At 34.4% G+C, this 57,671-nt stretch carries 44 protein-coding genes and 1 pseudogene (1 of these 45 running past the window's edge); 20 read left to right on the forward strand and 25 right to left on the reverse strand.

Going from position 1 to position 57,671, the window contains the following annotated elements:
- The first annotated feature begins 776 nt into the window (after positions 1 to 776).
- Complete coding sequence (locus tag Q8L85_08285; GenBank protein ID MDP1724681.1) at positions 777 to 968, forward strand: hypothetical protein; 192 nt, start codon at positions 777 to 779, stop codon at positions 966 to 968.
- A 324-nt stretch (positions 969 to 1,292) separates the two neighbouring features.
- Here Q8L85_08285 and rpoC read toward each other — a convergent pair whose 3' ends face one another.
- From rpoC to Q8L85_08385, 20 genes are all read right to left on the reverse strand, one after another.
- Positions 1,293 to 5,459 carry a DNA-directed RNA polymerase subunit beta' gene (gene rpoC, locus Q8L85_08290; protein MDP1724682.1) on the reverse strand — a complete coding sequence of 1,389 codons (4,167 nt, stop codon included), beginning with the start codon at positions 5,457 to 5,459 and terminating at the stop codon, positions 1,293 to 1,295.
- A 136-nt stretch (positions 5,460 to 5,595) separates the two neighbouring features.
- Positions 5,596 to 9,762 (reverse strand): DNA-directed RNA polymerase subunit beta, encoded by a 4,167-nt coding sequence (gene rpoB / locus Q8L85_08295; protein MDP1724683.1) that lies wholly within the window; start codon positions 9,760 to 9,762, stop codon positions 5,596 to 5,598.
- Positions 9,763 to 10,264: 502 nt separating this feature from the next.
- Positions 10,265 to 10,636: a 50S ribosomal protein L7/L12 gene (gene rplL, locus Q8L85_08300; GenBank protein ID MDP1724684.1), complete on the reverse strand. Its 372-nt coding sequence runs from the start codon at positions 10,634 to 10,636 to the stop codon at positions 10,265 to 10,267.
- Between the two features lie 33 nt (positions 10,637 to 10,669).
- Positions 10,670 to 11,188: a 50S ribosomal protein L10 gene (rplJ, locus tag Q8L85_08305; GenBank protein ID MDP1724685.1), complete on the reverse strand. Its 519-nt coding sequence runs from the start codon at positions 11,186 to 11,188 to the stop codon at positions 10,670 to 10,672.
- A gap of 215 nt (positions 11,189 to 11,403) precedes the next feature.
- Entirely contained in the window at positions 11,404 to 12,099 is a 696-nt protein-coding gene (gene rplA / locus Q8L85_08310) for a 50S ribosomal protein L1 (protein ID MDP1724686.1), read from the reverse strand.
- A gap of 3 nt (positions 12,100 to 12,102) precedes the next feature.
- Positions 12,103 to 12,531: a 50S ribosomal protein L11 gene (rplK, locus tag Q8L85_08315; GenBank protein MDP1724687.1), complete on the reverse strand. Its 429-nt coding sequence runs from the start codon at positions 12,529 to 12,531 to the stop codon at positions 12,103 to 12,105.
- A gap of 246 nt (positions 12,532 to 12,777) precedes the next feature.
- A complete protein-coding gene (locus tag Q8L85_08320) occupies positions 12,778 to 13,182 on the reverse strand; it encodes a hypothetical protein (protein MDP1724688.1) in 405 nt (134 codons plus the stop codon).
- 543 nt (positions 13,183 to 13,725) lie between these two features.
- Complete coding sequence (locus Q8L85_08325) at positions 13,726 to 14,133, reverse strand: hypothetical protein (protein ID MDP1724689.1); 408 nt, start codon at positions 14,131 to 14,133, stop codon at positions 13,726 to 13,728.
- Positions 14,134 to 14,279: 146 nt separating this feature from the next.
- Positions 14,280 to 15,725: a S41 family peptidase gene (locus tag Q8L85_08330; protein ID MDP1724690.1), complete on the reverse strand. Its 1,446-nt coding sequence runs from the start codon at positions 15,723 to 15,725 to the stop codon at positions 14,280 to 14,282.
- 304 nt (positions 15,726 to 16,029) lie between these two features.
- Positions 16,030 to 16,506 (reverse strand): hypothetical protein, encoded by a 477-nt coding sequence (locus Q8L85_08335; GenBank protein ID MDP1724691.1) that lies wholly within the window; start codon positions 16,504 to 16,506, stop codon positions 16,030 to 16,032.
- Positions 16,507 to 16,664: 158 nt separating this feature from the next.
- Positions 16,665 to 18,059 (reverse strand): UDP-N-acetylmuramoyl-tripeptide--D-alanyl-D-alanine ligase, encoded by a 1,395-nt coding sequence (murF, locus tag Q8L85_08340; protein MDP1724692.1) that lies wholly within the window; start codon positions 18,057 to 18,059, stop codon positions 16,665 to 16,667.
- Between the two features lies 1 nt (position 18,060).
- Positions 18,061 to 19,497, reverse strand: coding sequence for a UDP-N-acetylmuramoyl-L-alanyl-D-glutamate--2,6-diaminopimelate ligase (locus Q8L85_08345; GenBank protein ID MDP1724693.1), 1,437 nt, complete (start codon positions 19,495 to 19,497; stop codon positions 18,061 to 18,063).
- Positions 19,475 to 21,259 carry a penicillin-binding protein 2 gene (locus Q8L85_08350; GenBank protein ID MDP1724694.1) on the reverse strand — a complete coding sequence of 595 codons (1,785 nt, stop codon included), beginning with the start codon at positions 21,257 to 21,259 and terminating at the stop codon, positions 19,475 to 19,477. Before Q8L85_08350 ends, Q8L85_08345 begins: the two co-directional genes overlap by 23 nt.
- Positions 21,256 to 21,633, reverse strand: a complete 378-nt coding sequence (locus Q8L85_08355) for a hypothetical protein (protein MDP1724695.1) — start codon at positions 21,631 to 21,633, stop codon at positions 21,256 to 21,258. The genes Q8L85_08350 and Q8L85_08355 overlap by 4 nt, the downstream gene beginning before the upstream one ends.
- Before the next feature lie 5 nt (positions 21,634 to 21,638).
- Positions 21,639 to 22,598 (reverse strand): 16S rRNA (cytosine(1402)-N(4))-methyltransferase RsmH, encoded by a 960-nt coding sequence (rsmH, locus tag Q8L85_08360; GenBank protein MDP1724696.1) that lies wholly within the window; start codon positions 22,596 to 22,598, stop codon positions 21,639 to 21,641.
- Positions 22,595 to 23,062, reverse strand: a complete 468-nt coding sequence (gene mraZ, locus Q8L85_08365) for a division/cell wall cluster transcriptional repressor MraZ (protein ID MDP1724697.1) — start codon at positions 23,060 to 23,062, stop codon at positions 22,595 to 22,597. Before mraZ ends, rsmH begins: the two co-directional genes overlap by 4 nt.
- Positions 23,063 to 23,619: 557 nt before the next feature.
- On the reverse strand, positions 23,620 to 26,847 hold the full coding sequence (locus Q8L85_08370) for a hypothetical protein (GenBank protein ID MDP1724698.1): 3,228 nt from the start codon (positions 26,845 to 26,847) through the stop codon (positions 23,620 to 23,622).
- A 154-nt stretch (positions 26,848 to 27,001) separates the two neighbouring features.
- Entirely contained in the window at positions 27,002 to 28,528 is a 1,527-nt protein-coding gene (locus tag Q8L85_08375) for a glycosyltransferase (protein MDP1724699.1), read from the reverse strand.
- A 29-nt stretch (positions 28,529 to 28,557) separates the two neighbouring features.
- Positions 28,558 to 30,231, reverse strand: a complete 1,674-nt coding sequence (locus Q8L85_08380; GenBank protein ID MDP1724700.1) for a glycosyltransferase — start codon at positions 30,229 to 30,231, stop codon at positions 28,558 to 28,560.
- Positions 30,232 to 30,295: 64 nt separating this feature from the next.
- Positions 30,296 to 32,254, reverse strand: a complete 1,959-nt coding sequence (locus tag Q8L85_08385; protein ID MDP1724701.1) for a glycosyltransferase — start codon at positions 32,252 to 32,254, stop codon at positions 30,296 to 30,298.
- A gap of 147 nt (positions 32,255 to 32,401) precedes the next feature.
- Between Q8L85_08385 and Q8L85_08390 the strand changes: the two genes are divergently transcribed.
- From Q8L85_08390 to Q8L85_08410, 5 genes are all read left to right on the forward strand, one after another.
- Positions 32,402 to 35,776: a glycosyltransferase gene (locus Q8L85_08390; GenBank protein MDP1724702.1), complete on the forward strand. Its 3,375-nt coding sequence runs from the start codon at positions 32,402 to 32,404 to the stop codon at positions 35,774 to 35,776.
- Positions 35,777 to 35,899: 123 nt separating this feature from the next.
- Complete coding sequence (locus Q8L85_08395) at positions 35,900 to 36,364, forward strand: OsmC family protein (protein MDP1724703.1); 465 nt, start codon at positions 35,900 to 35,902, stop codon at positions 36,362 to 36,364.
- Entirely contained in the window at positions 36,318 to 36,890 is a 573-nt protein-coding gene (locus tag Q8L85_08400; protein MDP1724704.1) for a GNAT family N-acetyltransferase, read from the forward strand. Before Q8L85_08395 ends, Q8L85_08400 begins: the two co-directional genes overlap by 47 nt.
- 76 nt (positions 36,891 to 36,966) lie before the next feature.
- Positions 36,967 to 37,407: a DUF192 domain-containing protein gene (locus Q8L85_08405; protein MDP1724705.1), complete on the forward strand. Its 441-nt coding sequence runs from the start codon at positions 36,967 to 36,969 to the stop codon at positions 37,405 to 37,407.
- Between the two features lie 299 nt (positions 37,408 to 37,706).
- Positions 37,707 to 39,011 carry an HNH/ENDO VII family nuclease gene (locus Q8L85_08410; protein ID MDP1724706.1) on the forward strand — a complete coding sequence of 435 codons (1,305 nt, stop codon included), beginning with the start codon at positions 37,707 to 37,709 and terminating at the stop codon, positions 39,009 to 39,011.
- Here Q8L85_08410 and Q8L85_08415 read toward each other — a convergent pair.
- Positions 38,976 to 39,470 carry an SMI1/KNR4 family protein gene (locus tag Q8L85_08415; protein ID MDP1724707.1) on the reverse strand — a complete coding sequence of 165 codons (495 nt, stop codon included), beginning with the start codon at positions 39,468 to 39,470 and terminating at the stop codon, positions 38,976 to 38,978. The genes Q8L85_08410 and Q8L85_08415 overlap by 36 nt on opposite strands.
- Before the next feature lie 451 nt (positions 39,471 to 39,921).
- Here Q8L85_08415 and Q8L85_08420 point away from each other — a divergent pair, with 451 nt between their 5' ends.
- The gene (locus tag Q8L85_08420; protein MDP1724708.1) at positions 39,922 to 40,869 is read left to right on the forward strand and encodes a hypothetical protein; all 948 of its coding nucleotides are present in this window, start codon (positions 39,922 to 39,924) and stop codon (positions 40,867 to 40,869) included.
- 205 nt (positions 40,870 to 41,074) lie between these two features.
- On the opposite strand, the gene Q8L85_08425 is transcribed toward Q8L85_08420, so the two are convergent.
- Positions 41,075 to 41,314: a CDGSH iron-sulfur domain-containing protein gene (locus Q8L85_08425; protein ID MDP1724709.1), complete on the reverse strand. Its 240-nt coding sequence runs from the start codon at positions 41,312 to 41,314 to the stop codon at positions 41,075 to 41,077.
- Positions 41,315 to 41,556: 242 nt separating this feature from the next.
- On the opposite strand from Q8L85_08425, the gene ispH reads away from it, so the two are divergent.
- Both ispH and rnhA read left to right on the forward strand, forming a co-directional pair.
- The gene (ispH, locus tag Q8L85_08430) at positions 41,557 to 42,498 is read left to right on the forward strand and encodes a 4-hydroxy-3-methylbut-2-enyl diphosphate reductase (protein MDP1724710.1); all 942 of its coding nucleotides are present in this window, start codon (positions 41,557 to 41,559) and stop codon (positions 42,496 to 42,498) included.
- 145 nt (positions 42,499 to 42,643) lie between these two features.
- Positions 42,644 to 43,111, forward strand: a complete 468-nt coding sequence (rnhA, locus tag Q8L85_08435; GenBank protein ID MDP1724711.1) for a ribonuclease HI — start codon at positions 42,644 to 42,646, stop codon at positions 43,109 to 43,111.
- Positions 43,112 to 43,417: 306 nt separating this feature from the next.
- On the opposite strand, the gene Q8L85_08440 is transcribed toward rnhA, so the two are convergent.
- Positions 43,418 to 43,921 carry a CarD family transcriptional regulator gene (locus Q8L85_08440; GenBank protein ID MDP1724712.1) on the reverse strand — a complete coding sequence of 168 codons (504 nt, stop codon included), beginning with the start codon at positions 43,919 to 43,921 and terminating at the stop codon, positions 43,418 to 43,420.
- Positions 43,922 to 44,353: 432 nt separating this feature from the next.
- Here Q8L85_08440 and Q8L85_08445 point away from each other — a divergent pair, with 432 nt between their 5' ends.
- The 8 genes from Q8L85_08445 to yacG (Q8L85_08480) all read left to right on the forward strand — a co-directional run bounded on the left by Q8L85_08445 (position 44,354) and on the right by yacG (Q8L85_08480) (position 52,070).
- Positions 44,354 to 45,778, forward strand: a complete 1,425-nt coding sequence (locus Q8L85_08445) for a hypothetical protein (protein ID MDP1724713.1) — start codon at positions 44,354 to 44,356, stop codon at positions 45,776 to 45,778.
- Positions 45,779 to 45,982: 204 nt separating this feature from the next.
- On the forward strand, positions 45,983 to 46,462 hold the full coding sequence (locus Q8L85_08450; protein ID MDP1724714.1) for a UPF0262 family protein: 480 nt from the start codon (positions 45,983 to 45,985) through the stop codon (positions 46,460 to 46,462).
- Between the two features lie 103 nt (positions 46,463 to 46,565).
- A complete protein-coding gene (locus tag Q8L85_08455) occupies positions 46,566 to 48,659 on the forward strand; it encodes a hypothetical protein (protein MDP1724715.1) in 2,094 nt (697 codons plus the stop codon).
- A gap of 364 nt (positions 48,660 to 49,023) precedes the next feature.
- Positions 49,024 to 49,503 carry a hypothetical protein gene (locus tag Q8L85_08460; GenBank protein MDP1724716.1) on the forward strand — a complete coding sequence of 160 codons (480 nt, stop codon included), beginning with the start codon at positions 49,024 to 49,026 and terminating at the stop codon, positions 49,501 to 49,503.
- A gap of 373 nt (positions 49,504 to 49,876) precedes the next feature.
- The gene (gene infA, locus Q8L85_08465; GenBank protein ID MDP1724717.1) at positions 49,877 to 50,095 is read left to right on the forward strand and encodes a translation initiation factor IF-1; all 219 of its coding nucleotides are present in this window, start codon (positions 49,877 to 49,879) and stop codon (positions 50,093 to 50,095) included.
- Between the two features lie 165 nt (positions 50,096 to 50,260).
- Positions 50,261 to 50,854 (forward strand): nucleoside triphosphate pyrophosphatase, encoded by a 594-nt coding sequence (locus Q8L85_08470; protein ID MDP1724718.1) that lies wholly within the window; start codon positions 50,261 to 50,263, stop codon positions 50,852 to 50,854.
- A gap of 101 nt (positions 50,855 to 50,955) precedes the next feature.
- Positions 50,956 to 51,876 carry a ribonuclease E/G gene (locus Q8L85_08475; GenBank protein MDP1724719.1) on the forward strand — a complete coding sequence of 307 codons (921 nt, stop codon included), beginning with the start codon at positions 50,956 to 50,958 and terminating at the stop codon, positions 51,874 to 51,876.
- Positions 51,867 to 52,070: a DNA gyrase inhibitor YacG gene (gene yacG, locus Q8L85_08480; GenBank protein MDP1724720.1), complete on the forward strand. Its 204-nt coding sequence runs from the start codon at positions 51,867 to 51,869 to the stop codon at positions 52,068 to 52,070. Before Q8L85_08475 ends, yacG (Q8L85_08480) begins: the two co-directional genes overlap by 10 nt.
- Positions 52,071 to 52,135: 65 nt before the next feature.
- Here the strand turns inward: yacG (Q8L85_08480) and Q8L85_08485 are convergent, their stop codons facing one another.
- The gene (locus Q8L85_08485; protein ID MDP1724721.1) at positions 52,136 to 53,716 is read right to left on the reverse strand and encodes a tetratricopeptide repeat protein; all 1,581 of its coding nucleotides are present in this window, start codon (positions 53,714 to 53,716) and stop codon (positions 52,136 to 52,138) included.
- Between the two features lie 314 nt (positions 53,717 to 54,030).
- On the opposite strand from Q8L85_08485, the pseudogene Q8L85_08490 reads away from it, so the two are divergent.
- Both Q8L85_08490 and yacG (Q8L85_08495) read left to right on the forward strand, forming a co-directional pair.
- A pseudogene (locus Q8L85_08490) lies at positions 54,031 to 54,215 on the forward strand (proline--tRNA ligase).
- A gap of 35 nt (positions 54,216 to 54,250) precedes the next feature.
- Complete coding sequence (gene yacG, locus Q8L85_08495; GenBank protein MDP1724722.1) at positions 54,251 to 54,400, forward strand: DNA gyrase inhibitor YacG; 150 nt, start codon at positions 54,251 to 54,253, stop codon at positions 54,398 to 54,400.
- Between the two features lie 74 nt (positions 54,401 to 54,474).
- Here yacG (Q8L85_08495) and Q8L85_08500 read toward each other — a convergent pair whose 3' ends face one another.
- Positions 54,475 to 56,208 (reverse strand): tetratricopeptide repeat protein, encoded by a 1,734-nt coding sequence (locus Q8L85_08500; protein MDP1724723.1) that lies wholly within the window; start codon positions 56,206 to 56,208, stop codon positions 54,475 to 54,477.
- Positions 56,209 to 56,423: 215 nt separating this feature from the next.
- Here Q8L85_08500 and Q8L85_08505 point away from each other — a divergent pair, with 215 nt between their 5' ends.
- Positions 56,424 to 57,671: the 5' portion of a proline--tRNA ligase gene (locus tag Q8L85_08505; GenBank protein MDP1724724.1), read on the forward strand. Its footprint extends 60 nt past the window's final position; only the first 1,248 of its 1,308 coding nucleotides appear in the window; the start codon lies at positions 56,424 to 56,426; the stop codon falls past the right edge of the window.

Consider the following 57,671-nt stretch of genomic DNA (forward strand, 5'->3'; position numbering starts at 1 on the left):
AATATTCATCAGGATTTAAATGTCCTCTCACTTTTTTTCTTAACAACCATTCATCTATTGCTGAACGAGAAATCTTAAACAATTTACTTGCTGCAGATTTTTTTCCTCCTTCTTCAATGTAAGAGAGCACTTTCTCTCTTACATCTACTGAATAACTCATAACACATTGTTTTATAGCAACTTTGTAAGATTTTCAACTCATTTCACTATACATACCAAAAAATCAATGAAAACTGGAAATATGTCGCTGCTGATGGCATTCTATCCACAGAATCTGAATATTGGGAAGCAAAATGGATTCAAGCAAACGCCAATACAAATAGTGGACGTGTACCAACCCTAATTTTAAAAAGCAATCCCGCGCATATTGTTGAAGCGCTTATTGATCTGATCAATAAACCAGCCGCTTTAGAATGTGCTATTGCACTTACCACGGCCAAACTTCTTTGCTTAAAAGAGATTATGGGAGAAGATAAATTTAAGGAATACGCTTTTAGATTTCACCATATATTAAACTTTACTGATCTTTCAAATATTGAGAGCGAAGAATTTTTTCATGAATTACCCTTACAATTTATTACACCATTGTCAGGAACCCCCATTCCAGGATCTATTGCATATCTCACAAACATAAAACAATATAGAGACTTTAAACCAAATGGCACCGGCACAGGCTCTAATCTATTTTGTGTATCTTCTGATGAATATATGGGCTTTAGCAAAATTTACAAAGATGACCAAAACCCATTAATGATATCGAACAACAAGATTTTGAATTGTTTTGTAAAATTGATGATGTTGAACGCCTTCATAAAAAACACGAAATACTGGCTGAAAGCTTTAAAAATAATTACAACGAATTTATCGAGATAAGGCGCAAACAGCAAATAAAGGACTTTAATTTTTATCAAATTTTTGATGAAATAAAAATTAAAGAATTCACCGAAGAAGGTGCTGTTGAATATTAAAGTAGCCACGTATTAATCTACCGGACAAAAATGAAATTGTTTTGTTTATACCTCTCCCCTTGTGGGAGAGGTCGCGACCAAAGGAAGCGGGTGAGGGGTATTTTACAATTTTGAAAAGATGAGTATTTGTTTGTTAATACTTAATTGAGGTATGATAGAGTTGTACTTTCTAAACGTTTTAGACACCCCTCACCCGTCGCTATGCGCCGACCTCTCCCACAAGGGGAGAGGTGAAGTCGTAGCAATTTTATTTTTTGTCCGGTAGATTGGCAAAAATCCTATCTCAAAAAAATAGGGGTTTCCCCCTACCCTTTTTAATACTTCTTAAACGATCGAGCGTTTCGTTGATGTTTCCAACTCAAGCTCTTGATTTGCAGGCTTGGCGGCGCGTTTCTCACGTTTTAAAAGCGCTTCTTGCTTTAACCTGTTCAACACAAAACCTGTTCCTGCAGGAATCAAGCGACCAACGATAACGTTTTCTTTAAGCCCTGCGAGCGGATCACTTTTACCAGCAACAGCGGCTTCGGTAAGCACACGTGTGGTTTCCATGAATGACGCTGCCGAAATAAAGGAATTCGTTTGCAAGGAAGCTTTCGTGATCCCCTGAAGAACAAAATCTGATCGCGCTGGTCTTAAATTCTTCGCAACCATTTTTTCATTTTCACGTAAAAATTCGCTTTTACTGACTTGCTCACCAATAAGATAAGTCGTATCACCAGCATCGATAATTTCTACTTTTTGAAGCATTTGACGTACAATCATTTCAATGTGACGATCATTGATCCCCACCCCTTGCAAACGATAAACGTCTTGAATTTCTCTGATCAAATAATTGGCTAAAGCTTCAACACCAAGAATACGTAGAATGTCATGTGGCACTGGACTTCCATCGACCAATAAATCACCACGTTTGACGATGTCGCCCTCTTGAACGGCAATATGCTTCCCTTTTGGAATCATATATTCAATAGGTGGCGAATCTTCTTGTAATGGCTCAACAGTGATACGGCGTTTTGTCTTGTAATCTTTACCATAAACAACCCGACCATCGACTTCACTAATGATTGCAAAATCCTTAGGACGACGTGCTTCGAAAAGTTCAGCCACACGAGGTAGACCCCCTGTAATATCACGTGATTTTGAAGATTCACGTGGAATACGCGCAAGAACGTCACCAGCTTGAACTTTTGCACCATTCTCAACACTGATAATCGCATCAGTATAAAGGAAATAACGTGCTTCCAAACCGTTTTCAAGTGTAATATTTTCGCCTTTGTCATCACGTAATGTAATACGTGGTTTCAAATCTGCGGCACGAACTTGTTGCTTCCAATCCATGACAACTTTATTGGAAAGACCAGTTTCCTCATCAAGAATCTCACGAACGGATGCCCCTTCAACGAGGTCAACATAATGCGCAATACCAGACTTTTCAGTAATAACGGGAATGGTATATGGATCCCATTCTGCCATACGAACGCCTTTTTTGACAGGTTGTGCGTCTTCAATAAGAACTTTCGCACCATAAGGAATGTCATAACTTGCTTTTTCGCGATCATCTTTATCCATAAGTTTTAACTTACAGTTACGCGACATAAGAATTTTAGCACCCGAACTATTGGTCACAAAGCTATAATTGATAAGCTTGATAGTCGCATCAAATGAGGCTTCAATATGTGATTGTTCAACACCTTTTTGCGCGGCACCACCAATGTGGAACGTACGCATTGTAAGCTGAGTACCTGGTTCACCAATCGATTGGGCCGCGATAACACCGACAGCTTCACCAATATTAACCAATGTCCCACGTGAAAGATCACGACCATAACAAAGGGCGCAAACACCAACTTTGGCTTCACATGTTAGAACCGAACGTACAAGAACAGTATCAACACCTGATAAAATAATCTGATCAACCATGGGCTCATCGACCAATGTGCCTTTAGGCATAACCATGACGCCATGAATGTCGACCAAATCTTCAGCCATTGTACGACCAAGGATACGATCTGAAAGTTCGGAGATAACCTCACCACCTTCCATAACAGCTGTCATTATCAAACCGTTATCCGTACCACAATCATGGTCTGAAATAATACAATCTTGCGCAACGTCAACCAAACGACGTGTTAAATACCCTGAGTTAGCGGTTTTAAGCGCCGTATCAGAAAGACCTTTACGTGCACCATGGGTTGAGTTGAAATACTCAAGAACGGTCAAGCCTTCTTTAAAGTTCGAAATAATTGGCGTTTCGATAATGTCACCCGATGGATTCGTCATCAAGCCACGCATACCAGCCAATTGTTTAATTTGTGCAGCGGAACCCCTGGCGCCCGAATGTGCCATCATATAAACAGCATTAATCGGTTCACCTGGTTTAATTTTCGAAATAACTTTCATCATCTCGTCAGCGACGCGATCGGTACATTGTGCCCAAACGTCAACAACTTTATTGTATTTTTCCCCTTGGGTAATAAGCCCATCGAGATATTGTTGTTCATATTCTTTAATCTTAACTTGTGAATCAGCAACAAGCTTAATTTTAGCTGGCGGAATCACAAGATCATCTTTACCGAATGAAATACCGGAACGTGTTGAATAACGGAAACCAAGTGACATCAAATGATCGGCAAAAATCACCGTTGCTTTTGGTCCACAATGACGATACACAACGTCAACAACTTCAGCGATATCTTTATTAGTCAAATGTCTATTGATAAGATCAAAGGTAATTTTACCATGTCTTGGCAATAATTCTGAAATCAGCATACGGCCAGGCGATGTTTCATACACCTTACGATAAGGCTTGCCATCTTCACCAATGGATTCAAAGCGTGCACGAATTTTAGAATGATATGTGATCAACCCTTGCTCAACAGCATGTTCGATTTCTGAAACAGATCCAAAACATGTGCCCTCGCCTATTTCACCATCACGCATAACGGAAAGGTAATATAGACCCAAAACGATATCTTTTGTTGGCTCAATAATAGGCTTACCGTTAGAAGGACTAAGGATATTATTGGTTGACATCATTAAAACGCGGGCTTCAAGCTGCGACTCAAGTGACAAAGGCACGTGAACGGCCATTTGATCGCCGTCGAAATCGGCATTAAATGCTTTACAAACAAGCGGATGGAGCTGAATAGCCTTACCCTCAACCAACACAGGTTCGAACGCTTGGATACCCAAACGGTGAAGCGTTGGCGCACGGTTAAGAAGCACTGGATGTTCTTTAATAACTTCTTCAAGAATATCCCAGACTTCAGGTCTTTCGCGCTCTACAAGGCGTTTAGCGGCCTTAATGGTTGTGGCTAATCCATAAAGTTCTAATTTGGAATAAATAAAGGGTTTGAATAATTCAAGCGCCATTTTTTTCGGTAAACCGCATTGATGAAGCCTTAATTCAGGACCCACAACAATAACAGAACGACCAGAATAATCGACACGATTTCCAAGAAGATTCTGCCTGAAACGACCTTGTTTACCTTTGAGCATATCTGACAAAGATTTAAGCGGACGTTTATTCGTACCCGTAATAGGTCTGCTACGACGTGTATTATCAAACAGAGCATCAACTGATTCTTGCAACATTCTTTTTTCGTTACGCACAATAATATCAGGGGCACGTAATTCTATAAGACGACGTAAGCGATTGTTTCTGTTGATAACACGTCTGTATAAATCGTTAAGATCTGACGTCGCAAAACGACCACCATCAAGTGGCACAAGCGGGCGAAGTTCTGGTGGAATCACAGGAATAACATCTAAAACCATCCATTCAGGACGGCAGCCAGATTCTGTGAAAGATTCAATCAATTTCAAACGTTTAATGAGTTTTTTACGTTTTAATTCTGAATTCGCTTCACGTAAATCTTCTGTAAGCGTTTTAAGTTCTGTTTCAAGATCGATGCCCGCTAAAATGCGTTTAATAACTTCTGCACCAATACCCGCTGAAAAAGATTCATCGCCATATTGTTCGCGTGCTTGCTGATATTCATCTTCCGACAAAACTTGCATTAATTTAAGAGGTGTTAAACCAGGTTCGTAAACCAAATAGGTTTCAAAATAAAGAACACGTTCAATATCTTTAAGTGTCATATCAAGCAATGTTGACACACGACTTGGGAGTGATTTCAGGAACCAAATATGTGCAACAGGTGCAGCAAGTTCGATATGTCCCATACGTTCGCGACGAACTTTACTTAATGTGACTTCAACACCGCATTTTTCGCAGACAATGCCACGATATTTCATGCGCTTATATTTACCGCATAAGCATTCATAATCTTTAATAGGTCCGAAAATACGCGCACAAAATAAACCGTCACGTTCAGGTTTAAAGGTACGATAATTGATGGTTTCTGGCTTTTTGACTTCACCATAGGACCAAGAACGTATTTTTTCAGGACTAGCAATCGATATACGCATTCTGTCAAAGCTTTGTACATTGCCGCCTTGCTGACCGAAAAGATTCATGACATTTTTCATTAAACGCCTCACTCATGTTGACCATCTAAGATATTTCTTCGTTCTATCGCCGAAGAATTTGCTTTTTTGGTCTTTTAAAAATTTTGTTTTTTAAGGCTTAGCCATCTAGACTAAGCCTTAATATCATAAAGAAGAATTATACATCTTCTTGGAGCAATTCCACATTCAAGCCCAAAGAGCGAAGCTCTTTCACAAGAACATTAAAGGATTCAGGTATACCTGCCTCTAACGTATGATCACCCCGAACGATTGCTTCATAGACTTTCGTACGTCCTGCAACGTCATCCGACTTAACCGTCAGCATTTCTTGCAAGCTATAAGAAGCACCATAAGCAAGAAGCGCCCAGACTTCCATCTCCCCGAAACGCTGTCCACCAAATTGCGCTTTACCGCCCAATGGTTGTTGCGTCACAAGTGAATATGGTCCGATGGAACGTGCGTGAATCTTATCATCAACCAAATGGTGAAGCTTAAGTATGTAGATATAGCCAACAGTCACAGGTCTATCAAAAGGAATACCCGTACGACCATCCTTCAATATGTACTGACCTGTGCGTGAAATACCTGCTAAAGCCAATAACGCATTGATATCATCTTCACTAGCACCATCGAAAACGGGTGTTGCCATCGGCACACCTTTTTTCATTTGATGCGCGATATCAATAATTTCTTGATCTTTAAAATCACCCATATCTGCTTTAAAGGCTTTTTCACCATAAATCTGTGTAAAAACATCTTTAATCGTGTTGATGTTATTGCTTTCACGGTAGGCACGAAGTGATTGCTCAATCTTTTTACCAAGCCCGTAAGCTGCAGCACCCAAATGGGTTTCAAGAATTTGACCAACATTCATACGTGAAGGAATACCCAATGGATTCAATACGATATCTACGGGCGTACCATCTTCCATGTAAGGCATATCTTCAACAGGCGCAATACGAGAAACAACACCCTTATTACCATGACGACCAGCCATTTTATCGCCTGCTTGAAGCTTACGCTTCACAGCGATAAAGACTTTAACCATTTTAAGAACCCCAGGAGGCAATTCATCACCACGTTGGAGTTTATCAACACGGCTTTCGAATTTTTCTTGCAAATGATCAACTGAATCATCGAAATGCTTATTAACAGCTTCGATTTTATCCATAATTGCATCATCTTTAACGACAAATTGACGCCATTGACGGAAGGTAAACGTATCAAGCATTTCTTGTGTTAAAATACCAGCTTTAAAGCCTTTAGGGCCTTTCGTTGCATTTTGACCAAGAAGTAATTCTTGTAAACGTGCCTTAGAATTACGCTCTAAAATGGCGAGCATATCATCTTTATCACGTGCCATACGTTCGATTTCGGTACGTTCAATCGACAAGGCGCGCTCATCTTTATCAACGCCACGACGGGAGAAAACACGCACTTCAACAACAGTTCCTTGCACCCCAGGAGGGACACGTAAAGAACTATCACGAACGTCAGATGCTTTTTCACCAAAGATCGCACGAAGCAATTTTTCTTCAGGTGTCATTGGTGATTCACCCTTAGGTGTCACTTTACCAACAAGAATATCACCAGGAATAACTTCAGCACCGATATGGACAATCCCTGCTTCATCAAGATTACGTAAAGCTTCTTCACCCACATTTGGAATATCGCGGGAAATTTCTTCTTCACCTAATTTCGTATCACGGGCCATCGCTTCAAATTCTTCAAGATGAATCGATGTGAATACGTCATCACGACTAATGCGTTCTGAAATCAGAATAGAATCTTCAAAGTTGTATCCATTGGCGGTCATGAAAGCCACAAGAACGTTACGTCCTAAAGCAAGCTCGCCTAAATCCGTTGCAGGACCATCCGCAATAATATCGCCTGCATTAACAAAATCACCGACTTTCACAAGTGGTTTTTGGTTAATACATGTATTATGGTTAGACCTTTGGAATTTCAGTAGATTATAGATATCAACACCCGCATCGTTTTGCGCTGTTTCTGCCGAAACACGAATCACAATACGTTTTGCATCAATCTGATCAACAATACCTGGTCTTTTAGCGAGTACAACAGCGCCTGAATCACGTGCAACAGGTAATTCCATACCCGTTCCGACAAGTGGCGCTTCTGCACGTAACAAAGGAACCGCTTGACGTTGCATGTTCGAGCCCATCAAGGCACGATTCGCATCATCGTTTTCAAGGAAAGGAATCAAAGATGCAGCAACTGACACGATTTGTTTAGGCGAAACGTCGATATATTGAATATCTTCAGGACGACCTAAAACATAATCACTGTTATAACGACAATTCACAAGTTCTTCAGCAAAAGTACCATCTTCAGTTAAGGGTACGCTGGCTTGCGCAATATAATATCGACCTTCTTCAATCGCTGAAAGATAGACAACATCCATTGTCACTTTCGAATTCACAACTTTACGATAAGGTGTTTCGATAAAACCATATTGATTCACACGTGCATAGGTAGCCAAAGAGTTAATCAAACCAACGTTTTGACCTTCAGGTGTTTCAATAGGGCAAATACGGCCATAATGCGTTGGATGAACGTCACGAACCTCGAAACTTGCGCGATCTCTTGAAAGACCCCCAGGTCCCAAAGCTGATAAACGACGTTTATGGTTAATCTCAGACAATGGATTTGTTTGATCCATAAATTGGGATAATTGCGATGATCCAAAGAATTCACGCAATACAGCAACAATCGGTTTCGCATTAATCAAATCATGCGGCATGACCGTGTCAATATCAACAGAACTCATTCGTTCTTTGATCGCACGTTCCATACGCAACAACCCTAAGCGATATTGATTTTCCATCAATTCACCAACAGAACGCACACGACGATTACCTAGATGATCAATATCATCGATCTCACCACGTCCATCTTTAAGATCTGTTAAGACCTTAATAATGGAAAGCATATCTTTTTTGCACAATACGCGGAACGTATCTGGTAAATCAAGACCAAGACGCGAATTCATTTTAACACGACCAACGGCCGATAAATCATATCGTTCGATGTCAAAAAACAAACCAGAGAAAAGTGCTTCTGCAGCATCCAAGGTTGGTGGTTCGCCAGGACGCATGACACGATAAATATCGATCAATGCTTCTTCGCGTGAACGTGCACGATCCGTCACAAGCGTATTACGAATGTAAGGCCCGATATTAATGTGATCAATCGCAAGCGTCGGAATAATAGTAATATCAAGCTTAATCAAACGATCTAAAATATCTTGAGATATTTCGTCACCAGCTTCAGCATATATTTCACCACTATCTTCATTCACAAGATCTTGGGCAACATAACGGCCTAAAAGCTCATCAGGGAATGCAATACGTGATTTTAAACCTTCACCAACTAATTTTTTAGCCAAACGCGGTGTGACTTTAACGCCTTTTTCAGCTTTAATTTCGCCGCTTTCAGCATCGACAAGATTCTCAGGAAGCTTCATGCCCTTGAGGGTTTCAATATCAAAATCAACAACCCAACCATTTTTTGTCAATGTGTAGGTAATTGTTTTGTAGAAAGTTGAAAGAATTTCATCTTCATTCATGCCGAAAACATCTGTAGGCAGAAGATCTTCGCCCTTTTTGGCTTTTTCGATACGTGTTTTTTCGGTGTATTCTGAATCAAGCGCACGTAATAAAGTTGTGACGTGTAACTTACGACGTCTATCGATACGGACGTTTAAAATATCTTTTGCATCAAATTCAAAATCAACCCAAGATCCACGATACGGAATGATGCGGGCTGCATAAAGATATTTACCAGAAGCATGTGTACGTCCACGATCATGATCAAAGAACACGCCAGGTGACCGATGCATCTGTGAAACGATAACACGTTCTGTACCATTGACAACAAAAGTACCTTCGTCGGTCATGAGTGGAATATCACCCATATAGACGTCTTGTTCTTTAATGTCACGAATAGAGCGTGCGCCAGTGTCTTCATCAATGTCCCAAACGACGAGACGTAAAGTCACTTTTAGCGGCGACGAAAATGTCATACCACGTTGACGACATTCGTCTACATCATATTTAGAAGGCTCAAATTCATATTTTACAAACTCAAGATGTGCCCTACCCGAATAATCTTTCACGGGAAAAACAGAAGCAATCACTTCTTGAAGACCAGAATTAGGTCTTTTTGTAGAATCAACATCCCTTTGAAGGAAATTTTCGTAAGAAGTTTTTTGAACCTCTATCAAATTAGGCATTGGTGCTACTTCGGGAATACGTCCGAAATTTTTACGAACCCTTTTCCGTTCAACAAGTAGTTTGGCCATTGGAGCTCCTTAAGTTCTTATTTTTAGTGGCGGCTAAAAACGTAATCCCGCACAAAGTGGGGAAATCCGTCGAGAAAGAAGTGTGTTTTGTTGCGCTTATATCCCAAGACAAATCTAAAACGTACAATATGCGCAATTTGAGCACGCAAAAGAGAAGAATTTTGCTTTATACATTGTAGGAGTAAGTCTGAATTCATAAAACGGCACAAAAAAACTAAATAATTGAGCGCAAATAAGCTGCGCTTTAATACAAAAAAAGAAAATGTTTGAGCAAGATTCATTATATATACAAAAGAAAAAATAGTTGTTTTTCCCATTGACGCGTCAAACAATTTCAAAAACCTAAACCTTAATTGATAACATCTTTATAGCTATTTGTTTTATAAGAAAAACAATTTAATTAGCTTTATAACGCTATCCCAAATTCAAAACATCTGCATTTTAAAGTACAGAAAGGCACGCAATAAATTGCGCGCCCCTTCCGTAAAAGCTTAAAAAGTCGTTATTTAATATCGACTTTTGCGCCTTCAGCTTCAAGTTTTTCTTTAACTTTTTGTGCTTCGTCTTTAGAAACAGCTTGCTTAACAGGCTGTGGCGCACCTTCAACGAGATCTTTAGCTTCTTTAAGCCCAAGACCTGTTAATTCACGCACAACTTTAATGACGTTGATTTTCTTTTCGCCAGCAGCGGAAAGGATAACGTCAAATTCTGTTTGCTCTTCAGCGGCAACGCCAGCAACAGCAGCAACAGCAGCAGGAGCCGCCATAGAAGCTGCAGAAACGCCCCATTTTTCTTCGAGCATTTTGCTAAGCTCAGAAGCTTCAAGAACTGTTAGTGTAGAAAGTTGATCAACAAGCTTTTGTAAATCGGCCATTTTTTACTCCAAATCTAGATAATGTCTAAACACTTATGAATTGTTACCTTTTTCGGCATAGGCTGAAAGCACACGGGCGACTTGTGTCCCAGGCGCATTAAGCACACCAACAATTTTCGTTGCAGGCGCCAAAATAAGTCCAAGCAATTTTGAACGAAGTTCGTCGAGCGATGGCAATGCAGCCAAAGCTTTAACACTTGCTTCGTCGAGCATTTTACCGGAGAGTCCAGCAGCGACTACTTTAATTTTGTCGTTTGTTTTTGCAAACTCGACAATAACTTTAGCAGCGGCAATTGGATCTTCAGAAAAAGCAATTGCTGTAGGCCCTTGAAAAAAGTCTGAAAGATCAGCGTGTTGCGTATCTTTCAAGGCAATTTTTGTTAGGCTGTTTTTGGTAACTTTAAAGAACGCACCAGCTTGTCTCACTTTAACCCGAAGGGCCGTCACTTCAGCCACTGTAAGGCCTGTTTGACGCGTGACAACAAGTAGCGCACACTTATTGAATTCACCATTAAGTGTTTCGACCAATTGTTTCTTTTGTAATCGGTCCACTTTTTTCTCCAAAACTATCGAACATTTCGTTCAATCTGTGAAAGAGTTTAACTCTTATGCCCTCTTTCAGAGAAACAATCCGCGCAGTGAAATGAATCGACTTGCAGAAGCTTGTATTCTCTGTCTCATATGGGAATTACGCTTTTACACATCCCAAATTCTCGGACAAAACCTAGCGCAATAGCACTAGGTTTTCATTTGTATCTGATTATTTATTAATTTGCAAGAGAAATTAAATCAACACGCACGCCAGGGCCCATTGTAGAGCTTAAATTTACGCGATTGATATAAGTACCCTTAACTGTTTCAGGCTTCGCTTTTTTCAAAGCTTCCATAAGTGCCTTAATGTTTTCGGCTAACTTATCTTCAGAAAAGCTTGCTTTACCAACGCCTGCATGAACAATACCAGCTTTTTCAGCACGGAATTCAATTTGTCCACCTTTTGCAGCTTCAACAGCTTCTTTAACATTCATCGTTACAGTGCCTAATTTAGGATTTGGCATAAGCCCACGTGGTCCTAAAATTTTACCGACTTTAGCAACAACAATCATCATATCAGGTGTTGCGATACAACGATCAAAAGGAATGTCGCCACGTGAAATCATATCGATAAGTTCGTCTTCACCAACATAATCAGCACCGGCAGCTTTCGCTTCTTCAGCTTTAGCATCACGTGCAAAAACAGCAACTTTAAGCGTTTTACCTGTGCCGTTAGGCAAATTAACCATGCCACGCACTGTTTGATCTGCTTTACGCGGATCAACATTAAGAGCAACAGCCACTTCAACAGTCTCATCAAATTTTGCGCTTACGCGTTCTTTAATGATTTTTAATGCCTCATTAATCCCGTATGATTTTATGGGGTCGAGACCTTCATAGGCTTTACGAATTCTTTTTCCAGATTTAGCCATTTTCTACTCCACAATCTCGATACCCATGGTACGTGCCGAACCAATAATCATTTGACATGCGCCATCAATATCATTGGCATTCATATCAACAATTTTTTGCTTCGCTATATCGCGTACTTGAGCCATTGTGACTTTACCAACGTAACCACGACCTGCGGTCGCAGAACCTTTAGGTAAACTTGCTGCTTTTTTCAAGAAATAACTAATTGGCGGTGTTTTAAGCTGGAACGTAAATGTTCTATCGCCAAACACTGTAATGACGACTGGAACAGGCATCCCGATTTCCATGCCTTGTGTTTGCGCGTTAAACGCTTTACAAAATTCCATGATGTTCAAACCGCGTTGACCCAAAGCCGGCCCAATTGGTGGCGATGGATTTGCTTTCCCGGCGGACACCACAAGTTTAATATAACCTGTAATCTTTTTTGCCATTTTATCCTCTATATTATGGTTAAACGGTACAAACAAGTACCTCCCATTCGATTTTTAATCCTATGCGCTGTATTCATTGCTGAAAAAAACATACAGAATCTTTGGACTTATAGCATTAATAAGGGATGTTTGTAAATTTATTTTTATAGGTATTTTAATACAAATTGAACAAAAAGCACAAAAAAAAAGAGGCATTCATTTAACTGAATACCCCTGTCAAAGATCTCAATAACATTTATTAAATTGTTATTTTTTAAAGATCTCATTTATTTTTTGAAAAAATTCTTGACCTTCTTTATCAAAGTCATCCATTTTTTTCTTATCCGCATTCACACATGCGCTTTTGACCGTTGCAAGAGCTGGATCAAATTCCTTCATATTTTCTTGAAATTTTAGGCCAACTTCTTGCGATTTTTCGATATCTTTTTTCCATTCAGCAGCCCTGGGATCACTTGGATTAGCATCTAACAAAGCCTTTGATTCATTCCTCTTTTTACCCAAATGAATATTACTCTCTACAAAATTTAAATTTTTATTCCCTAATTGCCTCACATGATTCATCGCATCATCACAAGCATCAGCATATGCTGTTTTATCAAAAAAAGTGACACTCGCAAAAATAAATGCCGAAACATAAAAAAACTTTTTCATTTTCATCTCCATTGCATAGTTATTTGATTACATATTTTAATATTATATTTTTTTAGTTAAAAATTTATTAATTTAGAAACTTAAATAATTCATCCTCCTTCCTACGTCCTGCGATCATATCATTACCCATAAGTCTTTCAACCTATCGATATTCAATATTATTTTTGAGATAATGCTTTCTTTTTAAAGGAGGTTATCCATATTATACACGTAAAAGAACCCTAGGGTTTCCGTCGTTGCGAGGGGCGCAGCCCCGTGGCAATCCAGAAAAGAATCATTTAATCAACGCGTTATAATGATTTTAACTGGATCGCCACACCCCCTGTGGGGGGTTCGCGATGACGATGCGGGATGGTTTGTCATTAGAAGAACGCCTGAATGCTTAGGCACGAGGATGTACGTGGCAATCTACACTTGTGAATGCTGTAGCAAAAAGTGTGGATTGCCCCAAATAGCCTTGCAGAACGCTCGACTATTTTTGCAATGGCGAGCTTGCACTCATTTTATTAAGCAAAATATCAACGGCTCCTAAATAATAAGAAATTATTTACTTTTAAACAACGAACTTAATTTTTCCATATTTCCACGACTAAATTCTTTAAAACTATCCATTTTTTGCTTATCTGCATTCTTACATGCATCATGGAAAGCTTCTCCAATAGGGATTTGTGCTTTTGTATTGTTTTCCATCAATTTACTGACTTCATCTGCCTTTGCAATATCCTTTTTAAGCTCTACCGCGTGTGGATGATTTGGATTCGCTTTTAGTTGCTCCATAGAATTAAAACTTTTCCTAAGGATCCCTATATTGCTGGATACAAAATCTAGATTTTTATTCAATAATTGCTTCATATGAATAATCGAATCATCACAAGCATCAGCATAGGCTGTTTTATCAAAAAAAGTGACACTCGCAAAAATAAATGCCGAAACATAAAAAAACTTTTTCATTTTCATCTCCATTACACAGTTATTTGACTACATATTTTAATATTATATTTTTTTAGTTAATAATTTATTAACAAATATATAAAGTGCATTTAAAAAATTAAGTTTTTTTATTTACAACAAAACACTATTTAATAGGTGGTAACCATTTAATGCTTCAGAATGCCTAAAACAAATTTTTTCAATCTTTCTTCATCACGCCAATCACCTAAATACTTAATATACGGTACAAAAAATTGATTAATATGATCAATTGGAAAAACGCGTTCTTGCATCGGAAAAACTAATTTTCCAAGAGCACTCGGTAAATCAATTGTTCGGGATTGGCTATACAATGATTGTGTATTTGTTTCCTCACCTATCTGTATAACATTTGGCATTTGAAGCATTTCCCTTACGAACAGCCAACACGTACTTGAGCATCTTCCATCTGTTAAAAGATATATTTTAGGAAATTTTTTAACTTCATCCTGATGAGAAAATAAATTTTCTCTTTCATCAAATATATTCCATTTTTCTATATGATGTGTACGATTATGTTCTAGGTCGCTCAAAAAAGATTTTTTTTCATTTTCGTTCATATACTTCTGAAGATCATTATAATTTTCAGGCGTCATACGTATTTTTTTGACCCAATCGTGATTATAATGATGATTTACGCCCAAAGATTTTATAAAAGAATCTCCATATAGATTTCTTAATATAGGTCTTTGCCAATCTGTGCTACCACCACCATTACCTCTTACATCAAAAATAATAAATGGATAATCTCGAAACTTTTTAAGATTCTTTAGAATTTCAATAAATTTTTTCTTTTCTTTTTCTGATGGATCAAAATTTGGCAAACTTATCCACACCCCATTGTTTATTAATTCATATCCAATTGAAGGTTTATCACCAAATGCAAGGGGCTGAGTCATAGACCACAATTCATCTATTTCTTTGGGATACCAAACAAGATTTATTTTTTTGTATTTACCGTCCTCAAAAAGCGTAATTTCATTAGGACGTTTAATAAGGAAATTATTTTTATCAATCAACAAATGTGGCGCAAGACGGATATACTCAGCTTTTGTGTATTTATTGCCATAAAGAGAAGCAAAAACATTTTTCATATAAAAATCAATGGGCTTTCCATCAATTTCTACAACTTCACTACCACTTCTAATGGGATGTGGATAGGAAATTTTGGGATCAACATGCCCAATAACATAACGATCACCCAAAAGTCTGATCAAAAATCCAGGATATAACCAATCCTTTAATTTTGAATTATCCGTAAAGCGTAAATTCAAATGATCAAGCTTAAAACCACGTACATAAAATTGCAAAATATCAGTGTGATTATCACTATTTTTAGCTTTTTTTGCATGCTCGTTTGCTTTCACAAAACCCTTCTCTAACCAATCGCTAAATTGATGATCCTGTGGATTAGAAGCGGGTGCAGAATGTGTTGCAAGTATATTTTTTATAAATTTCAGATCATTCAATGTTGTTGAATACCAACTATTGTCAACTTGTTGCCTTGTGATACAACCTGATAGAATAATACTCAGAAAAAATATTACAATTTTAGTACAATTATTTAAAAACATCAATAATCTTACCCTGGCAAATAAACCCTTCACCCTATAATGTTAAAGAAGAAATGATGAATGAAGTGTAGCTCTTCCTACATGAACGAAGAATAACGCATTACTAACCTAAATGAATATGCTATAGCTCTATCTAGATCATCAAGAAAAAGAATTTCCAGCACTGCATCCGATGGTGTTTGCACCAGGCAGCACCAAAACATAAAACCCAGAAGCTCAGAAGACGCAACAATTTGGAATCTACATTAAAAATTCACATACCATCGTCCGCTGAACATTCTTCTCAAAAGTAACCAACAAGCAATTATTTACCAAAAGCTCCTTTTACAGCACCTTTAACACCTTCTGCTTTTAATGCCAATGAAGCCCTTGTACTTTCTTTAGTGTCTTCTATTTTTCTAAAGAGTGTGTCTGTCGCCAATTTACAGTACGTCGAATTAGCCATCAATTGTTGATTAAATCCAAGCTGCATATCATCTTTACGTTTAGGATCTGTTTCACCTCTTAATTTCAATATAGTATCTGTTAATTCTTTTTTGCGATCATTTAGATTTTGATCCAGCTGACTCAATTCTCGTGTATATTCTTCTCGCGACAAATAAGTGCTTATTTTTGTACCTGGAATATTAGTTTCTTGACCTCTCAATTTATCAATATTAAATTTGCAATTATTTGCATAAACATCAATAGATTGAGTATTGGCATCAGCAGCCGAAGCATGAACATGCGCAGAAATTAAGACGCCTAAAAATGCAAACATTGATATCGAAAACTTTTTCATTTTATATTCCCCCATATTTATATTTTTATTCTGTTAAGTTTATTATATCAATATTTTTATTTTCAATAAAGTCAATCCCACTTGCCTTCTATTTCCTATATATCTTAAATATGAATATCAGCTTTATTTAAAAGGGTACACAATGAGCATTTATCAAACTACCCACGCAAACCCTTCAGCGAATCGACAATTAATTTCATTTTCATACTCAATGATCCTTTAACCATGATCACATCACCTGATTGCACTATGCCCGGCAAATGCGCCGCAAGTTTTTCTGAAGATTCCCCATGAAGACCCCGTTTTTGCGCAGGTATTGCTTCAAACAATGCCTTGGATAAATCACCACACGCATAAACCAAATCAATATTTTCAGCACATACTGAACCTGCCAGATCTACGTGAAATTTCAATGCATTATCACCCAATTCACGCATATCCCCAAAAACAAAAATACGTCTACCATTTTCACCAATTTGACTTGATCCTAATACGTTTAAAGCGGCTTTAACGGCAATAGGACTCGCATTATAGGATTCATCAATTAACAGGAATGAGCCCTTTTTGAAATGAATCAGTTCTTGTTTGCCCCGCCCTGATAAAGGCGCAAATGATTGTAATGCTAAAGCAGCTTTTTCAACATCCAAGCCAAAGGACGCAATACTGGATAAAACAGAAAGCGAGTTAAACGCTAGATGGCGTGCATTCGTATTTAAATGATAGGCAATTGATTTACCAAAAATTTGTGACTGAACATCACATTGATTATGACTCATCGTCAATTTCATTAATCTGACATCAGATTCTACATGGGATCCAAAAGTAACGATTTTTGCGTTTTGAATTTCTCGAGCTTTTTGCAATTGTAAAGAAAAAGTTGAACAATCACGATTTAAAACAATAACACCAGGCGCAACTATTCCATCAAAAATTTCACATTTTGCTTTAGCTATTTCATCAATCGAGTCAAAAAATTCTTGATGCACTTCTGCGACCGTTGTAATAATCGTCAAATGTGGTTTTGCCATCAAAGACAAATCATGGATTTCACCCACATGGTTCATCCCCATCTCAAGGATCGCGTAATCAATATCTTCTGGAATGCGCGCAAGACTTAAAGGAAGTCCCCAATGGTTATTCAGCCCACCTTGATTTGCAATGGCACGTGCAACTGACGAGAATGCGATATAAAGCGCTTCTTTAGTGCTTGTTTTGCCAACGCTGCCTGTAATCCCAATAATTTTTGCTTTTGTCCGGTTGCGCGCATAAATACCTAATTGGCGCAAGGCCTGAAGCGTATCCTCCACAAGTAAAAATGGCACAGATATATCATCTTTAGGTAATGTATCTATAAGTAAACAAGATGCGCCTTTAGCAATAGCCTCTTTAATAAAATCGTGACCGTCATGATTCGCACCACGAAGCGCTATATAGATATCACCTTCTTTTAAACTTCTTGAATCAATGGAAACGCCTTGCGCATGCCAAGGAGCGCTACTTTTGCAATTCGTCGCACTTTCTGCTTCTGCAGATGTCCACAAAAAAGATTGCATCTTATACCTTTCCAAGAAATTCTTTAATAATATCAGCGTCATTAAAGGGTATTATTTGATTGCCTACAATTTGACCGGTTTCATTGCCCTTACCTGCCACAATCAGTATATCGCCTGATTTAAGCCTTGTCATACCCTCTTCAATCGCTTTTTTACGATCGGCAATTTCAACAGCTTTGGGGCATGTATTTAAAATTTCTTGCCTGATTTCAGCAGCATCTTCAAAACGTGGATTATCATCCGTGACAATAACATCATCAGCAAATTCTTGTGCAATAGCACCCATTATTGGACGTTTTCCTTTATCACGATTGCCGCCACACCCAAATACTACGATAATCTTGCCTTCTGTATGTTGCTTAAGCGATAAAATTGCATTTTGAAGGGCAACGGGCTTATGAGAATAATCAACAAAAATCGGAGCGCCATCAATTTGCTCAAGTCGCCCTGGGATGGATTTCAACAAAGGTACAAACGGCATTAAATCCTCAAGCGCAAAACCTGTAGCAATCAAAAGGCCTAAGGCTGTTAGTAGATTATAGGCCTGGCATTCACCCAATAAAGAAAGAGTCGTACTATATTCTTTGTTTTTATAAATGATCTTTAAATCTTGACCATGCAAATGTGGATGAATTTCGATTAATCTTAAATCGGCCTGTGCATTTTTACCATACGTTAAGATAGATTGGTTACGTTCCTTGCAAATAGAAACCAATGCATCAAAGCGCTCACTTTCACAATTTAATATGGCGAATTTAGTAGGCTTCATTAATTGCTTAAATAAAAGTGTTTTAGCCTCAAAATATTTATCCATCGTGTCATGGTAATCAAGATGATCTTGGTTGAAATTCGTAAAAGCTGCAGCCTCTATTTCAACATGATTCAAACGATGCTGATCAAGCCCGATCGATGTGGCCTCAATCGCCACATGATCAAAACCATTATGACCAAGCTGCGACAATAAACGATGAAGCGTTATAGGATCAGGAGTTGTTAATCCATAAAAATTATCATTGAAAGGAAGCGTTAAACCCGATTGAACACCTAATGTCCCAATACTGGCTGCTTTAATGTCTTTTGCGCATAATAATTGCTGATATAAGGATACAGTTGAACTTTTACCGTTGGTGCCTGTCACCATCACCACAGATTTAGGCGGCGTTTGATAAAATTTGGCTGCAATTTCAGGAATTTTAGCGCGAATATTGCTAACTTTAATAATAGGTATAGAACAATGATCTTTGTTATTATCAACACTTGTCAAAATGGCGCATGCACCTTTTGAAACAGCTTCTTCGATAAAGCCCCGACCATCTAAAGCAAGCCCTGGAATGGCAAAAAAAAGATCACCCGGTTTTACATTACGCGAATCAGAGGATAAACCCAAAATGTCTGGATCTTGAGTACATGTTTGGTCAACGAGTTTTGACAGCCGCAAGATGAACTCCATTCAATTTTGATCCAGTATAGTTTACCAATGTTCTCTTTAAGATGGAAGGATCATTTTCATCGACAGGCTGTATGCCTAAAATGGGCGCAATTCTTTTAATAACACGACCTGCAAGCGGTGAACCAATCCAACCACCTGTTGCATAACCTGCTGTTTCTTTCGTCCCTTTGGGTTCATCAATCATCACAAAAACAACATAACGTGGCGCATGTATGGGAAAAGCACCAATAAAAGAGGCTAAATTGGCTGTCTTACTATAACGACCATTTTTTATTTTTTCTGCCGTGCCTGATTTACCGGCAACTAAATATCCAGGTACTGCAGCCTTACGACCAGTGCCTTCTAATACAACGGAACGCATTAATTTACAAGATTGCAATGATGTTTTTTCTGAAATAACGCGTTCACCAAAAATTTCTTCACTGCTTTGCTTTTTAACCAAAGTTGGTCTATATAGGATACCACCATTCACAAGCGTTGAAATCGCCGAAAGCATTTGAACGGGACTAACAGCCATACCATGACCAAAAGCAATAGTCATCGTATTCACATCTTTCCAATTTTGTGTCGATGGAAATAAAGGCCTACTTACCTCAGGCAATTCAATGCGCGTTGGTTTAAAAAGACCGAATCTTGCTAAATATTCGCGCTGTTTTACAGCCCCCACATCCATAGCCATTTTGGCGGCACCAATATTGGATGAATGCACAATAATTTCAGGAAGCGTTAAATATCTTTTTTGTCCACGATAATCATGGATTTGTTGTCTACCAACTGTAATAGGATGGCTCGCATCATATCCACTTGCAAAAGTGACTTTACCCGAATCAAGTGCCATTGCAGCCGTCAATAATTTTAACCCGGAACCCAATTCATAAACACCTGCCGTATTGGCATTAAAACGCTCAACGTCTTTTGCCAAATTCGCTTGATTCGGATCAAAATCAGGCAATGAAACCATGGCCACAATTTCACCCGTTTGCACGTCCATGACTGTGCCCATCCCACCGATTGCTTTATGTTTATCGATGGTTTGAAGAATTTCTTCACGTAAAATATGTTGAATGCGAATGTCCAAGGATAATTGCAAGGGTTTTGAATTTGTGCGTAAATAATCATTAAAAGAATGTTCAACACCTGCAATACCATTGCTATCCGTATCTGAAAACCCCAAAACATGCGAAGCAAGTGGACCATGCAAGTAAACGCGTTTTTCCGTTTTTTCAAAATGAAGCCCAGGAATACCAAGTGCATTAATATCATGATGCTGTCTAGGCGTTAAATGACGTTGCAACCAAACAAAGCGTTTATTTTCAACACTTAATTTCGCTTCAATTTCAGCAAGACCTAATTCAGGCAGCAAACTCACCAATTGTTTCGCGGATTCTTTAGGATCAATAATTTCGCTTGGATCTGCATATAAAGACGCTGTAAACAAAGATGTCGCAAGCACGATCCCATTACGATCAACGATTTCACCACGTTTTGTTTGCAACGTCGCTTTTTCGCTTTCTTCTTCGCCTGTTTCAAGAGAAGCACAAAATTGTGTTGGCTTGTATTTAATAATCGTCAAATCAGCAACACGTAAAACCATTAAACCAAAAAGAGCAATAAAGAATAAATTTAAAATAAATATCCGTGAATGGGCCGTTTCCACAAATTCAGGCAAAATACCCTGCATTCGCGGATGAGAATCGTCCGATTCATGATGATTATTATTGCGTAAATGCTCCATTAACTTCTGTATCATGATTTCAACGTAACGTTAGTTGTTTTAGACTGCAATTTTTGTGCCATATTTGAAGATGTATTTTGTGCAAAAGCCGCGTCATTATCTTTTTGATTTATAATTGATTTTTCGGGAATATCTGAAAGCGTCACAAGTTGTTTAGGCTCCGTTGGTGTTAATTTCAAAAATTGTGCATTGAGTTGTGTTAATCGTTGAGGATCTGTCAAATGACCCCATTCCGCATCTAAAACTTCGATGCATTCTTGTGTTTCGATAATGTCGTATTTAATGCATTGAATAGCATCTTCTAAAACTTGTACTTCATGCTTGAAGTGAAAAAGGGCTGAGCATAAAAAAAGAGGGAGACTTATCCACAAAACTAATGATTTTAGCATGAGGATTAATCTCCCTTAAGTTTAGATGCCGAAGCATCTATGCGCATCCCAGCTCTGAGACGCGCGGAGGAAGACCGTGAATTCGTTTTAATTTCAGCAAATGTTGGCTTAACAGCTTGCTTGGTTAAAACTTTAAAAGTAGATTCAGCTTTTTCTTGATTTAAAATAGGCGTAAAGCGCGACACATTAGGAATATTGCCTGATTTTGTTTTCAAGAAATGTTTTACAAGTCCATCTTCCAAAGAATGAAATGACACAACAACCAAACGACCATTAGACGCTAGTCTTTTTTCTGCAGCCACCAAGACTTTAGTGATTTCATCTAATTCATTATTTACAACAATACGAATGGCCTGAAAAGAGCGCGTTGCGGGATCCAAACCATCTTTACTTTTAGGCACAAGACGACGAATCACTGAGGCCAAATCATTTGTTGTTTCAAAAGGTGTTATCACGCGACGTTTAACAATTTCTGACGCAATCCGTCCTGCAAATCGTTCATCGCCATAGGTTTTAAGAATAAATTTAAGCTCTTCAACACTTGCTGAATTCACAAGATCTTTAGCGCTTATGCCAGAATTTCCCATACGCATATCTAAAGGGCCATTAAAACGGAAGGAAAAACCACGTGCAGGATCATCAATTTGGAAAGATGACACACCTAAATCCAGAACAATACCATCGATTTTGTCGATATGCGCTTGATCTAAAAGCTGCTCTAAATCGCCAAAACACCCTTCAAGCATTTGAAAGCGATCTTTATATTGTGTTTTGAATTCCTGTCCACGTAAAACAGCCGCAGGATCTCGATCAATGCCAATAACTTTACAATCAGCTTTTTCTAAGATCGCACGTGCATAGCCCCCGCCCCCAAACGTACCATCCACATAGGTTTCGCCTGCCTGAGGATCAAGATATTGAATAACCTCATCAAGCATAACGGAAAGATGACCTAATTGCGTCATGACGCACCTCCATTTGGCTTAGACAGCTTCAATGTAAGGTTTTGGTCTTTCACTTTGGCCCGTGCTTCGTTTTGATAGATTTTAAAGGCTTCAGGCTCCCATATCCGAAAAACAGGGCCTGCCCCCACAAAAAGAACACGTTCTGTAATATTGGCATGATCTAAAAGATGCTGCGGCACAGTAATACGCCCATCACTATCCAGATTTAATTGATGCGCATCGGCAAAAATAGTGGCAGCGAGATCATCTTGCGCATCTGAAAAAAGATCCAATGAATCAATCGATTGGCTCAATGTTTCCATACGATCCATGCCACAGCCTTCAAGAGCCTGACTTTTATGAGATCTGAAAAGGACAACGCCATTAAAAAGAGGAATCGGCAAAGCAGCACGGAAGGATGCAGGCACTGAAACCCGTCCTTTGCGGTCTAATTTGTTTTCATATGTCGATAAAAACAATGCCATGTGCTTGAAACTCTAACCAAAAAAGAAATATGTACTCTATATGGGATAGCATGGGATAGCATGGGAGTCAATGGGAAAACAATAATAGAATGACTATTCTTAAATAATGTTGTTTTTAAATCAAGATAAAAAAACGATTTTTGAAAAGATTAAAGCACAAAAATTACAATCCTGCATTTTGTTCTCTTTTTGTTCTAAAAAACAAACAATCAAAATAGGATTAATAGACATTGATAATTTAAAAATACTAAAGAATTATATATAACTTAGAAGTTAGTGTATTGAAAAATATAAGTTTCCCATCGTTATAAAGAGAAAAACCCTGAAAAAATCCATAAAAATTATTATCCTACCTCAATTCAGAATTAAAATTTTTTAAAAAAACCTAAAAACAATGCCATTAGATGCGCCCAAACTTAAAAAAAGGGACACGTTACAATCTAGTTAAAATTAATATTTTAGATCGCCACACCAATAAAGTGGCTCGCGATGACGAAACTATTGAGTTTCCAAAGATTATCACAAATTAATCCGGAACTCAGGTTAAATTAAACCCCTTAAGAAAAACTCTTATGCATCCTTAAAGCTGCATCACTAATATTTTTCAATCTAGCTCTTTGAAATTTATCTATTTTTTTCTTGGATAAATTTAGAAGATCTTCACGTAATTCAGCATAATTACCTGTATATTCTAAATCTGCTTTTAATTTTTTGACTACATTTCTCCAATCATCTTGGGTAATCACAAAAGCTTCTGACAAAATTTTATCAATAAATCCCAGAATTTTTTGTTGATCCAGCGTTAATTCATCAGCTGCCCTTTTATCTGCTTTTTGCTTTTGGTCAATCCTACCCGCTGCATCGCCGAGCTTTCTTAATTTATCCTTTTCATCGTCAGACAATCCATTTTTTTGGGACAATGTACCAAGCATCTTAGATAACTTAATATAACCAGATTTATACATTAAATTTTCTTTTAATTTTTTAACCAAACTTTCCCAATCTATCTCTGAACCTGTCATTGATACCGATAAAAATGTACGGACAGCCTCTAGCATCTTTTGCTGAGGAGAGGTTAGCTTGTAATCTACATTTTGCTTTGTATAAATTCTTTCAGCTGCATTACTGAGTTTTCGTACCTTATCCTTTTCTTCTTCGGATAATTCTTCTTTTTTAGATAAAGCAAGAAGCGCAGCAGAAAGCCCGACATAACTATTTGTATATCCTAAATCTATTTTTAACTTTTCAACCAAGCTTTCCCAATCTATCTCAGCACCTAACATTGATGCTGATAAAAATGTACGGATAACCTCTAACATCTTTTGCTGAGCAGTTGTCAATTTATGATCTAAACTTTGTTTTTTATAAATCCTATCAGCTGCATTACTGAGTTTTCTCACTTTATCCTTTTCGCCTTCTGATAATTCTTCCTTTTGAGATAAAACAAGAAGCGCAGTAGAAAGCCCGGCATAACTATTTGTATATCCTAAATCTATTTTAAACTTTTCAACCAAGCTTTCCCAATCTATCTCTGCATCTGTCATTGGTGCTAATAAAAATGTGCGGATAACCTCTAACATCTTTTGCTGAGCAGATGTCAATTTATTAGCCATTCTTTGTTTTCTATAAATCCTCTCAGCTGCATTACTCAGTATTTTTAATTTATCCTTTATATTTTGATTTACCGCTTCTTCTTTATACAATGCAACAAATATAGAACGTAATCCCGCACATTTCGTATAATTTAATGTCGTCATTAATTCTTGAACAAAGTTTTCTTGATCTTTAAAGTCACCTGACATCACTTTATCTTTTATAACATTCAAAATTTCTTCTTTTAAATTTTTAGCATTTTCATTATTATTCACTAAAGTTGATCCAACATCCTTATCAAGAACTTTATCCGATGTTTTTTTCTGCGCTTTAGACCCATTTTTATTTAAAACAATATCTGAATCTTTTCTATTACGTTTTTTTACAGCCCGTATTGGTGTAACATCTTCAACCATTGAAATAGATACAGGTTTATTCTTAAGAAGATTTAATTGAGATTTTTGTTTCCCACAAAGCCTTTTAATCGCATCGCCGAGCTTTCTTATTTTATCTTTTTCACCATCAGACAATCCATTTTTTTGCGATAATCTACCAAACATCATATTTAAAACAGCATAAGTAACCTTATAAGTAACTTTATGCTCTAAATCCGTTTTTAATTTTTCAACAGCATTTTCCCAATCTGCCTCTGTATCTGTAATAGAAGCTGACAAAACCATACGAATAACTTCTAACGTCTTTTGCTGATTAGATGTCAATTGATTAACTATTATTTGTCTGTTGTAAATTCTAACAGCTGCATTACTAAGCCTTCTTAGTATATCCTTTTCTTCTTCTGATAATTCTTCTTTTTGAGATACATTAACAAGCACAGTACGAAAAGCACTGTACGTATTTTCATAATTTAAATCTATTTTTAATTTTTTAACCACATTTTCTAAGTCTAACGCCGTATCTATCACAGATGTTGAAAAAATTATACGAATAGCTTCTATCACCTTTTGCGGATCTAATTTATTATAATTATTATCTATACCTTTTTTATTGTACATTCTTTTAGCTGCATTACTAAGTTTTTTTAATTTATCCTTTATGTTTTGATCTAATACTTCATTTTCATATAATGCAATAAGCATAGAACGTAATCCTGCATATTTCGTATAATTTAAGGTTATCATTAATTCTTCAATAAAATTTTCTTGATCTTCTAAATCTTCCAATATTGATTTATCTTTTATAAAATTTAAAATTTCTTCTTTTAAATTTTTAACATCTTCTTTTAATATACGTTTCTTTTTCAAAACTGGCTGATCTTCTTGATTTAATGGGCGGCGTTTTCCCAAAACCGAGCGATCTTTTACCTTAGATTGAACTGATTGCTCATTAAAATTACTCTGCTGGTAATGCTCATAAAAAGTTGGATAATTTTCTTTAAGAACTTCCTCTGTATTATTATTTATTGATTGTGGATATTTGGAAATATTAACCAATAAAGCATAAGCAATTGGTGAAATGCCTTGGAGATTCCCCATAACAATCTCAACATCTTTCCTTTCTTTCAATGCCATTTGAGGCAAAATTTTTAAATATAATGTATTCAAAAAATACATATGATCAATTATATTTTCAGAATCAAATTGTTCCGCAAAATTTTTAAGGTCTAACCACAAATAAGGCGCATGTTGCTCTAAATAAAACAATGCTTTTTTAACCGATAAATATGAATCAAATGTTATAGGCAATATAAAATTAAGATATTCAAAAATATGTTTATTTATATGTTTTTGATTATCCAATTTAATTAAATCTACAAATTCTGCATTACAAAAATTTAATTCTTTTTCTGTTAAAGTAAACATAGAATCAATTTCAACATGATCATATTCATCAACATTGTCTTTCTGAGTAATATCATTATCATCATTTAAAATATCTATAAAAAAATCATAAAAATTATCATGATCACTATACATAAGCTCATCATTCAATAAATTATCATTATGTTCTTCGTTATTTTGTGTTGATATATTAAGATTAAGATTTAAATCTAATTCTAAATGAATATTTTCTAAAAAATTAGTGTGATCAAAATCTAATTCTTCATTCAATTCTTTTTCTATTATTTCATCGAAATTATCATCATTTAAATTTACAGCAAAAACATCAATTGTTATTGAAAATAAATATGCAAAAGTAACAAAACCAGCAACTGCTTTTCTAAAAAAGACCATCAAATGAATACCTTGTATGAATAAATAACAAAAAAGACTAAAAATCTACCCAATAATATAAATTATTAATATTAAAATGTCAACAAATAATAACTTTATATACTCATTGTATTGTTTGTTAATTAAAGAACGTACAAAATAATTACAACTATTTTTAATAATAATGATTATCTTCTTGAATAATCTCATTTTGTTCAAATTCAGCTCCTACCCAAGATTTACGCCAATAGTGAACACCAAAAGCCGCAAATGGCGCTTCTTCATTTTCACCTAAAACCTTATCAAAATCCTGAGGCCCTTGAAGACCCTGCTTAACTGGATAAATTAGGTCGGGCGGCAAAATAATATCAACCATATTTTCTTGTCCTATGGCATTCGCTATAGCAAGCGTTGTCATAAAAGGGCCTGTCACAAGAATAGTTGCCCATATACTTTCAGATAATTTTCTATTTTCATCTTTTTTAATCTTCATATAATCAGGCCGCGTTTCTTGATTATAATTTCTTTTAATAAGTTCAATCATTTTTTTAAGCACTGGATGATTAGGACTCGCCGCCAAGAAAGCATTGTTAACAAAATGCGACATAGGTTCTTGTGCTGCAATAAAATGATACATTTTGGCAAGCCCTTTAAGAGATTGTAACGCCTCATAATCCGTATCCATATAAAAACCACCAAAAATGTTAAGTAATGCAACACGCAAAATATCCGACGCCATACCAAATTTATGTTTAACATAAAGGGCATTTTCGAATTCTATTCTATTGTCTATTTGCGACAAAACATCTTCTGTAAGCTCTTTTATAATAATTGAATTATTTTTGGCGAGCCTTTTAACAAGATCTGGTAATAATTTTTTATCTTGTATCCATAAATAATGCTGCCATCCTTCTTTAACAGGATTAAGTTTTATCGAATTCTCCATCCACCTAATGTAATCTTCCTCCATATTCCGAGGATTATCAGGATTTGTGAGCCAAACATGATGCGTTATCAAAGGGATTTTAGGTGATTCATTTAAAATAGTTGGATTTCTATCTATTAATTTTTCAGGCGCATTTTCATCATAAATAACTTGCAAACGATCTTGAAAATCTGAAAAATTAAGTTGTTCATGTTTTTCAAAAACATCATAAGTAAATTTATATAAATCATTATATTTCCATTTAAAAGAACTAAACAAATTCTTATACTTGCCAGCAATTTTCAAATCATTAACTTCATCTTCAATTTCTTTTTCTGAAAATAATTTATATGAAGAATCAAAAGAATAAGGATGAAATTTATATAAAAATAAATTATCCAATCTTTCATCAATTGTAAATTCTATATTCCCATCAATTGTCCATTTTGGATTAATGTAATATTTGATATTTTTTCTAAAACTTACATCTAAAACAAATCTTCTTTTGTCATTCTCATAAACATGAATATAATTTTTAGGAATTAATATATACTCTTCTTTTGTTGATTTAATTGTTTTGTCTTTTATTTTTCTTGTTTTTACAATCACATAAACATCTTCATTAGTGTTATTTTGGATTAAAAACCCATTTTGTGTATTAATTTTTTGAATATATCCACGAAGATCCGTCTGAAAATCATATACTCCCGTTTCAGCCAACAAAGGGAGTGCTCGACATAAAATAATGATCACAAAAAACACTATTTTAATATTCATAACCCTCCCCTCAAACCAGAATCAAATAATCAACCTTTTGAAACCCCTTTGCTCCATGACCCAAGCCAATAATGCACCCCAAAAGCTGTTGGTTTAGAAGATTCAAGTTCACCTAAAATTTTGTTAAAACCTTGAGGTCCATAAAGATCACGCTTAACAGGATAAATTAAATCAGGCGGCAAAATAATATCCGTCATCCCTTCTTGGCCAATGGCACTTGCAATTGCAATTGTAACCATTGAAGGACCCGTTACAAGAATAGTTGTCCAGGTGTTTTCAGATAAGTTTCCTTTTTCATCAAACATTATTTGATTATTACTATCTTTGCGTTTCATATAATATGGACGTGTATCTTGGTTATAATTGCGTTTAATAAGCTCAATCATTTTCTGGAGCACGGGATGATTGGGGCTTGCCGCCATAAAAGCATTACATAAAAAATGTGACATTGGCTCTTGTGACGCAATAAAATTATACATTGTCAAAAGACCTTTAAAAGATTGCAAAGCCTCATAATCTGTATCCATATAAGCGCCGCCATAAATATTCAGCAATTCAACACGCAAAATATCTGATGCTTGCCCAAATTTATGTTTTACATAGAGAGCATCTTCAAATTCTGCTCTATTGACCATTTGAGAAAGAATATCTTCGCTAAGTTCTTTTATAATAATCGATTTATTGCGTGCAACTCTCTTAACAAGGTCAGGTAATAATTTTTTATCTTGAATCCACAAATAATGCTGCCACCCATCTTTAACAGGATTGAGCTTTATTGAATTTTCCATCCATTTAATATAATCCTCATCCATATTTTTTGGATTGTCAGGATTTGTTAACCAAATATGATGCGTAATTAAAGGAATTTTAGGTTCTTCATTTAAAATATTTGGATTTTGATCTATTAAACCTTCTGGATTATTTTTATCATAAAGGTCTTGAAAAAGTTCTTGCGCTTTTACAAAATCAAGATTTTCATGTTTTTTAAAAACATTTGAAATGTATTTATATGAATCATTATAATTCCATTTAAAGGAACTATAATGATTTTTAAATTTTCCAGATGCTTTTAACTGATCAATTTCATCTTTAATTTCTTCTTCTGTAAAAAGTTTATGCTCAGAATCAAAATAATGTGAATGCAATTTATATAAAAATAAATTATCTGCTTCCGTATCAATTGAAAATTCAATATTTCCGCCTATTGTCCATTTTGGATTTATATAATATTTGCTATATTTATCGAGTCTAACATCTAACAATCTTCTTTTAGCATCGTTCTCATAAACATAAATATAATCACCTGGAATTGTTATATATTCGTCTAATATTGATTTAATTTTTTTATTTTTTGTATCAATTTCTCTTGTTTTTACAACGATATCAATTTGTTTGTCTGTTTTGTTTTGAATTAAAAAACCATGTTGCGTATTCAATTTTTGTATATATCCATAAAGATCGCCCTGAAAATCATAGGATTTTAAATTTTGCTGGATATTTTTTAATTCTTGTTTTCTAACATTGTCATTCTTTTCTGCTGATGCAGTTGGTTCTATTGATTCGATAAATTCTTTATTAGGTTCTTCTGCCTCTCCAGGAACATTAGGACTATTTTCAGCCATTGCTGCATCTGACACAAAAGGATGAATCGCCATCGAAAAAAAAGTTAACGCAATCCACATACCTGTTCTTTTAATAGACATAGAAACCCCCCTTTAACTTAAGACAAACAATGGGGCACTACACCCCATCGTCTAGCACACTTAATTAAGCAGCAGGCGCTACCTTAGATTTATCAACCTTAGCAGCAGCTACATCACCAGCTACCCATGATCCTTCCCAATAATGAACCCCAAAAGATTGTGGACGCGCAGATCCATATTCTTTAAGAATTGCATCAAAGCTTTGAGGACCAACAAGCCCTTTGATAATGGGATAGACAATAGGTGAAGGGAAGATAATGTCTGTCATACCTTCTTGACCTGCAGCCAAAGCAACAGCAAGCGTTATAACATAGGGACCTGTTACATAAATTGTCGTTCCTCCATCTTCAAACAATCTTGTCGGATTTTTTGGATCACGCATCGGTTCTTTTGTTTTGGGATCTTTTTTGATCATATAATCAGGTCGTGTGTCCTGATTATAATTTCTTTTGATAAGTTCTATCATTTTAAGAATGACAGGATGGTTAATACTTGCCCCAATAATGGCATTGCATATATAACTGGATACAGGTTCTAACCCTGCATAAAAATTATACATTGTATTGATGCCTTTAAAGGATTGAAAAGCCTCATAATCCGTATCCAAATAGATGCCACCATACTTTTTAAGAATTTCAAGACGCAATATATCTGACGACATACCAAATTTAAATCTTGAAAGTGCATCTTGATACGCATCCTTATTGGTCATTTCTTTCATGAAAGCTTCATCCACTTCCATAATCGTAATATCTGGATTTTGACTTATTCTTTCGACGAGCTCTGGCAATAAATCCTTACTTTGAATCCAAAGAAAGTGTTGCCATCCATCTCTTGTTTTATTAAATTTTATGGTATTTTCCATCCATTTAATGTATCTATCAAACATGTTTGATGGATTTGATGGATTTGTTAACCAAATATGATGGGTAATGAGCGGTATTTTAGGTTCTTCATATAAAATATTTGGATTCTTTTCGAGCAATGCAGTAAAATTATTCTTATCATAAAGTTCTTGAAGATGTTCCTGTGCTTTAACAAAATCCAAACCTTCATTTTTAAAGTCTTTTACAAATTTTTCATAATTACCATTGTAATTCTTTTTAAAATTTGTTTTATCTGCAGCAATTGCTTCAGCTGAAAAAAGCTTGGTTCGCGCATCAAACTTAAATGGATATTTTTGATATAAAAAGAATTGATCTTGCTCTGTATCCACTTGCAATTCAATTTTTCCATCTAAGGTCCATTTAGGATTAAGAAACAAATCGTCGTAATTATTTATTTTAACTTTAGAAATTCTTCTTTTTGCATCATTTTCATAGACATGAATGTAATGCGCTGGAATATCAATATACTCCACTTGTTCTGATGTTACCTTTGCAACTTTTTCTTTATCACGAATTTCATCAGTCACTTCAACTGTTCTTGTTTTAATAGAAATTTCTACATCTCTATCTGTCATATTTTCTATTAAAAATCCCTCATCATGATTAATTTTTTGAAGAAATCCATGAAGATCTTTTTGATAATTATAATTCTCTACTTTTTTTTCAAAATCTGCGACAACTTCATCAGGAATTTTATTTGGAATATCTAATTCACTTGCAGATTGTAAAGGTTTATCAGAGCCTGTTGTATCTTGAATATTGGCTGCATCTGCATCTGAATCCCGCAAGGATTCTTCTGCTCTAAAATATTTTCTACCTTCAAATCTACCATGATTCAAATAATGATTTCTAGCAAACTTCAATCTTGCCTCTTGATCCATATTTTGCCTATTAGCATAATCAAATAAATCTGGATACATGCCAAGATATACAGCAGGATTGAAATCTGTCGGCAACGCCACCTGTAAATAACTTGCTATACTCAACAAAAAATTATCAACTTGTTTTTGAGTTTCAGGATACTCATTTTTAAACGCCATCAAATCACTTTTTAATTTCAAAGGATCAACCCTTGCATATAAAGCCGTTCCAACAAACAGCGAACTCAACAAAGAAAACACCAATATACGCTTCATCTCATTCTCCTTACAAAATTATGCAACTTAATATGATTTTATATTTAAAGTATTAATATTTAATTAAGACACCAAAATAAAATATTTAACGTTTCTTTAATCTATTAAATTTAGAATTATATTAATAAACTTATGGTGGAGGATTAAATGTCTATGTTAAAAACATATATTCTTGTTATAGTTTTTTCTATATTTATATTTACAAATAACATTAATGCTGAAATTTTAGAAATAAAGAATCCTAATATTATAAGCCAGGGAGCTACTGTTAATACAATTAAAGAATGGCTTAGTAAAAAGCCTGCATCAGAAGCTGAAGCTGCACTATATTCAAACCTATTGCCAGATATTCTATTCGAGCAAAAGCAAATAAAACCAAATTGTCTACAGATCCAATCGACAGAAGCAGGACTTGCAAGTGAAGGCATTTTTTTAGTTAAAATAAACCAAAAATGTATAAACATAAACGATACTGATAAATATAAATTACAATATGTTATAAAAGCTACAGATGAAAAAGGTTTAGAAGAAATTAAAAAATTAGAATTTATTCAACAAAGCAATTTATTTAAACAAATCGCATCACCCAAAAACAAAGACCTTCCTTTAGCTGCATTAGCTTTAGAGCCTTTTCATTCATTTAAGCAAGATAATAAAACCAAATATTTAATTATTCAAGATGCAGCACAAGGAAAAGATCTATACAAAACAATCATAGACAACGATATTAAACAAATTGAAACAGCCTTCAAAGAATTTGGTAAATCCAGCGCTAAAATGCATCTTTTAGAAATGAATCCAAAAAGCTTCTTAAGCGCACAAGATCCATCAATTATAAATAACCTTGACCCTTCAAAAGTATACAAAACTATCATTCATGGTGATGCTCAATTACTAAATATTTTCTTTGATCCAGATTCAAAGCGCATCACTATGATTGACAATGAGTCATTTCACAGATCAATGACTTCAAAATTAAGCATTTATTATGACCTTCGAAACGTTATGTATGGCTCTATTAGAGGATTCCAATTTCCTGAAGCTTGTACAACTGATAACTCCTTATGCGATAAAATAAAAACCGCCTATCGCAGTTTTATGAGTGAATACATCAAAGCATTTCCAAAAGAAGAACGCGCATTTGTTTTTGACTATTTTAACTACCTTCTACAAGAAAATTTTATCAAAAAAGCACAAAGCGATAAATCCTTCTCAAACAATACAATAGAACCCTATATCACTTTGACTAAAAACTTAACAAGATATCTTAACACTAATAAAAACAATATATTAGATGGAAGTACGGATGAAAATCCTGGCAAACAATTATATGCGTTGATCATGAATGGTGAATCTATTTCTGTTCAAGAAGCTTTTGCAGCCTTTGGAAAAGCATCAGCATTAACACATCTTCAAGAAATGGATCAAAACACACTATTAAGCAAAACAAACCCGTCTATTCTTGACAATATTAAAAAAGGGAAATCCGAATCATTTAATCCATTGGAAACATATAAAACAAATATCTATGGCAATAGTCAACTACTGAAGGTTTTTTACAATCCTGACTCAAAAAACATCACAATCGTTGATAATGAGCCTAACAATTCACCAAAAACAAGCATTTATTATGGATTAAAGAACATTATTTATGACTCCATCACAAAATATAACCTAGGTAATTTCTGCTTTTCAAATGAAAATATATGCAATAATACAGAAATTGCTTATCAAAGCTTTATAAAAGAATACATAAGCGCTTTTCCAAAAACCGAGCGCCCCTTCATTGCCTTTTACATTAGAAATATGCTTAATGTTCCCTTTGCAGAAAGCGCACAAAATGATCCCAATCTTACAGAGGACACAAAAGAAACATTCATGGCATTTGCCAACAATTTAATAAGTTATATTTTCTCTAATGAATCCATCTTTATAGCAGCTGCTGAAAGCAGCCATATTATGACAGATGATTCGAATCTTAGAGAAAAAGTAGAAAACGACCAATTATCCAATGCATCAGCAGATCAAATTCTTTATGATTTCCAATCTGATCTTCATCCTTTCTTAAGAAAACTAAACATTCAAACATCATTTCAAATTGTAAATGAAACAAATTCAGATGTAGAAGTTGAAATTAAAACACGAAAAATCGTCAAACGAGAAGTCGTTGGAAAAGAAAAGAAAAGATATTCAATTAACAAAAAAGATACCTTTACTTTTGAAAACAAGGACAAAAAATCTCTAGACAAAGTAAGTATAATAACACCTGACAATCTGTTTATTAATCCAAAATGGACAAAAGATAAAAACATAGAACTACACATTAGCAATAGCGAAGATAAGCAATTCTTGTATCAATACAAACCTTATAATTTTGATTCAGAATCAATTCTTTTTACACCAGAGGAGATTGAAGCTGAAAAACGAGAACTCAAAATATTTAATGATAAAAACATGGCTGAAAATCCTGAATTGAGTATTGATGAATTACGCGCTAAACGTCTATACAAAAAATCCTTCAAAGAAAGCTACAACAATAGTTATAAATTTCTTAAAAAAATGCTTCAACACGAAGGTGCAGAAATTCATGCCACACAAGCTCTTTTCCAAAAACTCTATGATGAAAACAATTTTGGCACTTTACTTAAAAATGACAAAAACGCTTTAAACGGAGAACCAAGAATCCCGCTTATTACACATAAAATTTGGCTCACCAATCCAAATAAACCCTCTGAAATGCCTGACAAATACACTGAATGGTATGAAAACACGATTAAATTTAATAAACCTATCGATGGTTGGAAACATATTCTATGGATCCAAGATAGATCGTTACTCCCAAGAACAGTAGAACTCGCTGAAGAATCAGGCAATATCGAGGTGCGAGAACTTACCAATGATATTCTTGATCAATTACAAAACAAAGAAGTCTTCTTGAAAAGCATAGCTCAAAATAAATTTGCGATGGCCGCAGATACATTACGTGTAGAATTACTTAACATCTATGGTGGTATTTATCTAGATACCGATTATGAAGGCTTCCATAGCTTCAAAGGTCTAAACACATTATATGACTTTTACGGTGCCATTGAACCTATGTCACATGTCATTGGTAACGCCATTCTGGCTGCAAAACCTCACCACCCCGTTGTTGAAAAAATGGTTGAACTTATTGGTCGAAACCTATCACGCGACAGACGGCCAGATTATCTTATTCCAAAGGACCCAAAAACCAAAAAACCACTTTATGACGAAAATGGTGACTTCCTCGATCAAAAACGAGACACCATTTCGATAACAGGACCAGGTATGGCAGTTGCTGCAATTGCTTTAGCTATTGGTCGACCAGGATATAGGGACATTATTTTCCCACCCAATGTTCTTTACCCCATTGAACGCGGCAAAGCTTTGCCAGAAAAATATGTTTTGAAACAATTTGGCGCAGCACCAACACAATCCTTTGGTGTGCATTACTGGGAATCCGTCTGGCTTCAACCAAGCATATCAGGCGCTAAAGGATAAACTTTATCGTGTTAATCCCAATGTTCTGCAGACCATAAAATGGTCAAGTACGTTGGGATCCCCCCCTTCCCTTCAAGCTTACTTTATGGCAAACTTATTATTAATAAAGATGGGGGAGAAACAATGACATCACAACACATGTTTCGGATGCATTTGGAATGGGAACCAAATAGTTCGAACAATGATTCCAAAAATTATAAATTACAAGGTATAGGTGACAAACCATATATTATGGCCTCTTCTGCCGCTGCATTTCAAGGCGATGAAAACCGTTACAATCCGGAAGAATTACTTGTTGGCGCTTTGGCTTCTTGTCATATGCTATGGTTTCTATATTTAGCAAAACTTGCCCAAATCACCGTGATTGATTACAAGGATGAACCTGAAGGCATATTAGAGCTTCAAGGAAGTAATGGCCGTTTTACTGAAATAACCCTTACACCTAAAATCACGATTTTGGAGGAAGATAAAATTGAAGAAGCAAAACATCTTCAAGAAAAAGCGCATCAGAAATGCTATATAGCCAATTCAGTTAATTTTGATGTCAAACTTAACCCTCACATCATTGTCAAACATAAAGCCGCTTAAAACCGAAAGGCTTTATATTAGTCCCATTGCATCAGATGACACTGATGATTTTTATCATGCTGTCATTGATTCATTAGACAATCTGTTACCTTGGATGGTTTGGACAAAAGATCCTTTTGATAGAGATTACGCACAACAACTTGTTAAAAGCGCTATTGATTTACAATCTAAAGATCTAGCACTCCAATTTTGTCTAAGATATCAAGACCAAATGGTTGGCATGATAAGTCTTAATGCAATTGAATGGAACAAAGGTTTAAGCGATATTGGCTATTGGGTAAGATCCGCACACCAAAAAAAAGGATATATTTTAGAATCTGTTAAAGCGCTTTTAGGGCTTTGCTTTAATGATTTCAACTTTCAATCATTATCCATTCGTTGTGCACAAAAAAATAGTGAAAGTCAAAAAATTCCTCAAAAATTAGGCTTTAAATTAGATTTTAAATTTCCAGACCTCATTTCTAATAAAAAAAATGAAATAAGTTATTTTTATTCATTACATAAAAACGATTATTTTTCCTCTTGACTTAATAGTTTGATTTGCTGTATTTTTGCAACAGGCATAGATTATTTCATTTTTATTTTAACCAGGAGCCCTCTAAATGATCAAAAAAATATTTTTCATACTCAGTCTTTTTGCATTTAATATGAACACAAATGCGATGGTTGTTGAACGAAGCGTCATTCAAACACAATCAGGACAACAATACATATTCGATACTGAAGTCGCGCGTACAAACAATGAAAAAGCAACAGGACTTAGTTTGCGTACTGTTTTACCACAAAATCATGGTATGCTTTTTATTTACCCTTTCCCTCAATTGATAACCATGTGGATGAAAAATTGTTTCATCCCTTTGGATATGATGTTCATTGATGCAACAGGACGTATTTGCCACATCGTAAGACATACAATTCCTAATTCACCTAACCATATTTACTCCAACAGCATGGCAAAAGCAGTTCTTGAAATTGGTGCGGGCCTTACAAACGCTTATAACATACATGTTGGCGATAGACTCATTGCCCCCTTCATTCGATAGACTTTAATATACCCAAATGATTTGGAAATGCCGATTTTTGAGTCTGAGATTTGAGGTAATTTTTGATACCTAAAATTACGACAGGTAATTGTTTTGCCTTAGAAATTTTTAGTTTAAAAAGCAAACAAAGGTCATCGACTAAAAACGGTAGTTTCAGATTATTTGAGTATATATACCCAATTTGATTAAACTCACATTGGGCAATTTTTAACAAAATCTTACTCATTTTCACATATTAACGTTTTCTTAATAAACTTATCATAAAATATAAGCAATGGTCATAAGTTGCGGTTTGTATAATGAACACACAAAAGATACTATCTATTTTATCCATTATTTTTTTATCAATATTATTTACAGAAAATAATGCCTATAGTTTTTCACTAAAACTTCAAAACTTAAACTATTCATTAAATCCCCCTCTACCACAATTTCAAAAAGTTGTTAACACAGAAAAAGGTGTTCTTACAGAAAAAAAACAAAACAAAACGATAATAAAACGTAAATTTGATGAATTTGATCAAAAAAATATAAATCATCAATATAAAGGTAAAGAAAATAATGATAATAAACAAATACTTACTGAATCACAATTAAAAAAGAAACAAAAATTCGAAGGAATTCATGATTTTTCAGATGAGATGGAATCCGAAATACTCAATTTAAATTTAGATCCAAATAAAATTTACCTATACAATGAAACAATAAAAAACAACTACAGAACAAAAGAAAAAAAAGTTGATTTATCTGAAAAATTAATTTTAATTGATTTTGATAAAAATAGACTAAATAGATTCTTAAATCATTTTTTAGTTCTTTATAAAAAGAAAAAAATATTAAACGATGAATGCTTAAAAGAAAAATCAATTTTTCTAAGCGCATTACACAAAATAACATCCAATAGAAAAAAAATTAAAACATTAGAAGAAATCTTAAAAAACAACTCATATGAATTAATTGATCTTATTAACACTGATTATTGTGAACATCCCTCTATATCAGAAGAAACAGAGGAAGAAAAAGCTGAACGTCGTACTCAACGTGCAGAACAAAATAGACTATTAGCAGAACAAGCCGCGCTTTCTGCCCCTACAACAAAACCCCTTGAACAAGAAAAAATATTATGGAAAGGTTTTTTTACTTACTTTAAAGATCGAAAAAATGAAATTGATGAAGGCAGTGGTGAAAAAATTACAAGATCTGAAATTGAAGATGAGTTTGAAACATTAGTCTCAACCCATTATAAAAAAATAAAATCAGACGGTAATATTTTTTACTACAATCCAGATTTTATTCCAAATACAATCAAAGATTCTGAAGACAGAACAAATCTAGAAAGAATTAACAATGGCATTGCCCCTATTGGCTTTGATGGTGAATCAATGAATATTCACCATATTACACGTCACCAACCCGGCATATATGTTCTTATTTCAGAAACAATGCATCAACAAAAATCACTGCATCTACATTTCAGAGATAAAAAATATTATCCACAGCCAAAAGCAATCGATAGAAATGAATTCAATCATATTAAGCAGGATTTATTTTCAAAGTTATACAAAGAACTAACCAAGAGTACTATTCAGCCAGCTCAAGAATGAGTCCCACTGATATTTGGGATCTTCATCAATCTGTTTTTCAAATCGATCAAATATCACAACTTTGCCATTTTTTTTATCTAAACAATACATTGAATCTTGATCGCGACAAAAAGGAAAATATGTTAATGGAATAGACCAATCATCTTCTTTTGCGATTTCATGAAGTTTAACAAGTGATGAATCTGCCCCTTTATAAACAAAACCCATTTCATATCCATGAAGAACATGATTACCACAATTTAAATAAAACTGTTTTAAAATTGATGGTATTTCACCAATAATATCTTCAACAGCAAGACATTCTGCTTCTGTTGGCAATAATTTATCGGTTACAGCATCTATAGATTTCAAAACACGACTTTTAGCATTAAACGAATCAAATACATTTTGTTGATCGAGTGTTGCATGAACCTGCATATATATAACTGCCATTAATACGAAAGAAAGAACTTTTTTCATTGTAATCCTTACATTAATTACAAACAACACTAAAAATATGAGAATGTTATTTAGTATTGTTTTATTGGAAACGACATTAGTTATTTAAACTAAAAGAAAATTTATCACAAATAAAAAAACAATTCAATACTTAAATTATTTTCATTATGTTTTTCTTAGAAAGACAAAACTTATGTAAATATTTTCTATATTGTAATTATCTAGATTTTATAACAAAAGTCTTTTGGGTTTCCCACATAAAGCATCTCAAAGGTTTTATAAAACAACAAACCACCCTAATCAATAATATTTTTCTTGCGTTAAACGTTACATCCTAGCAATATTTAATATAACGCAATCAAATGAGAAAAAATTAGGGACAATTGATTTAAAATTTTAACAAACATTACATTGTGTTAAATCAAGTCAACAAACCTAATTTCAATTTCTGCCCATAAGAAAGAAGTGAAAAATGAAAAAAATTGTCCTATTTATCTCAATCTGCTTCCAAATAAATCTTGCCATAGCCGTTGACGACGAATGGCCCGTATTTTCAAACAAAAAAGGGGCTGAATATACTCTTTATGTGCTAAAAGGTATTATAAATAAATTCCCTAAAACCTCTCAAATTGAAAACTATACTTATAAAATAGACCCAGCATCATGTGAACTTCCTTTAAATCCAGATGACTTTAATGAAACTCAACTTGTTGAATATAAAATTGCTGAACCATCTGAATTAGATGCACATCAGAACACAGCAAATTATGCCCTTTTTATAGATGATTCAAAAATTGATGATTCCTCTTTGGTTGTAACACGCTCAGAAGTCAATGATATCGCAATAATTGATGATTTCGTAAGCATTGAACCACATTTTGATATTATAGACGACAAAAAAGAAGAAGAGTCTTTATCTGCAACAAAAAAGAAAAAAAGAAGAACAAAAAAAGAGTCAGATGCTAAAAAAATTAAGAAAGAAAAAAAATCTGCCTTACCAACAAACGAAGGCTTAACTTCATCTCAACTCATAAATCCCGTACATATTTCTAAACAAGACTCGACAAGTGCCGTACCTGAATTTACAAAAATAGAAGACAATGATGATTACAAAAACACAGAAGACAAAGAAACCATTACACGACATAACGTTAAAAAAAAGAATATAAAGAAAAAAGAAAAATCAACATCTGCACTCGATGAATACCCCTTTGTTGATTTTACACCAGAGTCAGATAACACACTTACACTTGTATCAAGAACAAAATCTGTATCAGCACCTGGTGACTTTATAATCTCTGAAAAAGCCCGAAAAACAAAATCCATAGCGCCCACCCAACCTACAAAAACAAAACCAGACGATATCAATGTCAAAAAAAAGAAAAAAGAAAAAAAAGATGACAATTGTTCCGTAATGTAAATTTTTTATTAGACTTCTTTCAAAACTCGCTAATGTGAGGCGAGTGATAGAAGATTCGGCACGGAAGACCACAGTGTATTCTTCATACATGAGGATCTGAGTGCCGAAGCGACGCATCAATCGACCGCAATAGTAGAGTTTCGAAAGAAGTCTATTAAATAAGGTGCATATTTTAAAATGTGCACCTTATTCAGTTCAATGCAAATCATAATTGATTATGTGAACCATCACAAAAAGGTTGATGTTTACTCTGCTTGCAGCCACAAAAATATAAAGTACAATTTTCTTCTGGGGTATAAATAACAGGTAGCATGCCAGAGCCTTTATGAGACCCATCACAAAAAGGTTGTTCTTTGCTTTCGCCACAAGAACACCAAGCATATTTTTTCTGCGCAATAACTTCAACACAATAAGGATTTTTTTGTGCAATTTTTGGTATTGTCATTTTTGTTTCCAAACCCATTTTAAGAAGATGATGATAGATTTTTGATGCACTTTTCGTTATTGTAGCTGAAGTTTATGAATATCGCGACATGCATACTCGAATTGTTTCGAAATTGGGTCAAGAAGATAAGTGGTGAAAACTGCTGCGTGTACCTTTTTGTACATGAGCATAGTGAATCCCGAAGTCTGACAACCTCCGTGGGTTTGAAACAAGAGTGGTATATACGTTTTTAGGAAATGATGATGCAAGACCTTCAAGTTATTTTAGCAAGCCCTCGTGGTTTTTGTGGCGGTGTGGAACGCGCCATTTTGATCGTTGAAAAAGCTTTGGAACTCTATGGTGCACCCGTTTATGTACGCCATGAAATTGTGCACAATAAATATGTCGTTGATAATTTAAAAGCAAAAGGCGCTATTTTCGTCGAAGAATTAGATGAAATTCCTGATGATGTGCCTGTTATTTTTTCAGCTCATGGTGTCCCTAAATCAGTGCCCCTTGAAGCCAAAAATCGTAAACTTCATTATTTAGATGCAACCTGCCCTTTGGTTAGCAAAGTACACCGCGAAAGCGAACGTCTTTATGCTGAAGGTTACCATATTTTATTAATTGGACATAAAGGTCACCCAGAAGTAATCGGTACAATGGGTCAATTGCCAGATGGCGCCATTACGTTGATTGAAGACTTGTCACAAGCTGAGAGTATTATCCCAACGCAGACAGATCGATTAAGCTATGTCACACAAACAACTTTATCTGTTGACGATACAATTGAGATGATCAAAACATTAAAAACACGTTTTCCTGATATTCGTGGACCGAAAATGGAAGATATTTGTTACGCCACTACCAATCGACAAATGGCTATCAAAGCGATTGCTGAAAAATGTGATGCCATTATTATTATTGGATCCCCCAATTCTTCTAATTCTCAACGTTTAGTTGAAACAGCTTTACGACATGGTTGCAAAAAAGCACAACTTATTTTACGCGTTGCTGACATTGATTGGGATTGGCTTAAAGATGTTAAAAACTTAGGTCTTTCTGCAGGTGCCTCAGCCCCTGAAATATTAGTCGATGAAATGATCGAAGCATTAAACAAAAACTATAAAGTAACAGTTTCTGAAGTCAAAGTGGCAGATGAAAACATCGAATTTAAATTACCACGTGAATTGGTTATCGCGTAATAGACTTCCTTCAAAACTCGCTAATGTGAGGCGAGTGATAGAAGATTCGGCACGGAAGATCATAGTGTATTCTTCATACATAAGAATCTGAGTACCGAAACGACGCATCAATCGGCCACAATAGTAGAGTTTTGAAAGAAGTCTAATGGATACAGAAACAACAAACCTTAAAATCTACACTGATGGCGCCTGTCAAGGCAATCCTGGCCCTGGTGGCTGGGGCGCTGTTCTTTTATACAAAGATCATCGCAAAGAAATCAAAGGTGGAGAACCCGACACAACCAATAACCGCATGGAATTAATGGCTGCCATTCAAGCCTTAGAATCACTTAAAAAACCATCAATTGTTCAGCTTTTCAGTGACAGTCAATATGTCAAACAAGGCATAACGACGTGGATACATAATTGGAAAAAAAATGGATGGCGCAACAGCCAAAGACAACCTGTCAAAAACATCGACCTTTGGCAACGACTTGATAAAATTGTAGCCTATCACAAAGTTACGTTTCATTGGGTGAAAGGTCACGCAGGTGACCCTGAAAACGAACGCGCAGATCAATTAGCACGGGACGGTGTACCACAGCGCAATGAAAGAAATGCAGTCACTGGATGATAAGATTATCCAATTTACCGGACAAAAAATATTTTTGGCTTTAAAACCTTCCAAAATCCAGCCACTTACCTGAACAGGCGAGAAGCAAAGCTTCGAGCACGGATTCAGCGTCGAATTAACACTCATGATCGCAGATCATGCCACAATCCAAGTAAACCTAGCATGCTCTTCGAGCATGTGTTTCATTCTGGATCCTGAATCTGCGTATGAAGCTTTGCTTCAACGCGTTCAGGAAAACAGTGATGTGGGAATTAGCACGGAACATAAAATTAAAAATTGTCCCGTAGCTTAGAATTTATTATAGCCTTAAGCAACTTTACGCATAAGATCTTCAAGTCGTTGTGCAGCACTTGATTCATCAATTTTTTCGACCGCAGCAAATTCGCGCGCAAGACGTTTTAACGCTGCCTGATACATTTGACGTTCACTATAGGATCGATCTGCGTCATCGTCTTTATAAAGCTCTCGCACAACTTCAGCAATCGTTGCTGGATTGCCAGAATTGATTTTCATTTCATATTCTTGAGCACGCCTTGACCACATTGATTTACGAATTTTTGTGGGTTTTGAAAGATTTGTAAGTGCTAAATTCATATCGTCTTTTGTACTTAAACGACGAAGACCTGAAGCAGTTGCTTTGGTTAAAGGAACCCGCAAAGTCATTCTGTCACGTTCAAATTCAACAACGACTAGATTAATAGACATGCCTGAAATGGCCTGACATTCGAATCCGATGATCGTTCCGACACCATGCGTTGGATAAACAACGTGGTCACCCGCATTAAATCCCATATTGGTATGTGTAGACATCCTTAGCCTCTTCATCTTTAATCAGAGAGTAATAATAATACTCGTTTTTTTTAATATGGGTAGACAAGTCATTTTAAGACAGAATATTGCCCTAAAGAAACATTTTGATTTGCCTAGATTTTTTATTGTATATAAGCACGAAAATAAGAATAACACATTTTTATATATATTTATAGCTATTTTTTACTTTACGTAAATTATGCTGCCATATTTTTTTGCAGCATATTGAATCATTGTTATAATTTTTACTTATATTGAGCAATAAGATTATATTTTTTGTAAAAAATAAGAAAAATTAGAAAGATATATTGACATATTTAAATAAATTATCGTTTAACACGTCTATTTAATAGATGATTCTACCAAATTTTATTTTTCTTGACAAGAAAATGGACACTCTCTAATTATTAAAAAAAATAGTGGAGCAACACAATGAAATATTTCAATTATCTACGATTTCTACCTTTAGCGATTATATTATCCAGTGCACAAGTTTTTGCAGGCCCTTTATATGATGCGCTTAGGCCGCTTTTTAACCTGAATTCAATACCACCAACTTTCGTAAAAGCATATGAAAAAACAAGAGTTCATGAGGGTTTTAAGCTTCCTGCTGAAAGTTATGGATTGGTATTAAAAAGTGATGAAGAGGGTCCTTATCTAGAGGTTCCATTCATAAAGGCACAAAGTAACCGCATGATATCAGATGAGGATTTACAAAATAAACTTCGTGAAACAGCCACAACCTTAATTAGAGATGAGATCACAAAAATAAATCAAACTGAGGATTGGACGAAGAAAGTACTTTTAAATAAATTGAATCGTATCAATTCTCTTATTTTAGATTTAAGGGAGCTTTTAAGTCCTGTTCAGAAAAAAGTCGACATAACAGATCAACAAAACACAATATTGCTTCGTTATGGTAATGGCACAGAAGAATTATACAAACATTTCCTAACCTTATCATCGACAATATTAGAAAAGCAAAGTGATGCCGATATTACAGATGATACCAATTTTAAGGACTTATATCCGGTTTTGAAGAATGCTTTATCAGATTTTTTGAATGCAACTATAACCTCTTTAGAAATAAATGAACCAGTTGATAATCTAGTCCCTTTTTATGTTTATAATTTACTCGAAAATCCAAAATTATTACCCGCTTTAATCAACACCTCACCAGCTTTAATCAACACCTCATCACATCTTGAACAAAAACTCAAAGAAACATTACAATTAATAAAAGATGCTGAATTTCTTCAACAAAACCTAAGAAGTGAAGCACACTTCTTTTTTACAGAGCAAAAAAGAATCATTACCCAAATGAAAGAACAATTTAGCAATATGTTGCAATATTATGTTCAAAAAGAAGGCATCACAGAAGAAATAAATTATAGAAGGCAAGAAGTCATATACTCATCAAGCAATCCAATGGAAGCTATTGAAAAAAAATCACTGAAAGATATTTTCAACGAACTAGGTCTAAACAAAAATTCTTTAATTGCGCAATTAGATACGATATCCAAAAATATCCAATTTGCAGCACAAAACATCTTACCTTACACAATTGAAGAATTCTATGTTCCATTGGACTTCAATCAACCCACAAAACAAAATAATTATTACAAACTTCTTATGAACACTGGAACAACTTTATCTGCTAATGCTTTAGTACTTATTGAGGTGCTAGCTGATGGCGATCGTTTTGCACTGGTTAATCCTGCTCACCTAACATTTTACTGGAATTTATTAGAGAATTTAGAAGGATTGTTCGGATCCTATGAAAAATATCTAGGTATTCCAATTGATGATGACAGCCAACAAAATCCACCTTTATTTGTTCATATACGCAATCTATAGTGAAAAATAAGTCGCATTCTCCTCATTAAACACCTAAAGTTTTAATGGGGAGAATGTAATAGACTTCTTTCGAAACTCGCTAATGTGGGGCGAGTGATAGAAGATTCGGCACGGAAGACCGCAGTGTATTCTTCATACATGAGGATCTGAGTACCGAAGCGACGCATCAATCGACCACAGTAGTAGAGTTTCGAAAGAAGTCTAATGGTTAAAAAGAAAAATAGAACAGTCCTTGAGCTTAATTTAGGACATAAAGCACAGCTTAAAAACGTTTTGATTGAACGTGAAAAAGAAACGGCCATTGCCGATTTTATGGCTTCTCACTTTTTTTGCTGCGATGATTTAGCCCCTCCCTTCATTTTAAATCTCAATATAAATGAACATTACATCGTTTTTCATGTTGAAAACACTGAAGACACCATCAAAGTGAATCTTTCTTTATTGAGTTTCAAACGCATTTTAAAAGATTATTTTACCATTTGTGAGTCTTATTATTCAGCTTTATCAGCCCTTAAACCAGATCAATTAGAAGCAATCGATTTTGGTCGCAAATCCATACATGATGAAGGTGCAGATATATTAAAAACACAATTAAACCCTAAAATTAAAATTGATTTTGAAACATCACGTCGTTTATTTACAATTATTTGCGTCTGTTTGATCGGTCATCAATGGCGATTATAAATTATATTTCACGTTCATATTGACTATTCTAAAAAAAAGCTATTTGCTATATATAAAGGACAATAACTTTTAAATTTACTTAATAAAATCTTAAGGGTTGGCTATGAAACAACGTATTTTATTTTGTGTATTCTTTATATTGTGTTTCATTCAAATCATTGATGTGTTTGCTGGTAAAAATACAGAGAATGCTGCTAGACTTTATGCTTCACAAAATAAAAACATAAGCCTTCCTAAAAATAATGCCGTACTTACTTACGAAAAAGAAAAGGCACTCAAAACAAATCTAACAATATCAAAGTTGCTAAATAACATACAAACAGATCCCTCACCTGCCTTTTATCGAGAGCTAGCAGATATCTATGGCTATCCAAAACGCAGCGAAACTATTTATAGTGATCCAAAGGATCTTCAAGGACATCAACAAAAAGCAATAGCTTTAGCCATTCAAACATATGAACAAGGGATAACTATCTTCCCCAATGCATCTGAACTTTACTGCGGTTTAGGCAAATTACAATTTTGCATCAATCACGACTACAATACAGCTATCAACATCTTCAATAAAGGCATTGAAATTTGTCCTTCTGCTGATCTTTATTGCGCCTTAGTAGACGTCTATCGTTATGGCATAAAAGATACAAAATTAGCCATTGAAGCTTGTAAAAAAGGTCTTAAATCATATTATTCTTTAAATTTATATCTTACTTTAGGGAATCATTTATCTTTTTTATCGAGATCTAGAATCGATTATAAGTACAAAATTAAATGCAAAAAAGAAGCACTTGAAGCTTATCAAAATGCATTGAATTTTGAAAAAACGACTACTGAATATAAAACGATTCTACAATCAATGTTAACACTTTATTGTGAATTATCAGATAGTTATGCTAGAGATGTTGACGCCTATGCTCAAGAACTATCAATATATCAACGTAAAGCACTTGATACATTTAATATCGCACAACAATTAGAAGATTTTTATATTAATGAAAAAATAAAAACGAAAATCGAAGCCATCTCTTTTCTATTGCAAGAAAACAATGAAAATAAACCTACAATTCAAAATTCAAAAGATACCGAAGAAGTTAAACCTAACAATGATATTCCTAACAACATTCCAATATTAAACGAAAAAAGAGAACCTTCAAATGAAAACAATATAATTTGGGATAAATTTGTAGAATCTATTAAATCTAACGCAGAAACTACACCTGAAATAGAATTAAATAATTCTTCAACAACGCCCCCTAATGAAAACAACATAATCTGGGGTGATTCAATTGAACCTATCGATTGTTCTAATAATATTTACGAACCATATACAGATTATATATTATCAAATTCTATAGTAGAAATATTGGATCCTTTTGAAATAGCAAGAAGTTATCTTGATTTATCTATTAGGGACTTCAACAATCATTCGAATTTTTATACAATTCAAAAAAAAGTTAAAGAAAAGCTACAAATATGCTCAAATTATATTGAAAATAATTTCTTATATGGCTTTTATAAAAAGTTAGCTGAAATTTACTACGATTGTTTTTCAAAATTTGAAAATTATTTTCATCAAAAAACAGAATATCTAGAAAAAACATTATATTATTACAATTGTGCACTAAATTATGGTTATCATAGAGATAACACAGACATTATCCAAAAAATGTCATCAATTTATTATGAATTAATAAAGACTTATTATTTTAATTTAGCCAAACACGAAAATAATGTTCATCAAAAAAAAGACTATATTGAGAAGGCCATCAATACCTATTACAATATAACATTTTGGGATAATTCTAAAAATTACAACAAAATCAATAAACTAATCCCTTTTTGCTATTATGAATTAGGAAATATTTATAATTTTGAATTATCAAAAAATGAAAATGATTATTTTCAAAAAATATCCTATATAGAAAAAGGACTAGAAGCTTATGAACAAATTGCCAATTTTCCCAATTTCAAACCCATGATATCTACCAAAATATCAATGCAAAAACTTTATTATGTTTTAGGTAATATTTATAACATAGGCCTTGCAAGCATTGAACAAGATAATGTCACCAAAAAAACTTACTTAACAAAAGCACTAATTGCCTATGAAAAAGCCATTCAATTTGAGGATCCTAAAATCAAGAAAAAAACTGAAAAATCAATAGAGTTTGTTCAAAATGCTTTAGCACATGAAAGGTAAATAATATTTATATTGACTTTTATTCTTAAAAACGATTTTCTATAGAACTGTAACTAATCTACTCATTTAATTAAAAAAATTAAAAGAGAGAGCCTATGAAACACAAATTTTTATTTCGTTTTTTCTTAATATTTTTTTAATACAATCCAATGTTGTTTTTTTCAGTAAAAACAACAACGATAATCAAACAGAAGAAAAAACAACCATTCTTTCTCGTCCTCATAACCAAAAAGATAGCGACCCATCATCAATTTTCTATTTAACCATAAAAAGACACTATAGATTTAAATAAAAAAATATATTTACTTTTTTTTATTTTAGTATAGAATTCTTTTATTATGTTAATTAAATGAAGGTAAAACCAATGAAAAAATCTTACTTGTTCTTTTTACTTCTCTCCTTATCCATAGCCCAAATCTCAAACACTCATGCAGGTGGTAAATCAGCCTCAAAAAAAATGACCACTAAAGAATTTAATAAAATGGTCTATAACGAAGCAGCAAATAAATTTTTTAACGCCGATGATCTACCTAATGCTCCATCAGTAGACGAGGGTATTGAATTGGTTAAACAAAAGATAATGCCACAATATCAAGCACAAATTGACAATGGTGAAATCATTATTGTTCAACCCGTAGCTAAAATAATGACCAGTGAACAATATGATGAAGCAGTTCGTGCTTGTGCTGCTTATAACAACCGTATGGGCTGCGATTTTGCAATTAGTTTCGATGGTGGTAGCACAGATATATATCAAGGCATATCAAATGACGAAGCTTTTACTATGGCACAAAAAGAATACGCGCAAAAAATAACCGACGGCGAAATTGTAATCATAGACTAACCGCACCATCTTACACCAAGACATCGATTGGTTTCTTGGTGTAAGACGCACAAATACACTCAACCCTCATTTATAGAAGCTTCCCCGCCACACAAATCTTATTTTTACGTATATATTGAGTAAAACTATACAATAATAGTTTTTTTTGTTGTATTTTTGTATTTAATAATGTAATGATTTACGGATACGAAAATTTAGGTAATTACCCAAACCTCTCAGAATTAACCACACAGATTATGTGGCAAAGTCTAGAAAGACAAGAACCGGAACGGCATGTACTAAAGTACACGAGCACCGGCAGTACAGGGTTGACAACGAATTTGCCCATAAGGTGGGTGGTTACAATTTTAGAAAAGAAGGCTGTTTTAGCTACATGTCAAAAGAAGATCTAATCGAATTCGCAGGTACTGTTATTGAAATACTTCCAAACGCCATGTTTCGCGTTAAACTTGAAAACGAACATGTTGTTTTAGCCCATACTTCTGGCAAAATGCGCAAAAACCGTATTCGTGTTTTAGCTGGTGATCGTGTCACTGTTGAAGTCACGCCTTATGATTTATCAAAAGGTCGGATCACATTCCGTCAAAAATAACACAACTACCCACATTATGGTCAAATTCGTCGTCAGGACTGCGCTTCCTGTACTCATGTACATAGAAGTACACTCCGTTCCGGGTCTCGCCCTTTCTAGACTTTGCCTCATAAATTGGGTAGTTACTCTATAGATACCTGGGAGCTTCAAATTACTTTTTCATCAATGTCAAAATCCTTAATTTTAGCCTCTCAATCGCCAAGACGATTAGAATTGCTCAAACAAATTAATATAGTACCAAATAAAATAATCCCGGCAGATGTTGATGAATCTTGCCTTAAAAATGAATTGCCCAGTGTTTGCGCAAAAAGACTTTCATTGCTTAAAGCCGAAAAAATAGCAGAAACAAATCCTGACGCTTTTATATTATCAGCCGATACAATTGTTGCTTGTGGACGACGTATGCTAGGTAAACCTGAAAACGAAACTGAAGCACGCAAATTCTTAGATCTTCTATCCGGTCGTAGACACCGTGTTTATGGTGGCATTTGTTTGATTACACCGGATGGCAAAAAAAGAATTAAACTCAGCCAATCAATTGTACGATTCAAATGTCTTTCAAAAGAAGAAAAAGAAAATTTCATTCAATCGCATGAATGGGTTGAAAAAGCAGGTGGATACGCGATTCAAGGTTTAGCTGCCACTTTTATTGATTTTATATCCGGATCCTATTCTAATATCGTAGGTCTTGATTTATGCGAAACAAATAAACTTCTAAAAAGTGCAGACTTTAACCAAATTATTTCAAAATGTAAGTAGGAAGATGAGTGATGAGCAAGCGGAACGTATCCTTTATACTTGAGCATTGTGAATTCCGAAATCTGACGCCCTTCACAGTTTGAAAGAAGAAGGTTATTTAAGTGAGATATGAACTATACATCGATCAATTCCATCATTTTATGCGCGTCGCCATTTTAGAAAATAATCAATTATATACTTTTCGACTTTTTGATTTACAACAACTCGATCGAAGTGGTTCTATTTATTTAGGTAAAGTCCAACGCATTGCCCCAAGCTTAAATGCCATCTTCATTACATTTTCAAATAATGAAATTGGTTTTTTAAAATCCCCCAAACGCGCCTTTCATGAAGGTGAAATCATTGCCGTTGAAATCATTAAAGATAAAAACACTGACAAAAAAGCATTACTCAAAGAACGATCCGATATTAAAATTGCCAATCAAAAACAATCTACTATTCTTGAAGCAAAACACCCTTTATTACGATTATGCGAGAAATTGAAATTTTCAAATATTGATACATTTCATATTGAAGGTGATTTATTCTTTCAAGTAAAATCCTTACTTCAATCGAATGCATTAGATCTTAAAATACAATTTTGCGCCCTCCCCGGTCTCTTTAAAAATAACGATTTAGACCACATCTTTTTAGAATTTAATGATGAATTTGTAGCTCTTCCAAAGGGAGGCAATTTATTAATCGAAGAAGGGCAAACCTTAACAGCAATTGATTTAAATATGGAAGGTGAACGTCCTGAAAAATCATTTGAGGATGCTGTTTTTCATTTCAATTTAAAGGCATGTTCTACTATTATAGAACACATAATAGGACGCAATTTAGGCGGTCTGATTTTGATCGACTTTATACGCATGAAAAACCAAGATTACAAAAACCAAATAATACAAAAAATGCGTACATTAAAACAAAAAGATATGGTTGATTGTGATATTTTAGGATTTACAAAAGCAGGCCTTTTTGAAATTGTACGTTATGGTGACCGACAATCGTTAAAATCAGTTTTAGGTGATTTATGCCCATAGAACAGAATATCCCAGAAGAAAAAAAACTAACAAGTAAATGCCCCTTATGCAAAAAACCAACGGATATAAAATACCGTCCTTTTTGCTCCGATAGATGCAAAAAAGTTGATCTTCATCGTTGGATCCAAGGCATTTATAAAGTTGAAACAGATGAAGAAGTGGATTCTGTGAAAAGCGAAGATCATGAAGGCTAATATACTGAAAAGTCATTAAGTTAAAACCAAACGACTTTTCAGCATATGTTTAATAAAATTACGGCTCAATCATTTCCATAATCTTCTTTATGTTTTGCATACATCCCGCTAAGAGCATTTAGCATATTTTTTAAAATATGCCCATTTGCTCTAGGTTTTTTAAAAATAAACATTCCGGCGCAATCATTCGTTTCTTTATAATCAATAAAATCCATAATCAATTTTTTATAAAGACCCTTATATTCAGTGACCATCTTATTACTTTGAATTAAGTCAATTATTTTGAAGTACAATTCATGTATTATTTTAGTGTTTTTTTGGTGATATTCTTTACAATATAACAATCTTGTATGAGCTTTAATTTTTATTTCCAAATCATTTTTTTCAACATGTGCAAGCGCTTTTTTCCAATTTTCAATAGCTTCATCATATTTTTCTAAAGAAGCATAATTATTGCCTATAAAATAATAAAGACGTGCACTCTCCCCACAAACATTCAATCCATCTTGAAATTTATGAATAGCCCTTTCATGTTGATTATTATGCGATTTTATCTTTCCCAAATACGTATAAGCTAATTTTTTTGAAAAAATATCTATATTTCTGCTCAATAATAGCGCCTTTAATATATATTTTGCCAATAATTGATTTTCAGTGTTTTTTGAATGCCTAAATTCATTCGCAGCACGTATATAATCGAAAAATTCATTCTTCTTGCCATAGAAACCATTATTGTTTCTAAGTTTTTTTATTTTTTGTTTAAGTACATCCAGCGTTCTTACATCAATATTTTTCAAAAATAATTTTGCATCTCCATCAAGATTATCATAATTAAACTTTTTTGATTTAATAAGAACATCTTTTTGATTTAATAAAGAAGATGTTAAATCACTAGATGACTGTTGCGCCGCAATTGCCCAATTTTTAAGTTCATAAGAAGGAACATCCTTTGCAACAAGACAATCTTCATCCAAATTTATCTGTTCAAGCAATTGTATAGATTGCTCAATAGGATTTTCTACTATTTTTTCTTCAATAAATTGCGTAAGTTCATCCGTCCCCTCATCTTTCCCCTCTATCATGCTTAAATAGAACAATACATTTTTATTGCTTATATTATTTTCTTTGTTTTTAGCATTAATACGCGTATTACTTTTTTGTTTCACGTTTTTATTTTTATTAATAAGATTTTCATTTACATGCAAAATATTATTTGAAGTAGAGCAACGAGGCGTCGGATAAAACAAAGGAATACCTTCTGGTAAGCCAGAATGCGTAATATCAGCATAATCTCCATTAATAAAATACTGACTGACGCAAGCATTTGGATCATAAACAGCAATTCGATTATCACGATAATTACACAGAATCACACCATTAAAGTAATAAGTGGCATCAACATTCGTTTTAAAAAAATAAACGGAATATGATCCATCTTGATACATTGTTACATAATTCAAGTTATCATCATAAAACCCCTGAAGGATTTTACTTTGGTAAGAATCTGGTACATTACAACGTATTGAATTTATGGTGCAATTTTCATCCGATGAAGATTGAGCTAACACACTATCTTTTCCAGCAAAAGAGGTATTCATTTGAAAAATTGATGTTATCGTAGCAACAATTAAATAGATTTTTTTCATTCCACAATCCTCTAAGAATTAATTTTCAAAAAATAAAAAGGATTCTATGTTTAATATTTAAAATAGTCAAGTCTTATGTCTAAATATATCAATATTTATACAATTATATTGCAATAACAAAAAGTTAATAAATTATATTTCCTTGATTAAAATTTACCAAATTTCTCAAAAAAAATTAAAAAATCTAAAAGACTTAACACCTCCTGAAAAAATCACTTTATTCGTAGCTATCGATATATATAAATCCAACCTTACTCTAGACTTTTCTTCCCATTTCCCTTAAAGTCTATGCATTGAAGAAGGAGAGCCCTAACATGCGTTTATCCCGTTATTTTAACCGACTTTAAAAGAAAATCCTCAAGAAGCCCAAATTTTGTCGCATCGTTACATGTTGCGCGCGGGGATGATTCATCAGGAAGCGCAAGGGATATATTCATGACTTCCGTTAGGTCTTCGGGTCTTTAAAAAAATTAAAAATATTATTCATGAAGAACAAAACATCCAGGAATAGAAAAAAATAACACCAAATGCCCTTTGTGCAAAAAACCAACCGATATAAAATATCGCCCTCTTTGTTCCGATAGATGCAAAAAAGTAGATCTCCATCGTTGGATCCAAGGTGTTTATAAAGTCGAGACAGACGAAGAAGTGGATTCTGTGAAAAGTGAAGATCACGAAAATTAAGAGTAAATTAGAAAGCTCGTTGAAAAGTCTTTAACTTATAGTCATCGACTTTTCAACAAGCTTTTCTGAATGTATTATTCGCTCATCTCGATATGATCAGCGATTGGCTTTTCAAAATAAATATCTTCAAGAACTAAATCTGATATATTATCCTTAATATAGTTTAGTCCCTCCTTAATAATAGATGTCATAAAACCATATTGATTGAACATTGAACGGATTTTAAGCGCTGCATCGTGAAGATTTTCATTTTGATATAATTCTGTAAGATTAACAATTTCTGCAAAATAAATTCTTTGAATTTCTTTTGTTTCTTTAGAATTTTTTTCATTAAAACTTTCAACATTGTAATTATCTTCTATTAATAAAAGATTTTCATTCAATAGTTTATCGATAATTTTATGATTGTTTTTATGATATTCTTTACAATGAACAAATCTATGATAAATTTTTATCTTAAGACTAATATCTTCTTTTGAAACCTTATCAAAAGCTTTATTCCAGTTTTCAATTGCTTCATCACATCTTTCTAAAAATGCATAATTATTACCGATAAAATAATAAAGACGCGCATGTTCACCACAAACACTTAAACCTTTTTGAAAAATTTGTATAGCTTTTTCATATTGTTTATCATGGGATCTTATTTTTCCTAAATAAGTATATGCTCTTCCTTTTGAATAAAGGTCTATTCTTTTATTGCAAAGAACATATTTCAATATACTTTTTCCTAATAATTTATTTTCAATATTAGTTGAATGTCTAAAAATATTAGCAGCATTAATAAAATATGAAAATTTATTTTCCATAAAAGAATTATTATTATTTTTAATCTTTAAAATCTCATTTTTAATCTCACATAATGTTTTTATATTATGCTGATATAAAAAATCCTTTGCATCTTTGTCAAGATCAATATAACTAAATCTTCTTTTTTTAGAATTATTACTTTTTTTATCTGATAGAGGAAATGTGCTAACAACATTAGATGATCCTTTAAATAAACTTGACCAAGTTGTTTGTTGAGAGGGCTTCGCAATTTCAACCGGCTGATCATTTACCATTTTTAATAAACTTATTTGCTCAACCAATGGCACTATTTGTTCATCAATACTTTCAGAATACTTTACATCATCAGACTGTACTTGTTGTACATTGTCAGTTTCTAGAAAAGTTAAATCATTTGTAATTTGCACACTTTTATCATGCAATGCGTCACTTTGCACAATAGGATTTGTATTGCCTACTTGGTCTTGAGATCCAATTCCATAGTTTTTCATATTTTCTTTGTTGCCACGATTACCATAAGATTTGTTACTCTTTTTCAGGTGCACAACTTTAGGTTTTTGTTTATAAGACCTAGGTGTATTAGAATGATTATTATAATGTGGATTTGGATAAAAAGTAGGTATACCTCCGGGTAATCCAGGCACAACAATATTTAAAAATCCTCTGTCCGTAAAATGCTGACTAAGGTCAGACAAGGCGTCATAAATTGCAAACCCACCATCAACATAATCACATCGGATTGCTCCATTAGGATAATAAATCGCTAGAACATTAGTATGCGTAAAGTACACAGAATAAGTTCCATCTACATAAACCGTTACATAATTTTGACTATTATCATAATAACTTTGAGGTTGACCCTTGTGATAATAAATATCTGCAGACTGAACTTCTTGATATGGTTGATGATAACATGTTGAATTTTCTGCGCTTAATAAAATATCACCTTTACCTGAAAGCACATCATTTATCTGAAAAATAGACATAGTTAAAGCAATGGCTAAATAACTTCTCTTCATTCTTTAATCCTTTTATAGAATATATAAATTTAATAATTATTGAATTATAATTTATTGTTTAAAATTGTCAAGTATTATTTAGATATAAAGTAAATAAAAATAATTTTTAAATAATCCTGAAAAATGCTTTTCATTCTTAAAGAACGCCCCATCATCTCTAGACTTTTCTCCCCTTTTCGCTTAAAGTCTATGCATTGAAGAAGGAGAGTCCTAACATGCGTTTATCCCGTTATTTTATACCGACTTTAAAAGAAAATCCTCAAGAAGCCCAAATTTTGTCGCATCGTTACATGTTGCGCGCGGGGATGATTCATCAGGAAGCGCAAGGGATATATTCATGGCTCCCGCTCGGCCTTCGCGTCCTTAAAAAAATCGAAAACATTATTCGTGAAGAGCAAAACAAAGCAGGCGCTTTAGAAGTGCTTATGCCAACCTTACAACCCGCTGATTTATGGCGTGAAAGTGGTCGTTTTGATGCCTACGGCAAGGAAATGCTACGTATTAAAGATCGTCATGAACGCGATCTACTTTATAGCCCCACCAACGAAGAAATGATCACGGCGATTTTCCGTAAATTCGTACGAAGCTATCGTGATTTGCCTAAAATGTTTTATCAAATCAACTGGAAATTTCGCGATGAAATTCGTCCACGATTTGGTGTGATGCGTGGTCGTGAATTTTTAATGAAGGATAATTATTCTTTTGACTTAAATTACGAAGATGCTGTCAATGCCTATGATCTTATGTATAAAACCTATTTAAAAACATTTAAACGTTTAGGCGTTAAAGTCATTCCAACACAAGCTGATTCAGGACCTATTGGTGGTGACCTAAGCCATGAATTTTGTATCCTCGCCGAAACGGGCGAAACAACCCTTTATTATGATCCGATTTATGACACGTTAGGATCTGATTTCGATCATAAAGATATATCAGAACTAAAAAAATATTATGCAGCCACAGACGAAAAACACAAACCAGGCGATGCCCCCATCCCTGAAGAACAATTAAGTGTGGCGCGTGGCACAGAAGTCGGTCACATATTTTACTTTGGAACGAAATATTCGGAAGTCATGAACGCAAAAATCGTCAATCCTAAGGGTGAAGAAGTTTTGGCCCATATGGGATCTTATGGTATCGGCGTGTCCCGTTTGGTTGGCGCCATCATTGATGCAAGCCATGATGATAAAGGGATCATTTGGCCAGAATCTGTAGCGCCTTATCGCATTGGGTTAATTAACTTACGATCAGGTGATGCAAATTGCGACAAAGTATCAAATGATATTTATACGCAGCTGACCAACAATAATGAAGAAGTTTTATATGATGATCGTGATCAACGTTTAGGCGTTAAACTCGCGGATATGGAATTGATTGGCCTCCCCTGGCAGCTTATTATTGGCCCTAAGGGTATTGCACAAAATACGGTTGAACTTAAATGCCGTAAAACCAATGAGTCTCAA

Source organism: Alphaproteobacteria bacterium, from assembly GCA_030680745.1.
GTDB lineage: Bacteria > Pseudomonadota > Alphaproteobacteria > JAUXUR01 > JAUXUR01 > JAUXUR01.

Coding starts and splice junctions, on each gene's coding strand:
- rpoC (MDP1724682.1), bottom strand. CDS start 5,459: ATGAAAAATGTCATGAATCTTTTCGGTCAGCAAGGCGGCAATGTACAA.
- rpoB (MDP1724683.1), bottom strand. CDS start 9,762: ATGGCCAAACTACTTGTTGAACGGAAAAGGGTTCGTAAAAATTTCGGA.
- rplL (MDP1724684.1), bottom strand. CDS start 10,636: ATGGCCGATTTACAAAAGCTTGTTGATCAACTTTCTACACTAACAGTT.
- rplA (MDP1724686.1), bottom strand. CDS start 12,099: ATGGCTAAATCTGGAAAAAGAATTCGTAAAGCCTATGAAGGTCTCGAC.
- rplK (MDP1724687.1), bottom strand. CDS start 12,531: ATGGCAAAAAAGATTACAGGTTATATTAAACTTGTGGTGTCCGCCGGG.
- Q8L85_08320 (MDP1724688.1), bottom strand. CDS start 13,182: ATGAAAAAGTTTTTTTATGTTTCGGCATTTATTTTTGCGAGTGTCACT.
- Q8L85_08325 (MDP1724689.1), bottom strand. CDS start 14,133: ATGAAAAAGTTTTTTTATGTTTCGGCATTTATTTTTGCGAGTGTCACT.
- Q8L85_08330 (MDP1724690.1), bottom strand. CDS start 15,725: ATGTTTTTAAATAATTGTACTAAAATTGTAATATTTTTTCTGAGTATT.
- Q8L85_08335 (MDP1724691.1), bottom strand. CDS start 16,506: ATGAAAAAGTTTTCGATATCAATGTTTGCATTTTTAGGCGTCTTAATT.
- murF (MDP1724692.1), bottom strand. CDS start 18,059: ATGCAATCTTTTTTGTGGACATCTGCAGAAGCAGAAAGTGCGACGAAT.
- Q8L85_08350 (MDP1724694.1), bottom strand. CDS start 21,259: ATGATACAGAAGTTAATGGAGCATTTACGCAATAATAATCATCATGAA.
- Q8L85_08355 (MDP1724695.1), bottom strand. CDS start 21,633: ATGCTAAAATCATTAGTTTTGTGGATAAGTCTCCCTCTTTTTTTATGC.
- rsmH (MDP1724696.1), bottom strand. CDS start 22,598: ATGACGCAATTAGGTCATCTTTCCGTTATGCTTGATGAGGTTATTCAA.
- mraZ (MDP1724697.1), bottom strand. CDS start 23,062: ATGGCATTGTTTTTATCGACATATGAAAACAAATTAGACCGCAAAGGA.
- Q8L85_08370 (MDP1724698.1), bottom strand. CDS start 26,847: ATGGTCTTTTTTAGAAAAGCAGTTGCTGGTTTTGTTACTTTTGCATAT.
- Q8L85_08375 (MDP1724699.1), bottom strand. CDS start 28,528: ATGAATATTAAAATAGTGTTTTTTGTGATCATTATTTTATGTCGAGCA.
- Q8L85_08380 (MDP1724700.1), bottom strand. CDS start 30,231: ATGTCTATTAAAAGAACAGGTATGTGGATTGCGTTAACTTTTTTTTCG.
- Q8L85_08385 (MDP1724701.1), bottom strand. CDS start 32,254: ATGAAGCGTATATTGGTGTTTTCTTTGTTGAGTTCGCTGTTTGTTGGA.
- Q8L85_08390 (MDP1724702.1), top strand. CDS start 32,402: ATGTCTATGTTAAAAACATATATTCTTGTTATAGTTTTTTCTATATTT.
- Q8L85_08395 (MDP1724703.1), top strand. CDS start 35,900: ATGACATCACAACACATGTTTCGGATGCATTTGGAATGGGAACCAAAT.
- Q8L85_08400 (MDP1724704.1), top strand. CDS start 36,318: ATGTCAAACTTAACCCTCACATCATTGTCAAACATAAAGCCGCTTAAA.
- Q8L85_08405 (MDP1724705.1), top strand. CDS start 36,967: ATGATCAAAAAAATATTTTTCATACTCAGTCTTTTTGCATTTAATATG.
- Q8L85_08410 (MDP1724706.1), top strand. CDS start 37,707: ATGAACACACAAAAGATACTATCTATTTTATCCATTATTTTTTTATCA.
- Q8L85_08415 (MDP1724707.1), bottom strand. CDS start 39,470: ATGAAAAAAGTTCTTTCTTTCGTATTAATGGCAGTTATATATATGCAG.
- Q8L85_08420 (MDP1724708.1), top strand. CDS start 39,922: ATGAAAAAAATTGTCCTATTTATCTCAATCTGCTTCCAAATAAATCTT.
- Q8L85_08425 (MDP1724709.1), bottom strand. CDS start 41,314: ATGACAATACCAAAAATTGCACAAAAAAATCCTTATTGTGTTGAAGTT.
- ispH (MDP1724710.1), top strand. CDS start 41,557: ATGCAAGACCTTCAAGTTATTTTAGCAAGCCCTCGTGGTTTTTGTGGC.
- rnhA (MDP1724711.1), top strand. CDS start 42,644: ATGGATACAGAAACAACAAACCTTAAAATCTACACTGATGGCGCCTGT.
- Q8L85_08440 (MDP1724712.1), bottom strand. CDS start 43,921: ATGTCTACACATACCAATATGGGATTTAATGCGGGTGACCACGTTGTT.
- Q8L85_08445 (MDP1724713.1), top strand. CDS start 44,354: ATGAAATATTTCAATTATCTACGATTTCTACCTTTAGCGATTATATTA.
- Q8L85_08450 (MDP1724714.1), top strand. CDS start 45,983: ATGGTTAAAAAGAAAAATAGAACAGTCCTTGAGCTTAATTTAGGACAT.
- Q8L85_08455 (MDP1724715.1), top strand. CDS start 46,566: ATGAAACAACGTATTTTATTTTGTGTATTCTTTATATTGTGTTTCATT.
- Q8L85_08460 (MDP1724716.1), top strand. CDS start 49,024: ATGAAAAAATCTTACTTGTTCTTTTTACTTCTCTCCTTATCCATAGCC.
- infA (MDP1724717.1), top strand. CDS start 49,877: ATGTCAAAAGAAGATCTAATCGAATTCGCAGGTACTGTTATTGAAATA.
- Q8L85_08470 (MDP1724718.1), top strand. CDS start 50,261: ATGTCAAAATCCTTAATTTTAGCCTCTCAATCGCCAAGACGATTAGAA.
- yacG (MDP1724720.1), top strand. CDS start 51,867: ATGCCCATAGAACAGAATATCCCAGAAGAAAAAAAACTAACAAGTAAA.
- Q8L85_08485 (MDP1724721.1), bottom strand. CDS start 53,716: ATGAAAAAAATCTATTTAATTGTTGCTACGATAACATCAATTTTTCAA.
- Q8L85_08500 (MDP1724723.1), bottom strand. CDS start 56,208: ATGAAGAGAAGTTATTTAGCCATTGCTTTAACTATGTCTATTTTTCAG.